Annotated in this window: 42 protein-coding genes and 1 pseudogene; 20 read left to right on the top strand and 23 right to left on the bottom strand. The window is 52.0% G+C overall.

The window, feature by feature from the left end; genetic code table 11:
• The first annotated feature begins 2 nt into the window (after nt 1-2).
• Both EBA_RS00215 and EBA_RS00210 read left to right on the top strand, forming a co-directional pair.
• Nucleotides 3-869: an NAD(P)-dependent oxidoreductase gene (locus EBA_RS00215; protein WP_192372139.1), complete on the top strand. Its 867-nt coding sequence runs from the start codon at nt 3-5 to the stop codon at nt 867-869.
• Nucleotides 870-885: 16 nt separating this feature from the next.
• Nucleotides 886-2,205, top strand: a complete 1,320-nt coding sequence (locus EBA_RS00210; RefSeq protein ID WP_192372137.1) for a UDP-glucose dehydrogenase family protein — start codon at nt 886-888, stop codon at nt 2,203-2,205.
• A 336-nt stretch (nt 2,206-2,541) separates the two neighbouring features.
• On the opposite strand, the gene EBA_RS00205 is transcribed toward EBA_RS00210, so the two are convergent.
• The gene (locus tag EBA_RS00205) at nt 2,542-3,405 is read right to left on the bottom strand and encodes a YicC/YloC family endoribonuclease (protein WP_192372135.1); all 864 of its coding nucleotides are present in this window, start codon (nt 3,403-3,405) and stop codon (nt 2,542-2,544) included.
• 42 nt (nt 3,406-3,447) lie between these two features.
• Here EBA_RS00205 and EBA_RS00200 point away from each other — a divergent pair, with 42 nt between their 5' ends.
• From EBA_RS00200 to EBA_RS00170, 7 genes are all read left to right on the top strand, one after another.
• Nucleotides 3,448-4,353 carry a serine/threonine protein kinase gene (locus EBA_RS00200; protein WP_192372133.1) on the top strand — a complete coding sequence of 302 codons (906 nt, stop codon included), beginning with the start codon at nt 3,448-3,450 and terminating at the stop codon, nt 4,351-4,353.
• A gap of 57 nt (nt 4,354-4,410) precedes the next feature.
• Entirely contained in the window at nt 4,411-5,160 is a 750-nt protein-coding gene (gene rph, locus EBA_RS00195; RefSeq protein ID WP_192372131.1) for a ribonuclease PH, read from the top strand.
• A gap of 5 nt (nt 5,161-5,165) precedes the next feature.
• Entirely contained in the window at nt 5,166-5,753 is a 588-nt protein-coding gene (gene rdgB / locus EBA_RS00190; protein ID WP_192372129.1) for an RdgB/HAM1 family non-canonical purine NTP pyrophosphatase, read from the top strand.
• A complete protein-coding gene (locus tag EBA_RS00185) occupies nt 5,750-6,811 on the top strand; it encodes a phosphotransferase enzyme family protein (protein WP_192372127.1) in 1,062 nt (353 codons plus the stop codon). Before rdgB ends, EBA_RS00185 begins: the two co-directional genes overlap by 4 nt.
• Before the next feature lie 427 nt (nt 6,812-7,238).
• A complete protein-coding gene (locus EBA_RS00180) occupies nt 7,239-8,096 on the top strand; it encodes a DEAD/DEAH box helicase family protein (protein WP_229427810.1) in 858 nt (285 codons plus the stop codon).
• Nucleotides 8,093-14,659: a phosphorylase family protein gene (locus EBA_RS00175; protein ID WP_192372125.1), complete on the top strand. Its 6,567-nt coding sequence runs from the start codon at nt 8,093-8,095 to the stop codon at nt 14,657-14,659. The genes EBA_RS00180 and EBA_RS00175 overlap by 4 nt, the downstream gene beginning before the upstream one ends.
• Before the next feature lie 73 nt (nt 14,660-14,732).
• Nucleotides 14,733-15,773 (top strand): PDDEXK nuclease domain-containing protein, encoded by a 1,041-nt coding sequence (locus EBA_RS00170; protein ID WP_192372123.1) that lies wholly within the window; start codon nt 14,733-14,735, stop codon nt 15,771-15,773.
• Between the two features lie 152 nt (nt 15,774-15,925).
• Here EBA_RS00170 and EBA_RS00165 read toward each other — a convergent pair whose 3' ends face one another.
• From EBA_RS00165 to EBA_RS00125, 9 genes are all read right to left on the bottom strand, one after another.
• Entirely contained in the window at nt 15,926-18,292 is a 2,367-nt protein-coding gene (locus EBA_RS00165; RefSeq protein WP_225615790.1) for a penicillin acylase family protein, read from the bottom strand.
• A 246-nt stretch (nt 18,293-18,538) separates the two neighbouring features.
• Complete coding sequence (locus tag EBA_RS00160) at nt 18,539-20,098, bottom strand: SulP family inorganic anion transporter (protein WP_192372121.1); 1,560 nt, start codon at nt 20,096-20,098, stop codon at nt 18,539-18,541.
• A 32-nt stretch (nt 20,099-20,130) separates the two neighbouring features.
• Entirely contained in the window at nt 20,131-20,763 is a 633-nt protein-coding gene (gene can, locus EBA_RS00155) for a carbonate dehydratase (protein ID WP_192372119.1), read from the bottom strand.
• Nucleotides 20,764-20,910: 147 nt separating this feature from the next.
• Nucleotides 20,911-22,479 (bottom strand): complex I subunit 4 family protein, encoded by a 1,569-nt coding sequence (locus tag EBA_RS00150; protein ID WP_192372117.1) that lies wholly within the window; start codon nt 22,477-22,479, stop codon nt 20,911-20,913.
• Nucleotides 22,472-24,013, bottom strand: a complete 1,542-nt coding sequence (locus EBA_RS00145) for a complex I subunit 4 family protein (RefSeq protein ID WP_192372115.1) — start codon at nt 24,011-24,013, stop codon at nt 22,472-22,474. Before EBA_RS00145 ends, EBA_RS00150 begins: the two co-directional genes overlap by 8 nt.
• Nucleotides 24,010-25,581 carry a proton-conducting transporter transmembrane domain-containing protein gene (locus tag EBA_RS00140; protein WP_192372113.1) on the bottom strand — a complete coding sequence of 524 codons (1,572 nt, stop codon included), beginning with the start codon at nt 25,579-25,581 and terminating at the stop codon, nt 24,010-24,012. The genes EBA_RS00145 and EBA_RS00140 overlap by 4 nt, the downstream gene beginning before the upstream one ends.
• Before the next feature lie 2 nt (nt 25,582-25,583).
• On the bottom strand, nt 25,584-28,778 hold the full coding sequence (locus EBA_RS00135) for a DUF2309 domain-containing protein (RefSeq protein ID WP_192372111.1): 3,195 nt from the start codon (nt 28,776-28,778) through the stop codon (nt 25,584-25,586).
• Complete coding sequence (locus tag EBA_RS00130; protein WP_192372109.1) at nt 28,775-29,092, bottom strand: hypothetical protein; 318 nt, start codon at nt 29,090-29,092, stop codon at nt 28,775-28,777. The genes EBA_RS00135 and EBA_RS00130 overlap by 4 nt, the downstream gene beginning before the upstream one ends.
• On the bottom strand, nt 29,089-30,561 hold the full coding sequence (locus tag EBA_RS00125) for a complex I subunit 4 family protein (RefSeq protein ID WP_192377108.1): 1,473 nt from the start codon (nt 30,559-30,561) through the stop codon (nt 29,089-29,091). Before EBA_RS00125 ends, EBA_RS00130 begins: the two co-directional genes overlap by 4 nt.
• Before the next feature lie 325 nt (nt 30,562-30,886).
• Here EBA_RS00125 and rlmH point away from each other — a divergent pair, with 325 nt between their 5' ends.
• The 6 genes from rlmH to EBA_RS00095 all read left to right on the top strand — a co-directional run bounded on the left by rlmH (nt 30,887) and on the right by EBA_RS00095 (nt 38,688).
• Nucleotides 30,887-31,351, top strand: coding sequence for a 23S rRNA (pseudouridine(1915)-N(3))-methyltransferase RlmH (rlmH, locus tag EBA_RS00120; RefSeq protein ID WP_192372107.1), 465 nt, complete (start codon nt 30,887-30,889; stop codon nt 31,349-31,351).
• 4 nt (nt 31,352-31,355) lie between these two features.
• Nucleotides 31,356-31,931, top strand: a complete 576-nt coding sequence (locus EBA_RS00115; RefSeq protein WP_192372105.1) for a Maf family protein — start codon at nt 31,356-31,358, stop codon at nt 31,929-31,931.
• Nucleotides 31,928-33,385: a ribonuclease G gene (gene rng, locus EBA_RS00110; protein WP_192372103.1), complete on the top strand. Its 1,458-nt coding sequence runs from the start codon at nt 31,928-31,930 to the stop codon at nt 33,383-33,385. The genes EBA_RS00115 and rng overlap by 4 nt, the downstream gene beginning before the upstream one ends.
• Nucleotides 33,386-33,394: 9 nt before the next feature.
• Complete coding sequence (locus tag EBA_RS00105; RefSeq protein ID WP_192372101.1) at nt 33,395-37,195, top strand: YhdP family protein; 3,801 nt, start codon at nt 33,395-33,397, stop codon at nt 37,193-37,195.
• A gap of 87 nt (nt 37,196-37,282) precedes the next feature.
• Nucleotides 37,283-38,101: a carbon-nitrogen hydrolase family protein gene (locus tag EBA_RS00100; RefSeq protein ID WP_192372099.1), complete on the top strand. Its 819-nt coding sequence runs from the start codon at nt 37,283-37,285 to the stop codon at nt 38,099-38,101.
• Nucleotides 38,102-38,106: 5 nt separating this feature from the next.
• A complete protein-coding gene (locus EBA_RS00095; protein WP_192372097.1) occupies nt 38,107-38,688 on the top strand; it encodes an outer membrane protein assembly factor BamC in 582 nt (193 codons plus the stop codon).
• A gap of 15 nt (nt 38,689-38,703) precedes the next feature.
• Here EBA_RS00095 and moaC read toward each other — a convergent pair whose 3' ends face one another.
• Nucleotides 38,704-39,192 carry a cyclic pyranopterin monophosphate synthase MoaC gene (moaC, locus tag EBA_RS00090; RefSeq protein ID WP_407663519.1) on the bottom strand — a complete coding sequence of 163 codons (489 nt, stop codon included), beginning with the start codon at nt 39,190-39,192 and terminating at the stop codon, nt 38,704-38,706.
• A 53-nt stretch (nt 39,193-39,245) separates the two neighbouring features.
• On the opposite strand from moaC, the gene EBA_RS00085 reads away from it, so the two are divergent.
• Together EBA_RS00085 and EBA_RS00080 are read left to right on the top strand one after the other, a co-directional pair.
• On the top strand, nt 39,246-39,479 hold the full coding sequence (locus tag EBA_RS00085; protein WP_192372095.1) for a MoaD/ThiS family protein: 234 nt from the start codon (nt 39,246-39,248) through the stop codon (nt 39,477-39,479).
• 4 nt (nt 39,480-39,483) lie between these two features.
• Nucleotides 39,484-39,939 carry a molybdenum cofactor biosynthesis protein MoaE gene (locus EBA_RS00080; RefSeq protein ID WP_192377106.1) on the top strand — a complete coding sequence of 152 codons (456 nt, stop codon included), beginning with the start codon at nt 39,484-39,486 and terminating at the stop codon, nt 39,937-39,939.
• Nucleotides 39,940-39,943: 4 nt separating this feature from the next.
• Here the strand turns inward: EBA_RS00080 and EBA_RS00075 are convergent, their stop codons facing one another.
• From EBA_RS00075 to trxA, 5 genes are all read right to left on the bottom strand, one after another.
• Complete coding sequence (locus tag EBA_RS00075; RefSeq protein WP_192372093.1) at nt 39,944-40,204, bottom strand: hypothetical protein; 261 nt, start codon at nt 40,202-40,204, stop codon at nt 39,944-39,946.
• Nucleotides 40,205-40,338: 134 nt separating this feature from the next.
• Nucleotides 40,339-41,376, bottom strand: coding sequence for a glycoside hydrolase family 5 protein (locus tag EBA_RS00070; protein WP_225615789.1), 1,038 nt, complete (start codon nt 41,374-41,376; stop codon nt 40,339-40,341).
• Between the two features lie 105 nt (nt 41,377-41,481).
• Complete coding sequence (locus EBA_RS00065) at nt 41,482-43,152, bottom strand: ABC transporter ATP-binding protein/permease (protein WP_192372091.1); 1,671 nt, start codon at nt 43,150-43,152, stop codon at nt 41,482-41,484.
• Nucleotides 43,153-43,383: 231 nt separating this feature from the next.
• Entirely contained in the window at nt 43,384-44,640 is a 1,257-nt protein-coding gene (rho, locus tag EBA_RS00060) for a transcription termination factor Rho (protein ID WP_036275080.1), read from the bottom strand.
• A 174-nt stretch (nt 44,641-44,814) separates the two neighbouring features.
• The gene (gene trxA / locus EBA_RS00055) at nt 44,815-45,141 is read right to left on the bottom strand and encodes a thioredoxin TrxA (RefSeq protein ID WP_223146625.1); all 327 of its coding nucleotides are present in this window, start codon (nt 45,139-45,141) and stop codon (nt 44,815-44,817) included.
• Between the two features lie 101 nt (nt 45,142-45,242).
• Between trxA and rhlB the strand changes: the two genes are divergently transcribed.
• Nucleotides 45,243-46,583 (top strand): ATP-dependent RNA helicase RhlB, encoded by a 1,341-nt coding sequence (gene rhlB, locus EBA_RS00050; RefSeq protein WP_192372087.1) that lies wholly within the window; start codon nt 45,243-45,245, stop codon nt 46,581-46,583.
• Here the strand turns inward: rhlB and yrfG are convergent.
• Nucleotides 46,522-47,178 carry a GMP/IMP nucleotidase gene (gene yrfG, locus EBA_RS00045; protein WP_192372085.1) on the bottom strand — a complete coding sequence of 219 codons (657 nt, stop codon included), beginning with the start codon at nt 47,176-47,178 and terminating at the stop codon, nt 46,522-46,524. The genes rhlB and yrfG overlap by 62 nt on opposite strands.
• Before the next feature lie 219 nt (nt 47,179-47,397).
• Here yrfG and EBA_RS00040 point away from each other — a divergent pair, with 219 nt between their 5' ends.
• Together EBA_RS00040 and nudE are read left to right on the top strand one after the other, a co-directional pair.
• Entirely contained in the window at nt 47,398-48,909 is a 1,512-nt protein-coding gene (locus EBA_RS00040; RefSeq protein WP_192372083.1) for a methyl-accepting chemotaxis protein, read from the top strand.
• 62 nt (nt 48,910-48,971) lie between these two features.
• Nucleotides 48,972-49,523 (top strand): ADP compounds hydrolase NudE, encoded by a 552-nt coding sequence (gene nudE, locus EBA_RS00035; protein ID WP_192372081.1) that lies wholly within the window; start codon nt 48,972-48,974, stop codon nt 49,521-49,523.
• A gap of 29 nt (nt 49,524-49,552) precedes the next feature.
• Here the strand turns inward: nudE and EBA_RS00030 are convergent, their stop codons facing one another.
• The 6 genes and pseudogenes from EBA_RS00030 to EBA_RS00005 form a co-directional block, all read right to left on the bottom strand.
• Nucleotides 49,553-51,253 (bottom strand): BatD family protein, encoded by a 1,701-nt coding sequence (locus tag EBA_RS00030; protein WP_192372079.1) that lies wholly within the window; start codon nt 51,251-51,253, stop codon nt 49,553-49,555.
• On the bottom strand, nt 51,254-54,379 hold the full coding sequence (locus EBA_RS00025; RefSeq protein WP_192372077.1) for an efflux RND transporter permease subunit: 3,126 nt from the start codon (nt 54,377-54,379) through the stop codon (nt 51,254-51,256).
• Between the two features lie 3 nt (nt 54,380-54,382).
• Nucleotides 54,383-55,519, bottom strand: coding sequence for an efflux RND transporter periplasmic adaptor subunit (locus EBA_RS00020; RefSeq protein ID WP_225615786.1), 1,137 nt, complete (start codon nt 55,517-55,519; stop codon nt 54,383-54,385).
• A gap of 136 nt (nt 55,520-55,655) precedes the next feature.
• Nucleotides 55,656-56,615, bottom strand: a complete 960-nt coding sequence (locus EBA_RS24500; protein WP_267874683.1) for a hemolysin family protein — start codon at nt 56,613-56,615, stop codon at nt 55,656-55,658.
• Nucleotides 56,616-56,751: 136 nt separating this feature from the next.
• A pseudogene (locus EBA_RS24495) lies at nt 56,752-56,883 on the bottom strand (CNNM domain-containing protein); the annotation flags it as partial.
• Nucleotides 56,884-57,260: 377 nt separating this feature from the next.
• Nucleotides 57,261-57,671: tetratricopeptide repeat protein (locus tag EBA_RS00005; protein ID WP_192372075.1), on the bottom strand; the 411-nt coding region annotated here is incomplete at its 5' end.

Here is a 57,671-nt window from a genome sequence, read left to right as displayed (position 1 = left end):
ACATGCGGGTAGGATTGATTGGATTGGGGGCAATGGGCTTGGGCATGGCGCGCAATCTTGCCAAGGCCGGCTACTTGACTGCGGTTTACAATCGTACCTTTAGCAAGGCCGAGGCCTTGGCGTCGGAGTTACAAACCCAGGCTTGCGAGACTATCGAACAACTGGCCGGCCAAGTTGATGTGGTGCTGATCTGCGTGTCGGCGGATAAAGACGTTTTGATGGTGGTGGATGCTATCGTTAAAGCCGTCCACCCCAATAGCCTGGTGGTGGATATGTCCACGGTCAGCAGCGAGACGGCGATGCTAGCAGCGCAAAAACTCGCGGAAAAACAGGTGGCATTCCTGGATGCGCCGGTTTCCGGCGGCGTGGAAGGCGCCAATAAAGGCACGTTGGCAATGATGGTGGGCGGTGACGCCGGAGTACTGGAAAAAGTACGACCGGTGTTGGCGGCAATGACCGCACGTATCGAACATATGGGCGGCGTCGGCGCAGGGCAAGCCTGCAAGGCGGTGAACCAAATCATGTGTGCCGGGATTAACCAAGCGGTTACCGAAGCATTGGCATTTGCGGAAGCTCAAGGTTTGCCCATGGAGAAAGTCATTGAAGTGGTCAGTGGCGGTGCGGCCGGTAACTGGTTCTTACAGCATCGCGGCAAAACCATGACGCAAAATCAATTCCCCCCCGGATTTAAATTGGCGCTTCATCATAAAGACTTAAAAATAGCCCAGCATATGGCTCAGCATGCCGGCGTAGGTTGTTCGCTAACCATCACTACGTTAGCGGACTATGCCAAACTGATGGCCAAAGGATATGGCGACGAGGATATTTCCGCGTTGTATCGATTAAAACAGAAACGATCTTTCAATTAGTTTACAAGGTGAAACGATGAAAATTACTGTGTTTGGCAGTGGATACGTGGGTTTAGTGACGGGTGCTTGTTTAGCCGAAGTAGGCAATCAAGTGCTGTGCATGGATGTTGACCAACACAAAATTGACCAACTCAAACAAGGCATCATTCCAATCTTCGAGCCGGGTTTGGACGAAATGGTCAAGGACAACGTCGCCGCCGGACGCTTGAGCTTTACCACCGACGTAAAAGAAGCGGTAGATTTCGGTTTATTCCAATTCATCGCTGTCGGCACGCCGCCGGATGAAGACGGCTCGGCCGATTTGAAATACGTGTTGGCCGTGGCAAAAAGCATCGCCGAACACATGAGCGACTATAAAATCGTCGTCGATAAATCCACCGTACCGGTCGGCACCGCCGACAAGGTCAAACAAGCCATCAAGGATGTGCTGGCCGAGCGCAGCCAGGAACTGGAGTTCGATGTCGTCTCCAATCCGGAATTTTTGAAAGAAGGTTCGGCGCTGGACGATTTCATGAAGCCGGACCGCATCATCATCGGCACCGACAACCCCAGAACCGCCGAATTGCTGAAAGCCTTGTACGGGCCGTTCAACCGCAGCCGCGAGCGGGTCATCACCATGGACATCCGTTCCGCAGAACTGACCAAATACGCTGCCAACGCGATGCTGGCCACCAAAATCAGCTTCATGAACGAGCTGGCAAACTTGGCTGAGCGGCTGGGTGCGGATATTGAAAACGTCCGGCACGGTATCGGCTCAGACAGCCGCATCGGCTACAGTTTTATCTACCCTGGCTGCGGTTATGGCGGCTCCTGTTTCCCTAAAGACGTGAAAGCCCTGGAACGCACCGCCCGCGACTACGGTTATCAGGCCGAACTGCTCAGCGCGGTGGAAAACGTCAATGATCGGCAAAAACACCGCTTATTCGAGAAAATCTCCACGCATTTTCCCGATGGCGTAAAAGGCAAAGTATTTGCGTTATGGGGCCTGGCGTTTAAACCCAACACCGACGACATGCGCGAAGCGCCCAGCCGCGTGTTGCTGGAAGCCCTGATAGACGCCGGCGCCACGGTCCGAGCCTACGACCCGGAAGCGATGGAAGAAGCCCATCGCATCTATGGTGACAAAGCCGGATTGGTGTATTGCACCAAGCAAGCGGACACCTTAAACGACGTCGACGCATTGATTATCGTCACCGAATGGAAACAATTCCGCAGCCCGGATTTCGACGATTTGAGCCGCTTGTTGAAAGACAAAGTGATATTCGATGGACGGAATATGTATGAGCCGAGGTTGGTTAAGCAGTTTGGGTTGCAGTATTACGCGATTGGGCGGTAATTTGCCATTACGGTTCGCCCTGAGCTGGTCGAAGGGCAATTGAAGTTAAGGCTGATGCGTCGGCTTACCCCACGGGTTGCTTGCCAACCGGTTCTCAGGCCGGTAGGCGAGATGTTTTTCTTTGCTTGCCCAAGGAAAAACATCCAAAAGAAAACATACCCGAATGCGGCTTTATTCTTGCACCCTGGCAGTTTATCGTGAGTCAGAAAACGGGAGTGCTTTACACCTCTAAAACGTGAGCTTCTTTGGGATTGCCTGGGAACGGCCAGGCATATAAAAGCCCGGATTTACCGGGCTTCGTTTAGATCATGGGATTGGCCGGGACAGCCTGAAACATCATTCAATATTCTGAATTTGCTCACGCATCTGTTCGATAAGCACTTTCAAATCGATGGAAATTTGGGTCATTTCCCGGTCAGCGGATTTGGAGCCCAGGGTATTGGCTTCGCGGTTCATTTCCTGCATTAAGAAATCCAGGCGGCGACCGGTGGGTTCCGGTTGTTTCAAAGTGCGTAACACTTCGGCGACGTGAGTTTCCAGGCGATCCAGCTCTTCTGCCACATCGAGTTTTTGCGCCAGTAACACCAGCTCTTGCTCCAATCGATCGAAATTGGGTTCGGCAACCATTTCCAGCACCCGAGCGGTGAGTTTGCTACGCAGGTTATGTAATACTTCCGGCATGCGTTTGTGGGCGGCTTCTACCAGCAAATTGACCTTTTGACAGCGGTCTTCTAATAACTGCGCCAGTTGCGCGCCTTCGCGGGCACGGGTTTCCAGCATTTTTTCCAAGGTCTGGCTCAACAATTGGACAATTCTTTCGCGTAACGCCTCTTTGTCGGTTTCGGTTTCTTGTTGCACGCCTGGGAACGCCAATACTTCTAAGGCGGAAAATGGCTGCGGATTGCTCATCAAGGCTTCGATACCGGCAGTGGCCGACAACAACTTTTCGATTATTTCCCGATTGACATTGAGGCTGTTCTCGCTGGCTTGTTTTTTGTAACTCAAGGCACATTCGATTTTGCCGCGCTTCAGTTTATCGGCAATCAGGCGTCGGGCGTCGGCTTCGGCAAAACGCAGTCGCTCCGGCAACTTGACACTAACATCGCTATAACGATGGTTGACCGAACGTAATTCGCAAAGGATGGTCAGATTGTCGGCGCTTATTTCGCCGTCCGCGAAAGCGGTCATGCTTCTTATCATTTTTCACCTATAATCGTTACGCTTAACCCGCGCAGCTTGCACATGGCCGAATACTACGATCCAGAAACTTATCCCAAGGAATGGAATTACCTTCAATCGGGAACCATTATAGATCAGTACATGATCGAGCGGGAATTGGCGCACGGCGGCTTTAGCTCGGTGTATCTGGCCAGACAGCTGGCAGATCAAATTCAGGTGGCGATTAAGGAATATTTACCCCGCAAGCTGGCGCACCGCACCTGGAATAATCTGGTGGTGCCCAACAACGAAGAAGCCAAAGTGTTATTCATGCGCGGTCGGGCTTTGTTTTTTGAGGAAGCCAAAGTGTTGGCGATGCTGAAGCACCATAACATCGTCGATGTCATCAATTTCTTCCAAGCCAACGACACCGTATACATGGTGATGACTTACGACTATGGCGTCACCCTGGACAAAATTCTGCATAAGCGCAGCCTGCCGATTAACGAAGCCTTCCTGCTAACCGTATTCAAGCTGTTGTTGACCGGCGTGGAAGCGGTGCATCAAAAAGGTCTAGTGCATCTGGACATCAAGCCTGCCAATATTCTGATCCGTAGTGAGAACGACCCTTTGTTGCTGGATTTCGGTGCCATCCGCAAAATCACTCTCGACCCGCAACGCAATCGCGCCAAAGTGCTAACCAACGGTTATTCGCCAATCGAGCAATACGACAATAACGGCAATCTCGGGCCCTGGTCGGACATTTATGCGGTGGGCGCCAGTATGCGCGCCTGCCTGGATTATAAAATCCCGCAACCCTCGCCGGACCGCATCAAACAGGACGATTTGGCGCCGGCGGTGAAGGCACATAAACGGCATATTCCAGAGTATTTACTGAAAGCCATCGATTGGGCCATGGCGGTTTTTCCAGAGAATAGACCGCAAAGCGTAGCGGAGCTGCAGCAAGCCCTAAGTCCCGGCAATAGTTAAAAATCCGCCAGGTAAAGCCAGTATAATGCCGGCAATTTATATACCAGCGAGATGAATATGAGACCAAGCGGACGTAACCCCGATCAACTGCGCGAAATACGCTTCACCTGCAATTACACCAAACATGCAGAAGGTTCGGTGTTAGTCGAGTTTGGCGACACCCGGGTTTTATGCACCGCCAGCGTCGATAACAGCGTCCCACGGTTTTTAAAAGGTAAAGGCGAGGGCTGGGTCACGGCCGAATACGGCATGCTGCCGCGTTCCACTCACAGCCGGATGGACCGCGAAGCCGGTCGCGGCAAACAAGGCGGCCGCACCCTGGAAATTCAACGCTTGATCGGCCGCTCTTTGCGTGCCGCCATCGATTTGAAAGCCTTAGGTGAAAACACTATTACCATCGATTGCGACGTGATTCAGGCTGACGGCGGCACCCGCACAGCCTCGATCACCGGCGGCTTCGTAGCCCTGTCGATTGCCATGGAACACCTGTTAAAAACCCACAAAATCAAGAAAAATCCGTTGCACGGCCAGGTGGCGTCGGTATCGGTGGGCATTTACAACGGCGTGCCGGTGTTGGACTTGGACTATGCCGAAGATCACCAAGCCGAAACCGACATGAACGTGGTGATGAACGAAGCCGGCCACTTCATTGAAGTGCAAGGCACTGCCGAAGGTCACGCATTTAGAAAAGACGAATTAAACGCGATGCTGGAACTGGCCGAATTCGGCATTAATCAGCTGCTGGAAAAACAGCAGGCCGCATTGCGAGACGCCAAAAAGCCAGCCCCGCTCAGAGTGGTGCTGTAATAGGAATGAGTTCGATAGTTTTAGCCAGCGGTAATGCCGGCAAGATTCGGGAAATTCAGGCCATCCTGCAAAACGACCACATCCTGCCGCAATCGCAATTCAAGGTGGTCGAGCCGGACGAAACCGGCGCGACCTTCATCGAAAATGCCATCATCAAGGCCCGCAACGCTGCCGCACACTGCAACTTGCCGGCCATCGCCGACGATTCCGGGCTGGCGGTGGATGTCTTGGGTGGCGCGCCGGGGGTGATTTCGGCGCGTTATGCCGGCGCCGGCGCTTCGGACCAAGCGAATCTGGACAAGTTACTAGAAGAAATGCGCGACGTACCAGACACAGAACGCGGCGCGCGTTTCATCTGCGTGATGGTTTATCTGCGCCACGCGTTGGACCCGACGCCCATCATTGCTCAAGGTGTCTGGAAAGGCCGGATTCTGCGGCAAGCGGTGGGTGAAAACGGCTTTGGCTACGATCCGGTGTTCTGGGTCGAGCAATATCAATGCTCGTCGGCGCAACTGGCCCCGGAATTAAAAAACGCTCTCAGCCATCGCGGCCAAGCTTTGCGGGCTCTCAGCCAACAACTTGTCGGGCTGTGAGTCGGCTACAGCAGATAGCCGAACAATACACCGGCGTCGGCAGCAACCCGCAGATCAGCCCGATGGGTAACGGCCTGATCAACGATACTTATCTCGTCACCCCAAACAACGGCAACCGTTTTGTGCTGCAAGGCCTGAACGGTCGGGTATTTCCAGAGCCGGAACGGGTCATCGCCAATCTGCAACGGCTGAATCGGCACATCGGCTCTCAAAGTGCCGCCGATGTGCATCTGCAAATTCCGGCCATGCTGCCTACTTTGGCTGGATCAGCGAGTTATCGGGACGACAGCGGCCAAGTCTGGCGGGCGTTGCAGTTAATTGAGCCCGCCGAAAGCCGCGAGCACATCACCAATCCGGCGGAAGCCAGCCAAGTGGGTTTTGCCCTGGCACACTTCCATAAGCTATGCGCCAACCTGCCCGCCGCCGAACTGCACGACACCCTGCCGGGCTTTCATATCACGCCAAGCTACTTTGAAACTTATCGGCAACGGCTGGCGCAGCCGTTGCAAGTCACCGTCGATGCGGCATTTAACCAATGCCGGGATTTTATCGACCGGATGCAGCAACAAATCCCCGTCCTGGAACAGGCCAAACAGCGCGGCGAACTGCGCGAACGGGTGATACACGGTGACCCGAAACTGAACAATTTTCTATTCGAACCCGGCAGCGACCGCATCGTCAGCCTTATCGATCTGGACACCGTCAAACCCGGCCTAGTGCACTACGACATCGGCGACTGCCTGCGCTCCTGCTGCCACAACCCCAGCAACAACGAATTCGACCTGGCCCGTTGCCAGACCATACTGGAAAGCTACCTGCAAGAAGCCGGCGAGTTTTTCACCGCCCAGGACTACGACTATCTCTACCCGGCCATCTGGCTGATTCCGTTCGAACTGGGCCTACGCTTTTTCAGCGATTACCTGGACGGCAACCAATACTTCAAAGTCAGCACGCCCCGGCAAAACCTGGAGAGAGCGCAGGCGTTATTTGAATTGTGCAGGAGTATCGAGCGGCAAAAAGGGGATTTACAGCAATTGTTAGCCAAGCGTATAGGTTGATGGCCTAGCCGCCTTGAGTTTTTTAAAATTTCTAAGGACGCATTTCCGTCGAAGGCTTGTTGCTAAACAATCAAAGTCACCAGGCCATTTCAATTTGCAACCCGATATAACGGTGCCAGAATTGAGTAGCTGAAGTCAGCAACTTCGGATCGTCCGTCATGTGGTTGTGACTATTTTATCTCCAGTGTAAGTCATGATTTGGCCGGCGAAGAGGCCGTGTCAACATGCTGGTTTAAATTAGGAACTGCATGCTCTGGCGCTGGAAGAAGATTACCGTGAGCTATCCATTATCTGAGAACAGAGTTATAAAGTTATCTGGCGTTTGCCGCGTATCTGATTGAGTGAAAAAATCAGGCGAGAGCCTCCGCTAAGGTCGAAATTAATCGACCATGAAATCTCCGTGCAACGGAAGAAAAAAAAGGACCTTGTGACAGCAACAGCCCCCAACGAGACGTTAACCCGAACCGAGTTGATTGATTCCCAGCTCGCCCGTGCCGGTTGGTCCAAGCAGCGCAAAATGCTGCTTGAAGAAGTGTTGTTGCAAGTCGCCACGCCGGACCAACCTTACGGAAAAGACCAATTCGCCGATTACATCTTGCTCGGCTCCGACGGTAAACCGTTGGCAGTCGTTGAAGCCAAGCGCACTTCGCGTGACGAGTTGGCAGGCAAACGCCAAGCGGCCGACTATGCCGAAGCCATCAAAGCCAAGACCGGCACCGACCCGTTTGTATTTTTAACCAACGGCAAGGAAACCCAGTTTTGGGATCGAGACCGCTACCCGCCGCGTAAGATCGCCGGTTTTTACACCCGCGACGACCTGGAACGCCTAAGGCACCAAAAGCAATACGCCCTGCCGGTGAGCGAAGTCACTATCAATGCCGAGATTGCCGGCCGCGATTATCAAAACGAAGCCATTCGCCGAGTGACCGAAGGCATTGATGCCGCCAAACGCAAATTTTTGTTGGTCATGGCGACGGGGACCGGTAAAACCCGCACCACCATTGCCTTGGTCGATACTCTGCTACGGGCTAAGCGTGTGCAAAAAGTGCTGTTTCTGGCGGACCGCCGGGAATTGGTCCGCCAGGCCATGTCCGAATTCAAAACCCATCTACCCAACGAGAGTTTGAGCCGCATAGAAGGCGGTACAACCTCCGGTGCGCGCATTCAATTCGCCACCTATCCCAGCATAATGCAGGTTTATCAACGCCTATCTGTGGGATGTTACGACCTGATCGTTGCCGACGAAAGCCACGCCAACCGAAATCACAAAGTAATAGAAGCATGACTAATCCACAAAACGAAAAAGCCGACGTTTTGATCGTTACGGTTACTAAAGTCGAAAGTATGGCGGTGCTTGAGGCTTTTAAGAACGCTACGGGTAATAGTGCAACTTCAATCACCATTGATGATCGCGTTTACCGAAGTTTAGGAGAGATTAACGGGGCGCGAGTTTTCATGGCCTTGTCTGAGATGGGATCAGGAGGATTGGGGGCATCCCAGCAATCCGTTCAAAAAGGAATAAAAGCATTAACCCCCCATGCTGTCATTATGGTAGGAATTGCTTTTGGAGTTAACAAAGAAAAGCAAGCTATAGGCGAAATTTTAGTTTCCAAACAATTGATGCTTTATGAACTCCAAAAAAAGGGTAAGAGTGGAAAAATCACACCTCGTGGCGACCGACCACATGCATCTACAAGGTTGATAAATTACTTACAAAATGCTGATTTGGATTGGGATGGTTCTAAGGTTGATTTTGGTTTGATATTAACCGGTGAAAAATTGGTTGATAATCTTAACTACCGAGACTCGCTAATAAAATTAGAATCGGAGGCTATTGGCGGAGAAATGGAAGGCGCTGGACTCTATACAGCGTGTCAAGATGAGAAGGTCGATTGGATATTAGTTAAGGCTATTTGCGATTGGGCAGATGGAAATAAGCACCAAGACAAAAAAGAACGTCAGCAACAAGCTGCGCAAAATGCAGCTGCTTTTGTTCTTCATGCACTTCAACATGCCTCTTTAAAACCACTGCCAGGCTTTAAGAATGAAAGTGCGCCACTCAATAATACAGTAACTAATTACGTTGGAATTGCCACCGAATCAAAAATAATTGAATCCTCGTTTTCCTCAGAGTTAGAACAGTTGTGCACCGAACTCGGTGATGTTTATACGGAAAAGCTCGAATCAATTAGTGCAATGCGAGGAGCAGGAAACATCGAAGCTGCTTGGAATAACCTGACGGTTGAGCTAACTTCGCTAACCGGTAGTCATATTCCTCAAGATATTCAAGCGCGATATTACTACTACGCGGCTCGTTGGGCTCAAGAAGATGATAAGCCTGACGAGCAATATACCTCTTACTATAGAACAGCCTGCCGTCTTAATCCAAAAATCGATGATCGAACTTACCGAGCTTTTGAGTTTGCCAGAGAAAGGAAATTTGACGATGCCATTGCTATCCTTGCACCGCTCGATTCTGAACCCGTTGTAATTTACTCATTCAAGTATTTACTGGATTCTGGACGATTCTCGGAAATTGACGGGTTTATGAGCAAGTTGGCAACGCCGGTTACTGAGGAAATCAGGCGGTTTCAAGCGCTTTGTTTATTAGCCATGAAAAATGCAGATGGTGCCTGGCAAATTCTTGCGCCAACACTTTCTAAAAATAAGGACAATATTCTCTTTCAATTGACTGCTAGCTATATTGCGTTTTGGCAAGCGCTACCTACTGATCTTCACAGCATTGGTGTGATTCCCTCGCAGTTCTTTGTATCCAATATGTTTGCGCTAGGTGAAGATCACGAAAAGCAAATGCGAGTAGCCCTGAATTATTCAGAGCAAGCACTAAAAAATATAAACGCAGAGCCAAGAAGCGAATTAAGGGACGCGATTATCAGCGCCGATCTTGCCGTTTGTACTTGTTTGCCCGACAAACGTACCGATGCGATTGAAAAAGCAAAGTCCGTCCTGACTAAAAATCCAATCGATCCGGCACCCATTCTTTGCTTGATGCGACTTAGCGCTGATTATGACTGGAGCCATACGCTTAATGCGCTGCACGAAGCTTGTAAACAGTCACATTCTCCGATGTGGCAAATAGAAATGTACGCAGATTTACTATTGCACACGAGCCAAGATGAATCCGCTTGGCAACACCTCTTACGTTTTGAAAAACGTTTTTTTGAAAACGACGAAGACAAAATACATTGGATTGATCGAGCCGTTCATAGTCTTGACTCATTAGGGCGACTATATGAACTATCGGGACGAATAATCGAATTGGACGATGCAGACCAATATCGTCGAGTTAAGGCTGGTTATTGGCTAAGGTGTGGCAAAATTTCCGATGGGCTCGCTATTGCTAAAGAACTGGTAAAAAATCCAGGTACACGGCTCGACTACATCAATCTTGTGAATATCTATCATCATGAGCGCATGTGGCAGGAATTAGCTGAGTCCACCAAGCTATGTTTAGAACGCTTCAAAGAAGAAACTCCTGCACATATTGTCGAAAAGCTCGCCCAATCGCTATGGGCATTAAATAAACCTAAAGAAGCTTTGGTGGTTTTAGATCAATACCGGCCTGTATTTGAGCGCGAGGGGGTTATAAACAATTACTTCGCTAGCCGTATGTCCGTACAAATTGCCTTGGGTCAATATTTGCCAGCGTGGGAGGCAAGCGAACCTTTGTGGTTAGCGAAACCAAATGAGCGGCTTTTGGTGCAACGAGCAACATTGCAAGTATCGTTGGGTGACGTTCCGCGAGCTATCGAGCTACTCAAGCAAGGAGCTGAACAAGGTTTTAAAACTCCTCAAGTTTTAGTGCAAATCGCACAATACAGCCTACCAATTGACCGCGAGGAAGCATTCCGTTATGCGCAATACGCAGTCGAACTGCATCCTGACGATCCTCAATTACTGCTCTGTGCTGCAATGGTTGGCTTTGAGTCCGGTCATAGCGATTGGGCCGTCATGCAACTGGGAGCTTTACGGCACAAGTTTCCGGATAGTGGTTTGTTACAGGAAGTTAAATTGCCAACGCTTTTAGACTGGATGCATGAAGGCCAAGAACGTAGCAGAGCAAATTGGCAACAATTTCTTGATGGACAACTACCGCAGCATTTATGGTTAGATAGCAAACGAAGTGGGTTTGGCGTTGAGTTCTACTGGCGGTGGTTAAATAACCATAATAAGCCACTATGCCAGCATGTGCCGTTCCCGATGAGTTACGGGGGAGGCTCGATAGAGCCTTTGCTTAAAGATTGGCAAGGAGGTTCCGTAATCATGGATTATTCAGCATGTTTAATGGCACACCAACTCAAGCTCTTTCCAGTTCTCGATAAGGCTTTTGATGATATCTATATCGCACCTTGTTTATTTTCTATTATTGGAAATGAAATTCAACAATTGGCTCGCGCTCAGTCCGACTTGATTGAACAGGCTGAAAAATTGTTTAATCATTTGGATAGTTTGTCGTTGAAATGGCTACCAGAGCCAAAGCTAGAAGCTGGAGAATTTTCAGGCTTACAGCTCCTTGATCGCATTAATTGGCATCTTGCTGATAAACTTAATCTCTGGATTGTAGAGGATCATTTCGCAACTGAATTATTTGAAAGTGGAGAAATTCCTGAAGCTTTGAAAGCTCTAAGGATGACATATGTGGATGTTTTCGCGTTCATGAAGGAGCAAGGTGAGTTATTTCTTGACGAAAATCTGCTCGAAAAAATATCGACTCATAGTCCAGATCCATTAAAATTTATACAGCTTAGCAGTTGCAATAACTTGTTAGTAGATCGACCATTTTTAGAGCGATTGCTTAATTTAAATCTATTAGAATCTGCTGCTAAATTATTCAATTTTTATTGTATTGATGGTTTGCAGGATCAACTACATTCAGATATTGAAAGCAACCGATATCGGCATAAAATCAAAGCTTGGTTAGAATCCTTGCAATCTGAACTCAAACGCTTGCAAGCCAAAGACAAGCTTAAACTTCTTACATTACCGCGATTACCCGACGAGTCACCTGATGATTGGAACTTGAGTTTAGCATTGCAACAATTATTGCTAGGTGTTGAGCAGATAAACTTTCCCGTTTGGATAGATGATCGTTTGCTCGGTAGCTATACAACAGCCTCAGCAAATCAAAATGTACCTATTGTTGGTGTACATGACATATTAGCCTTACTCTATTCACGAAAGGTGATTACAGAAGGCAAATTTGTTGAATGCTTTAGAACTTTGATTCGTGCTGGTATTGGCTGCCGTTTACCACCGTTAAGTTACTTGATGAGCGAAATAGCTCTAGCCAAGATCGATGTAACATCAGGTTGTTTAATAGAAAATTCTTTTTTGGCAAAACTGCGCGAAAGCCTGTTCTTAACCCTAGCACCTACATCTATTCTCAATAAAGAACCCTTACGCCCCGACTTAATGCCAGAGGAGGCGTCGTTTCGATTTCAACTGCATCGGTTAGTAGATGCCGCAATGGTAGATATTTGGGCGTCGAAAAAATTTAATCGGGCACAACGAATAGCAGTGGCAGACTGGTTGTATTACAAATTCTTGCCTCAGAGAGGAAGGTTGGTTTCATTTGGAGAAGAATTCAGCATTGATCCAATTCAGCGCATGGCAACGGAACAAAGTTTAAGAATGTGTTTGCCATGGATGTTACTTAATCAATTCGGTTCTATTAGAGAATATTATCACTGGCTGTTTTCCTATCTGGAACCCGCATGGCGGAATCAGCCTGCTTTACGTGAAGCAACTTTATTTCGTTTTACCGAATTAATTATCGATCAATTTAAATTTTGTTTAAAAGATGAAGATAAGGCATTGGCGATCGAAGTATTCGCAATTCCTTTAAGATGTCTTCCTAATAATATTTTAGTCAAATTATTGTCCCACCCTGCATTAGAACCTTATTTAAGCTGCTATTTCCAGACAGGCGAGTACATCGAAACACTTGATTTATTAATTCCTGAACATGAATGGAAAGAGTTGACTGAATCAATTATTAATTTAGGGAGTGGAAAATCGCTTTCTAAAACCATTGATGGCCGAAAAATTACTATTGAATTTAAGCCAAAAAATGGGGTCGGCGATATGATTTGTATTTCAGGTCAGGCCGCCAATGGACATCTTAGCCAACTTCACATCCTGACTCCGTATATACGTTTAGAACATTTAATATCTGAAAAACGTATCGATTGGCTGGATGAAATAGTCAAAATAGGACTTTTATCGGAGGAGGATTTAATTAACCACCGATCTATTTTGGCTAGTGATGGTTTTAATGTAGCGGTTAATGCTTTGCAAACTTGCTGTGATCATTCAGCTGACTTTTTCTTTTCCTTTGCTCAATATGCGCTCAAAATTTCTAAACTTTCCGAACATCATTGGTTGCAAATCCTCCCTGCTTATAGCGACATACTTATATCAGCCAGCCCAGCTGAAATGTCCGCTGAGTGGCTTTTTGCTGATGCTGTCAACACTGAAAAAACGAAAAAACGTTTAGCAAGTATTGCCGCGCTACCTTTTGGAAAACCATTTGATCTTGCCACGTTTGTTGAACAAGCGCTTTCTACTGACTGGATTTCTGCAGGAAAAATGAATGAACTGCTGGATGATTTAGCGGCATCAAGTTTAAATCCAATCGTTCTTCAAAACCTGCTTGCAGCCTACCTGCACCTCCCTGATGAATCCAGCAAGCAAAAGCAGATTGAAGCACTTATTCAAACCTTGCTAAGGCTGGATCAAAGCCCGGATACCAAAGAAGCGTTTGAACACTATATCGAACTGCTACACCTAATATGGAATTATTTTCAAATCACAGCAGAATTCAAAAATAATACTTACGAGGATCGTGTTACCTGGGCATATATTTACGCCGACCGCATATTAGGCGGAATGTTACAGCAAAAGGCTTCTGATTTAGATTATTGGGTTATAGCGTCCAAAAACATTAAGGAAGCAGTTGTCACATTGCAAAAACAACAGAACCCTTTTGTCAGCGAAGTAGATAATGAAGCTGATGTCATTTTGCCTAGTGCAGCTTCTTGGTGGCGAACAATCATAGGCGGAACATTAGGTGTACTCAAACGAGATATTGATTACTTTAGCACGGCTAAGCAAGCAGTACTCGAAATGCTTCAGCCGATTTTGAATGCTTGCAGTACATTTGATCATACTAAGTTTCGGCAGTTTGAGTTTCTAGAGCCAAACGATTTTGTTAACAATCACAAAAATAGCGTTATTACCAATCAAGGATGGACATACGCCGAACAAATCCGAGCACAATTATCCGGAGGGCAATCGCCCACGCAAAATCAGTCCATGGTTTTTTGGCTAGAAGCCATTAAAAACGGGGATTGCAATCTATTGAATAGTTACTTTTCCATTCTGGCACGTTATCCAGACTCTGTGCAGCTTGAACTGGTTGAATTAATCACCAGTTTTATAGAAAGATTTCTTCAGGAAACTTCGTTAAATCAAGCTACCCAAAAATATTTTTTAGCACAAGCCGAGTTGCTTGGGCGGTTAAAAAATGATCAAGCCTTAAGTTTACGTGAGCATTTAATTGATAAAGCACTTGCCGGAGTACGTACTGAACCGGCTCTGTGGTCGGTAATTCCAGATTTACTTTTTAGAGTTAATCAAGAGATAGCCACTTTATTGCGAGTCAATAATTTTATTGTTGTTATGCATCGAATATCCATTCTGCTTCCGATCGATACAAAGGAGTTTAGTGAATTTTGCATCTTCATGCGGAGGATAGAAAGGTATATACAGGTAGAAAACTGGCCTTTACTTTGGAAAGTATTAGAACAAGATGCCGTCAGTAATTGATTTTTTGTTGCTGATATTCCGTGAGTATCAATTTCGTGATAGTAAATGTTAGTTATATCGTTGAGATTTCTGAATGACATCTGATGCCTTTTTTCTAAAATCGTCACCACCCACCGGCTACACCGATTGGCTAACCGAACTCAAAACCCGCATCCACTCCGCCCAACAACGCGCGGCCTTATCCGTCAATCGCGAATTAGTCTTGCTGTATTGGCAAATCGGCCGCGACATACTGGAGCGGCAAGCGCAACAAGGCTGGGGCGCCAAGGTGATCGAGAGGCTTGCACACGATTTGCGCACCGCGTTTCCGGATATGAAAGGCTTTTCGCGAGCCAATTTGATGTATATGCGTGCTTTCGCGGAAGCTTGGCCCGATGCCGAAATTGTCCAACAGCTTGTTGGACGATTGCCCTGGGGCCATAACTTGGTGTTACTCAGCAAACTAAAAGACGCCGAAAACCGTAAGCGTTACGCCGAGCGGGCTATTGAATACGCTTGGTCGCGCAATGTGTTGAACATCCACATCGAAACCCGTTTATTGGAACGGGAAGGTAATGCGGTCACCAATTTCGAAGCCAATTTGCCAAAGCCCCATTCGGATTTGGCCCGCGAGTCCTTGAAAGATCCCTATTTATTCGATTTCCTCGGTATCGGTCAGGAAGCCGACGAGCGGGAAATTGAAAACGCGCTGATTCAGCACATCACCCGTTTTCTGATCGAACTCGGCGCTGGCTTTGCTTTCGTCGGCCGGCAGTATCATCTGGAAGTGGGCGGCGACGATTTCTTCATCGACTTGTTGTTTTACCACCTGAAGCTGCGCTGCTACGTGGTGGTGGAGCTCAAAACCGGTGCTTTCAAGCCTGAACACACGGGGCAATTGAGCTTTTACCTGACGGCGGTAGATGTGCAACTGAAATCCGAGCACGACCAGCCAACCATTGGTCTATTGCTGTGCAAGACACAAAACCGGGTTGTGGCCGAATATGCTTTGCGGGATACCAACAAGCCGATCGGCGTGGCCGAGTATCAGCTTGTTGAATCTCTGCCAGTTGAGCTAACCAAAAATTTGCCGAGCATTGAACAGATTGAGCAGGAGTTGGGTGATTTGCCGTGACGACGTTCAATGTCCAGGAAGCAACAACTCCGACGCATTTTTATAGATTTTTGAGAAAGCCGTTCATCACCGCTTGAGCATCAGAGAACACCAGTGACAGGGGCAGCCAGGTTAATAGTGTAAGTATGAGGGACAGAGCGCCCACATTGGCTCTATAACCGTGGCACAAACCGCAACACATCCCCAGCCGCCTCCGGCCGCATCGGTAAAGCCACCCCATCCCGCCAAAAATCCTGCTGGTCGCGGTAGTGTGCCGATAACGGGTGGCCGGACTGGCCGCCCGGCATGTGGAACAAGGCGTTTTCCGGGTGAGAGGGCGACAAGACCAGCCGTTCGCTGGCGCCATGGGCGTTATCCATGACCTTGACGCAAACGCTGGCGCAGCCGTCGCTGTCGAAGGCCGGCATGTCCAGCACGCCGCTCAAAGCAGACGCTACTTTGCTGAACGGGTGGCGTAAATTAACCGGGTGGGTCATGCCCCAGGTCAGTTGATCGGGCTCGACATTGGGATATTTCTCGCGCAATGCTTGTACGGTTTCCCGCAAGGTTGCCACGATCATGGCCTGCCAATCGTCTTGATAACGCGGGTTCAGCACGCCTTTGGGCCGTTGCGTCAACAATTGCCGCAGCGGCGTTTCCATTTCCCGCCAGGCGTAACGAAATTGCGGGTCCAGCGTTTGGCCTGCCGCGACCACTTTCTCAAACACTGCGCCGGCCAGGCGGGTGCGGAATTCGTTCAAGATTGGCGCGCCTATGCTGCTGGTTTGCATGTAGCCGTCCCAGGCGGCGATGGCGTTGTGGGCTTTTTGCACGCTGTCGTCCGTGTCGCTCAGACGGTCCAAAGCGTCGAGCGCCAGTTGCTGGTAAAACGCCAGAATTTCACTGCGAGTATCCAATTGAATTGCCAGCAAATCCGGCTCGGTCAGGCCGCTACGACTTTTCAGCAATTCCTCAATGCGGTACGCCCGATAGCTCAAGGACCAGTTATGGCCGATCACATAGGGGTAATCCCGGCCTAAGGTGCGATTGTTGGCGGTGACGATAAAACCGTCCGCCGGGTCGCACAGGCGCGGCAATTCATCGGGAGGGATAGCGCCAGCCCAATCAAGGTTGCCGTCGGCCCACGACTGGCTGATCAGACCGTCGAATCCACGGCGTTTGGGGAAACGGCCCATGTAAGTCCAGGCGATATGGCCGTCACGACCAGCGATCACCACATTCTGCGGCGGCCCGCCGAAGCGATTCATCACCGCCGCGGCTTGTTGGGTATTGCGGGCTTGGTCCATATCCATCAGGCCCAGGTCCACGAAGTGCGGCTCAAGCGCAGTCCATTTGATGGCCACTGGCTGATCCAATAAATCTTGATCGGATACCGGCCCCCACTCGCTGTCGCGTAGGGTCAGCGTCACATCGGGCTCGCCTTTAACCCGAATGGTTTCCTGGTGTTCGGTAAACGCTTGCCAACCCTGCGGCGTGAGATATTGGCCGGGATGGGCCGAATCAGTCTCCAGGCGAATCAAATCCAGAAAGTCGCCGGTGACATTAGTAAAACCCCATGCGACATCATCGTTGCCGCCCACGATCACGGCGGGCACGCCGGGCAAAGTCACGCCGTAGATATGGCGATTGCCGTAGCTCAGATCGGCGCGGTACCAGATGTTGGGCACATTCAGCGCCAAGTGCATGTCGTTGGCGATCATCGCCCGGCCATCGCTAGTTTTGCTGCCGGCGACCACCCAGTTGTTGGACCCGGACACCACGTTTTCGGCATCCACTGCTTGGTTAAGCGTCAGCGTTGAATCGGTGCCGGGCAGGCTGGCCAGCGCCTCAAGCGGAATTGACGCATTAAAGCGGCGCGGTAGGCTGCCCCCGATTAATGCCTTGGCGTAGGGATCGGTATCCGGCGTCAAGAAGGTCACAAGCTCCTGAGGCAGCGCGCGATCCATCACGCTGACCATGCGCTCGTCCTGTTCCTGGCCGTTCAGGGTTTGAAACATCGCCAACTCGACCAGGATGCTATCTTCAGGACGCCAAGGCTCGGGGCGGTGGCGCAGCGCCAGAAATTCCGGCGGCAGAACACGGGCATGGTCGATGAATTGATTCACGCCATCGACATAAGCCTGCAATGCCAGACGTTGGGTCGGCGGCAAATCGGCAACGATCCGTTGCGCGGCGCGGTCCATTTGATAGACGCGTTGTTTGCGGTCCGCGTCCAGCGCTTTGGCACCAAACAGTTCGGCCAAGCGCCCGGCACTTTTGCGACGCATCAATTCCATCTGAAACAAACGGTCGCGGGCATGCAAGTAGCCCAACACGCGATAGGCGTCTTCTCGCTGCGACGCTTCGATTTCCGGCACGCCGAAGGCATCGCTTTTGACGCTGGCTTGACTGGAAAGGCCGGGCAAAACTACTTCGCCATTTTCGGTGGGTAGAGACGCCAGCAACAGCCCTATTACCAAAGCAATTCCGCCGGAAACGACACCGGCAATCGACAAGGAGGCAACGCGCATTTTGGACATGGTTGATACAGCCTCTGGCAGATTGGAAAAAATTGGCACGGCGAAAGTCGCCAACCGCCCCGGCTATTATAGGGCTAAGAATTTAAAAGGTGACTGATGGGATTTTTAGAAAAGCGGAGTTTAGCAATTAGACTCCGCTACCAAAAACATTCGAAATTCATGCGTCAAAAATCGGTTTCGGCGCGGCTTTTTCCGAAACCGATGAGCAACTATCTATTTGTAGCGGCTTAAAGTGGCCGGTTTGCTTTAGTGAGGGGACGAAGACATGTCAGAAGAGACGCTAAAACCCTGGATTTCCACATTAATACCGCGACCCGGCGCGGCTAGTAGAAAATCCGCGATGGTTTCAATGATGTCCTGGTCGATGAACAGGGCTTTGGTACCGTCGATCAACAATTCACAGTTATCGGGTATCGCTGACAGATGCTTGCGCAGCAAAGCCTTATTCAAGAAGGAGACATCCTTGTGCAGGCGCAATAAATAGTGGTCGCCATGCTGGGTCAAGGTAATCGCCGCATGGAAGTTGGCTTTCAATACAAAGAAGAAGCCGCAGGCCATACCAATGGCAATACCCAGCAATAGGTCAGTGAATAAAATCGCCACAACGGTAATCGCAAACGGCGCGAACTGATTCCAGCCCTTGCGATAAAACTCCACGAACAATGCAGGCTTGGCCAGTTTGTAGCCGGTTTGCAGCAAAATCGCCGCCAAACAAGCCAACGGAATCATGTTCAAATATTTCGCAAAAAACAGTACGCTGACTAGCAGCAAAACACCGTGGAAAAAACAGGCTATTCTGGTCTGACCACCGGCATTGATATTGGCCGAGCTACGTACGATCACCGCAGTAACCGGCAGGCCGCCCATCAAGCCGCTGATCATATTGCCCAGACCTTGCGCTTTAAGCTCGCGATTGGTTGGCGCCACCCGTTTATGCGGATCTAGTTTATCGACCGCTTCCAGACTGAGCAGCGTTTCCAGGCTGGCGATAATCGCGATAGTGCCGGCGATGCTGTAGACCTTGGGATTGGTGAAGTAGCTAAAATCCGGCAAACGCAACTGGTTCATAAAATTAGCGGCGCTGCCCAATTCCGGCAGCGAGACCAGATGTTTCTCACCGATCACCAGTTCCGGGGCAATATGCATCGCCAATGTATTAAAACTGATACCCCAAATTACCGCCAATAAGGGTCCGGGAATCAGCTTTAAGGGTTTGAATTGTTTGATGAAGCCGCTATCCCAAACAATCAGAATCAATAAGGCCACGATGCTGACCAAGGTAACGCCAGGGGTAATCGCTTCCAGCGCCTGCGACAATTCGAAGAAGCTGGATTCCGCGCTCTCCTGCATATAGCTTTCGTCACCTTCAAAGCTGGTGTCGTAACCGGTGGCATGCGGGGTTTGTTTGATGATCAAAATCACGCCGATTGCCGCCAGCATACCTTTAATCACCGATGCCGGAAAAAATGCGCCTATCACTCCGGCTTTTAAGAAGCCCAGGATGATTTGCAAGCCCCCGGCCATCACCACGCTGAGCAAAAAACCACCAAAGCCGCCCAGGGTTTCGATAGCATCGAAGACGATGACAGTCAGGCCGGCAGCCGGTCCGGAAACACTGAGCTGGGAGCCGCTGGCCCAGGAAACCAAAATACCGCCTACCAAGCCGGCAATAATGCCTGAAAACAATGGAGCACCTGACGCTAGCGCCACCCCCAGACACAACGGTAAAGCCACCAAAAACACCACGATGCCGGCCGGTATATCCTGGTGCAGATGTTTCAAATAATAATTCAGTTGAGATGTCATTGGTCTACTCAGTAAGTACGGAAACCCGAAGACTAATCGGCGTATCGGTAAATCGGATTAATTTGGGTGTTGTGGTCGAGTTTGATCAATTCGCTAATCAAGCCGTCGTTCAAACCGTATACCCAGCCGTGCAGGGTAGGTTTGTGCCCATGCTTCCAGGCCGACTGAATAATCGAGGTATGCGCCAGGCGATAAACTTGTTCGATGATATTCAGTTCTATCAGCCTATCAGTCTTTTTCGCGGGATCTATGGACTCCAGTTCTTCCTGGTGCAAACGGTATATGTCTTTGATATGGAGTAACCACTTGTTGGCGATCACCAAATCAGCTTTTTGCGGCTGTAGGGCCGCTTTCACGCCGCCGCAGCCATAATGACCGCAGACGATGACGTGCTTAACTTTTAAGACCGAAATGGCATATTGCAACACGCTCAGACAATTAAAGTCGGTGACGATGACCTGATTGGCGATATTGCGATGTACAAAAATTTCGCCGGGCTTGGCGTTGACGACAGTCTCCGCCGGTACTCTACTGTCCGAGCAGCCTATCCACAAAAAATCCGGTTTTTGTTCTTTGGCCAGCTGTATAAAAAACTCCGGGTCTTTTCTACTGACCTCTTCCGACCAGGCTTTGTTTTCGAGCAGTAATTTCGTAGGTGTAAGCATAATTGGCGTCCTTATTTTTGTAACTAAGTGTTCCAGAGCGTATCCGGAGCTGATTGTTCAAAAGAGAATATCTTTATCGGCCATACTATATCGAATCGAAACCACATGGCAATCGCTTTGCGAACTAAACCCGAACTAAAATCAAAGTTATATCGAACCATCTGCCGGCACGCTCAAAATCGCGGCGCGATGCGTCTGTTGTGATTCGCTTATCAACTGCGTGACAGTATTTAAGCGCTGACACCACGACTGCAAACTGGTTTCTTGCCAACACAACAGCCATTGCGGATACAAGCCTATCATCAACACCAGCAACACCGGCACGGCAAGTAGTGCCAATTCGCGAGGACGCAGATCCTGGGTTCCGGCTACGCTGTCGTGAATAACCGGTCCAAAGAAAGCCCGTCTGACAAAACCCAGAACGTACGCCGCACCCAATACCGCGCCGAACAAAGCCACCACCGCCAGCGCCGGATAGGCTTGCAAGACGCCGAGAATCATCAACAATTCGGCTGGGAAACCGTTAGTGCCAGGCACGCCTATGCTGGACAGCGCAAACACAAAAAACAACACGGTCAAGCGCGGCATGGGTTTGGCCAAGCCACCGAGATGAACCAGATCGGTACTACCCAAGCGCTGTTGGATCATGCCGGCGACTAGCATCAAACTGCCGGCGACGATGCCGAAATTCAGCAACTGCATTACCGCGCCCTGTAAACCTTGCAGAGTAAAAGAAGCGATGCCGACAATCACCAAACCTACATGGCTAATGCTGGAATAAGCCAGTAAGCGGCGCAGATTGGTTTGTTGCAACGCGATCAAGGCGCCGTAAACCAGTGTCACCGCACCGAGGATTGCCAACAGCCAGCGATGTTCCAGCGCCGCTTGCGGAGCCAGCGGTATCGCAAAGCGGATAATGCCGTAAACACCCAGTTTCAAACCGACCAGCAAGGCACTCAGAAACGTCGGCGCCTCCATCGCCGCGGTCGGTAACCAGGTGTGAAACGGCAGCAACGGCGCTTTTACCACAAAACCCAACACCAGCAATAGCAAGATCAAGCCCTGCGCCGGCTCGGCTATCGGCGTATTCAACAACACCGGCAAACTGAAAGCTAAATCCTGCGGGATGGCTCCACCGGTATATCGCGCGTGATTAAGCGCCAGCAAAATGATGCCGAACAACAAGGGCACACCGCCGAATAACATATACAAGGTATATTTCATCGCCGCATGGCGGCGCTCGGCGCCGATTCCCCATAAACCGATCAAAAAGAAAATCGGCGGCAAGGTCAACTCCCAAAACAGGAAGAACAACACTAAATCCAAGGCCGTAAACACGCCGATAGTCACGCTTTCCAGCGCCAGCATCAGCGCCAGTTGAAAGCGGTTTAAATACTGCACGCTGTTCCAACTGGCCAGTAAGGCCATCAGAGTCAGCAAAGCGGTCATCGGTAAAAACAGTATCGAAATGCCGTCCACGCCAAGTTGATAATGAATGTTCAGGCCGGGGATCCAGGGATGATCTTCCAGCAACTGAAATCCGCCACGTTCGGCATCGAATACCCAAGCTGCTGCAACGGTAAACAGCAATTCCACCAGCGCCACCAGCAATGCGCCGCGTTTGGCCAAGCGGCTGTCTTTGGCAAACGCCAGCAACAACGCACCCAATAGCGGCCAGATCAGGCACAAGGACAGCCAAGGAAAACTATCAATCATGGTGCGGGCCGTTCATGTGATGGCTGTGATGTTCGGGATAGTGTTCGCCAATCTCCTTGGCTTCCTGATCGATATATTTCAGCCAGGGCGTGGTGTAAAAACCGGTGCCTATCAGCAAACCGCAAATGGTCACCGCGATAATCCGTTCCTTTAATACCGGGTGATGAATGCTGCCGTAAGGCTGTACAAAGCGTTTGGGGTGAGCGATAAACAGCCGTTGAAACGCCCAAAGCAGAAAAGCCGCGCCCAGCACGTTGCCCAGCAAAATCGCAATCGCAATATACCAACCGTGTTCCTCGATGGTACCTTCGATCAGCAAATGCGCCGCATCGAAACCCGGCGTACCGGGCATGACCATGGTGCTGAGCGCGGAAATCAAAAACAGCAAGGCGATAGTCGAATTGGTCTCAAACAAACCACCCAATCGCGGCAGGAAGGAGGTGCGGGTGCGTTCGTAAATCAAACCGATGCTGAACAACATGCCGGCCGTCGCCAGACCATAAGCTATGGATAGCAAAATACTGCCTTCCAGCGCAAAATCGTTGAAAGAAAACACGCCTATCGCCAACATGCCGGTATGGCTAATTACCGCAAACGCCAGCAGCCGGCGCATATTGATCTGCATCAGCGCCAACAAGGCCCCGTAAAAAATCCCGATCAAGCCCAGATCAACCACAAAATGCACCCATTGCTCGGCCGCGCCCGGCACCAGCGGCAGGATGAAGCGGATCAAGGCGTAAATACCCAGCTTCAAGCCGGTCAGAAAAATCGCCGCGCTGGCGGCGGTGCCGTGTTCGGCCAACACCGGCAGCCAAGCATGAAACGGAAACAGCGGCATACGCACGGCAAAGCCGAAAAATAGCAAAATGAAGATCAGGGTTTCATTGGGAATCGCCAGATCGTGATGCTTCAAGGTCAGCCAATCAAAGCTCAAGTCCATACCGTTCTCCGCCAAGCCAAAGCTCAACAGCATAAAGCCGGTCAAACTCATCGCCAAACCGGACAGCCAATATTGCAACACCGACTTAATCACCTGATTGCGTTGTGTTCCCGTGCCGGCAAATACGGTCAGCAATACTACCGGCACCAGTTCCAGTAGACTCCAGCACCAAAACTGGAGGGTGTTTAGCGCCGCAAACGCTCCGATTAAAATGCCTTGATAAGCCAACAGGCAGGCGATGAACAGGCGGTCATGACGATGGCGGGTGATCAAGGTATACACCAGTGCCAGCAAGCCCAAAATCGCCGTCAGCGGAATAAACAGAATATTGGTGCCGTCCACACCGACTCGGTAGCTCAACCCCAGCAATTGAAAATGTTCGGCCAGATGAATGCCGGGCATTTCCGAATCGAAGATCAACAGTAGATAAATGCTGAGCAACACGTTCAGCAGCGCGCCACCAAAGGCCAGCCGCACGCTGTAAACAGGCTTGGCGCACACCACCGCCAGCATGGTCAGTAAAGGCACTAAGGTCAACACCGTCAAAAGCGGCACCGCCGCCACTGCATGCCAAAAAACAATAGGGGTATTCATCGGTATCCCAACGCCACCATCAAGGTTATCAACACAAACAAAGCCAGATAGCGCGGCTGTAACAATAATTGCTCGAAACGGTTGGCAGCCTGGCCCAGACGCCGGCCGAGCCGAATTGAATCGCGGCCGATACCGCGCAGAATAAAGTGATATTCAAACCAGTTCAGCAAGGCTGCGGTCCATTGCGCCAGTTTGCCGGCCAGACCGCTGCCTTGTGCGAAACTATCTTCCAGGCTATCGAGGTTGGCACCCATTTTTTGTTCTTCCCACTGCGCCAAGGACGACACGGCTTTGATCGCCGGGGCCGGCGCACCCAGGGCAGGATCGACGATGTGCTCATCGATGTAACGCACATCCTTGGCCAGCCGCAAAACCGGCTTGACCAGCAACCAATCCATAGCCGGCTCCAACCAGCCGCGTTGCAAGGAAGCAATAAACGCCCAGCGACAATGCGCCAGCGCCGGGGCAACCGCTTGGATCGGTTGCCCGTGGGTGTTGTGCAGGATAGACGGCGCGGTCAGCAGCAAATAGCAACGCACTACGGCATGGGCGCAAAGATGCCAGGCCGCCAAATTCCAAAATCCCAAACCGCATTCCACGAACATCAAACCCAGTTGCGCCGAGGCTGCAAAGATTTGCGAGCTTTTAATATCGGTCTGACTCAAGCCTACCCCATAACCATAAATCGCCGTCAACGCGCCGGTCACAGTCAATACCAACATCGCCAGCGGCGCCTGCATAAACAGCGGCTGCAATTGGATAATCAAAAATACCCCGGCATGAATCATCGCCCCGCCGTAGAAAATGGCGCTGGACGGCGTCGGTCCTTCCATCGCTCGCGCCAGCCAGGGCGTGAACGGAATCTGCGCGGATTTGGCAAACGCCGCCAAGGCAAAACTCAGCGCCAGCAAGCTGGCATCGCCCGGTTCCAGATCAGCCGCACTGCTGTTGATCGTCTGCCAGTCGGCATTTTCCAGCCAGGCTAAAGCCAGGCCAATGGCCAGAATAAAGCCGCCGTCGCCGATGCGATTGGTGACAAACACCCGCGTGGCGTTATACGCGGCGATGGGCCGGTCGTAGGCGTAAGCAATCAAGCAGTAGGAACACACCCCGGCGATCTCCCAGGCGATAAAGGTAAACACCGCGCTGCCTGACAACACCAAGAGCAGCATCGCCGCCGCGAACAGATTCAGGATGAAAAAGAAGCGATGGAAGCCGGCCTCGCGATGCATGTAATTCACCGAAAAACGCATTACGATCAGCAGCAACAAAGAAAACAAACTGGCCAACAGCAGATTGAAGCCACCCGTGCTTAGCTTGTAGTCTACGGTCAGCGTGCCGCTGCGCAGCCAGGTGCCGTAAGTTACCGACTCGGCCAGCTGGCCGGATAAATCGGCCACTAATAAAGCCAAGGCCGTCAGCACCGCTAGGCCGGCAGCAGTCACGGCCAGCCGGGCCGTGGTTTTCTCGCCGGCCTCGCCATCAACCACGCGGAAAAAATGCAGGCCACCGATCAACAGCGCGGCCAGCAACGGCAATAAGGGAATCAGAGTTGCCCAGACCGCCATGATCAAATCACTCCCGTTAAATCGGCTTGTTTAATCAACATTGGCGCCACCGGCTGAGTTTCATCGCGATAACAATCCGGCGAGTTGTCCCGCAGCGGTAAAGCGATGTCGGCGGGCTGCCAACGCACAAATCCGACCCCACGTTGAAACACGCTTATCTCACCGCTATGCGGATCTTTAGCGCTGAGATGCACCCAACCGCCGCCGATCAATTCGCGTAAGCTCTCTTGTCGGCCGTAAATTTGCTCCAGCACCGTAGTGCTGGCTTCAACGATGATTTGCAAGCGCATGGCCTCGTGAATCTCGATCATCTGCCTGGGCAGACCGGTGCGCAAGTCACTGCCGGCACCTTCCATCACCGCGCAAAAACCGGTCAGATTGTGCGGCACTTTGGAGCCGCAGCCCAGCCGCTCGTTATTCACGGTGGAAAAATAATATTCCAGATTGATACCGGCACCGACCGGACCGACCGCTAACAGGATACCTTCCAGCACCGTGCCCTCCGGGTCCTGGCTGGGGTCGTAGGAAATCAAAAACAAACGGCGGTCGAAAAAAGCGCCTTGCGTCAACGAGCGCCTGCCGACCAACGCGGCCGCATTGGTGGCATGGCCTAACTCCGGCCGAACCTGGGAAAAATCGGCGGAGCGGTTTAGAAAGTGCCGTAACGCCTGTGTGGGCTGCGGCCGGCGCGGCGCGGATGCCAGACGCCGGCAACGTTCGTGTGCCGACATGCGCTGCGCGTGTTGCATCTCTCGCATAAATTGGTTGAAAGCCGGTTGACGCTCAGTCGGCACCACCGCACTGTCGTACCACGTGATGTCTTCGTCGCAGGTATTGTGTTCGGCGCCGATGAACCAGGTGTCGGCAGGGACAATGATGCCGCGCTCAACCAGCAATTGCCGCACTTCAGGCCGGTTCGCCATCGCCGCGAACAGCCGGGCGTTCGGCCCACCGTGCCGACCGCTACAGGCACCGCAATCGTAAGCGGATAAATGCGGATTGTTTTGGCTCATCGAGCCGTGGCCCATCAGCACCACCAATTCGGCGAAACCGTAAGTCAGACCGGTATTGCGCAAAAATCCGGCAATTCGTTCGGCTTGTTCCTGGTCAGTAAAGCCTAATCTGGGCTGTTGGGGGGTGGCCGGCGTCTCGGGGTTGCCAGCGGTAAAGTGCAATTGCGATGGGACATCGGGCGCCATCCCTTGCGCCGCCGCAACCAGTAATTGATGTTGGATTTTTGGAATGAAACTTTTCGCCAGCAAACCCAACAAGGTAAAAGGTGCCATAGCATTGATCACCGGATAAGCCAGCAGCACATCGCGGCGCAAACCGTGATGCAGCAGATGGGCAATTCTTTGTTTCAGATTGTGGCCTTGCCGGTGGCGCGCCAAGACTTTGTCCTGACCGGGCTGGCTGCATTCTTGAACATTATGCGCAGGCACCACGACGACCGGACACAAGGCCGTCAGCTTGGTATCGTCCAGGCCTTGATAATTCATGGGCACACCGAAAAATCCGGCCGCTCCCAGAGTTTCGATGGCCGGATTCAGCTCTTCCAAGTGGCGACGTATGCCTTCTTCGCGGTCGTCCATGCAAAACACGATTTGTGCTTCGGGCCGGCTGTCGCGTTGCGCCCAGCGCCCTCTATTATGATTGGCGTGCAGGGCTTGTAGCAGGGCTTGCCGATAATGGCGTTCGTAGGCATTCAGACAGATCACGCTGCGGTCGGCTTCGCTGAAAGCGTCGATGCAGGCCAAGCAATCCAACAACTGCGCAGATTCGAAATGCAGCACATCACGGGCAGTCAAGCCCAGCAATTGACAGAGGCGAAACAGACGCCAACCCTGGTTATAAATGCTGAGGACCGAGGGCGCCAATGGGCTGAGTTGCCACGTCCAGATTCGTTCGGCCAAGGTTTGCCAAGCCTGCTTGTCCCGCGCAGCGTCGTTCATTAAAGACTGGGCGGCCAGCGCCAGATACTCGGGCAATTGGCCGTGAAATAAGGCCTGCCTGACGGCAAATTCGGCTAGGTTTTTGGCAAAATAGCCGCGCAGCTTGTCCAGATGCGCCTCGCAATGCCATTGTTGCCGGCATAGCTGTTCGGCGTAAAGCCGATCCAAGGTCAAGCGTATCGCCAAATAATCCGCCAACAAGGGTTGGGTTCGGTCGTCTGCTTGATAATCCGGATGGGTTTGCCGCCAGTTGATCAAGCCCGACCAACCCGGCAGTTCCAGAGCCAGTCTTTGCAGATAGCCAGCCCAGCGTGATTCCGGGACTGCCAGTGCCGCCAGCTGTTGCTCAATCGCGTCGACGGCATCGGCGGGTAGCACCGCCGTAACGGCTTGCCAATCGTTTAACTCCTGAAAAACCGGCTGGGCATCGTAGATCAAGCTCTCGCGCCAAGCCTGATACAAACCCAGTTCTTGCCGCTTGGGCAAACGCCAGGCCGCCAAACCTTCATCCAGCAAAGATGCACACAAGCGAATCAATAGCGGACGTACCGTGTCGAGAATATCCTTGCCGGTCAAAGCCAGCAGCAAACCGCGCACGGTCAAATTGTCACCGACCTGCGAGAACAGCTTCGCCAGACTTTCCGTGTGGGCTTGGTGCATCTGCTGCTCTGCCCCAGCAAGCTGCGGCAACCATTGCTGGATTTGCTCTCCGGACAGATCAAACAGATCTTCCGGATGCAAATCCAGCGCCTGTAACTCAAGTTTGGCGAGCAGGGCCTCCCACAACCCGCGCGGAGTGTCGCCGTTTGAGCTCGGTTCAACCAACACGCCGAGTTCGTGCACCTGCCAATCGAATTGTGCGGGTGTCAGTGTCCGCAAATCGTGCAGCAAGGCCAGTCGGTAAAGCATGTCTCGCGTGATGATTTTGCCATTGATCGTGCAAATCCCGGTGTCCAGCGCATCCCCAAATTGTTGCGCCAACGCGGCATCGATGTCGTCATCGGCTATCCGGCCTTGCGCATAAAACGTGCGGAACTGCTCATCGGATTGATAGCAACTGATACCGGTTAACTGGGTGAATTCCGCCAACGCTTGTTCGAACGGCAAATGCTGAAAGCCATGCAAGGTATTGTGATGCACGAAATCGTGAATCGGGGCTTGTCCCGGTAATACGTGATCCAGATGATGGATCGCGTCAAGGATAATTTGTCGGGGCGACAAGGTGCTTGCAGACGATGCCATCATTGGCTTAACACCCTGATCTTCAAAAACGGTGTCGCTAGCGCGACGGATATTTTAACGTCGGTTCTCGGACCGACAGCCGAGATACTTTCTTTTGCATCGCCAAAAGAAAGTATCCAAAGAAAAAGCGACCCGAATGCCGCTTTGATCCTGCGCGCCGAAGCTTTTGCCGAGGGTTTTCGGAAGGGGCTTCCCAGCCCCTCCGAAAACGAGCGGCATCCCTGCCGCTCCCCTAGCGGGCTGATCTCGCCAAAAGCTTCGGTGCTCGGCGCGGCATACGGGAGCAGGGCCCTTCCATCGATATGCGCTGTATTCAAGGCAATCTCTCCCCCATTACTGCCAACATCTTCCCCACCGTTGCCGTAGACAGATTAATCAACGGCGCCGGAAGCAAACCAAATAAAACAATACCGCCGACCAGCACGCCAGAAGCCATCAGTTCCAAAGATCTCACGTCGGCAATGTCCCGCATCTGTGGTTTCACCGGTCCGGTAAACAGCAAGCCGATAGTGCGCATGGCATAGGCGGCGCTGATCAAGATGCTCAAGCTAAAAAACACCATCAAGCCGCCCCATTCCTGGAAGCCACCGATCAGCGTATGCAATTCCGCGATAAACCCTACGGATCCGGGCAAACCCATGGCCGCCAACAGGGTCAACGTGGTTAAAGTAGCGAAGCGCGGCATGACCTGCACTAGCGAACTGTAATCTTGAATGTTGCGGGTATGCGTGCGCTCGTAAAGCAGGCCTACCAATAAAAACAAGGCACCGGCAATCAGGCCGTGGGCTGTCATTTGCAAGATCGCGCCGGTGAAGCCAGTTTGATTTAGCGCGGCGATGCCCAGCAATACCACGCCCATATGACTCAAAGAAGAGTAAGCCACCATGGCTTTCAGATCACGCTGTCGCCAGGCCAATAGCCCACCGTAAAGCATGCCGAATAAGGCTAGAAATACCAGCAACGGTTGGATGAGTTTGGCCGCAACCGGCAACATCACCACGCAGCGCAGCAAGCCATAAGCACCCATTTTCAGCAAGATACCGGATAACAGGATGCTGATTGGGCTGGGCGCTTCGACGTGCGCCAATGGCAGCCAGCCATGCAAGGGAAAGATCGGCATTTTCACACCAAAGCCGATCAGGAAGCCCAACAGAACCAATACCTGTTCGATCTCCGGCATGTTTTGCGCGGCTTGGCCCATCGAGGCCATCAATGAGCCCTGGTTTTCCAGGTCGTATTGACTGATAGCCAGCAAACTCAGCAACATGAATACCGAGCCGCCCATCGTGTACAACACGAAATTCAAACTGGCGGCATGCCGGCGCTTACCGCCCCAGCGGTCGATCAGGAAAAACAGCGGGATCAAGGTGACTTCCCAGAAGATGTAAAACAGCGCCCAGTCTTGTGCCATAAACACGCCGAGCATGCCGAATTCCAATAATAGAATGGAAATGTGATAGCCCTTGATGCTATCGGACAAAGAAAAGGAGGCCAGTAGGGAAATGGCAGTCAGCAGCGTGGCCAGGACCAGCATCGGCATGGACAGACCGTCTACGCCCAAGGCATAAGCGCTGCCGAGCTTAGGATTAAGCGGGTAGAACTCGCTGAATTGCAGCGCGGTATCGGCGGGGTCGAACGCGGCCAATAGCAAACAAGCCAGCAGCAAAGCCGCCAAACTGAATACATTCGCTACAATTCTGATCAATCGGCTGTTCCGGCCGGAGACCAGTACCAGCAATATCGCCCCCAGCGCCGGGGTCCATAACAGCGCGCTTAGCATCACCATTGTTATCGTCACAGTCCAATACAGCAAACATTCTAACGACATTTGGTTGAAAAAAGCCAATTTGGTGAAAAATTGGTTTAAATAAACCGAATTGTGCTCTAGAGTTGCTGGCTCTGGACTGTGGAGTCCGATTTCGCAAAACTGAGTGCTTCGTGTACCCTACGCGCATCAAAAAGTAACGGGATTTGGTGGGACTTAACATGTGTAACATAGTCATGCTATTGAATAGCCAAAACAGTTCGGAACACACCTTAAAAGCTAAGCGGATGAATTCCACCCGAGTTCTTCATCGAGGTTTACCGCTGGTATATAGTCTGTAAGTACTATGCAAATACACATGATAGCCGTCGGCAACAAAATGCCGGACTGGGTGCAGCAAGGTTATAATGAATACGCCAAACGACTGCCACGCGAATGCGAGTTGCTACTAAAGGAAATCGCCCCGGACAAGCGCCGGAGCGGCGACATTGCCCGGATAACCAAGGACGAAGGAGAACGCATGATAGCGGCATTGCCAAGCCGGGCGCACGTGGTGTCGCTGGACATTCCCGGCAAGCCCTGGACCACGCCGAATCTGGCGCAAGCGCTGCAACGCTGGCTGGGTAACGGCCAGCCGGTCGCGTTGATGATAGGCGGGCCGGAAGGATTGTCCCAGCAAGTGCGCGACCTGGCGCAGGAATCCTGGAGCTTGTCGCCGCTGACCTTCCCGCATCCTTTGGTTCGAGTGATTGTCGCTGAACAAATCTATCGGGCCTGGAGTCTACTGAATAATCACCCTTACCATCGTTAAGCGCATGCACCCACAACTGATCCTGGCGTCCGCCTCGCCGCGCCGCAGCGAATTGCTCAAGCAAATCGGCATCCGTCACAGTATCATGGCGGTTGACATCGACGAAACGCCCTGGCCGGGCGAAGCGCCAGCCGCTTACGTCGAGAGGGTGGCCGCGGAAAAATCCGCGCTTTGCCTGGCGACGGTCGATACTGAGTTACCGGTACTGGCTGCGGATACCAGCGTTATTTGCGACGGCCGCATACTGGGCAAGCCCGACGATTTGCAACATGCCATCGAGATGCTGACTCACTTATCGGGGCGCAACCATCAGGTGTATAGCGCGGTATCCTTACGCGGAGAGCAGCACTGGCAGGCGCTCAGCGTGAGCGAGGTGCGTTTTAGGCCCTTAAGCCATAAGGAAATCGTCGCCTATTGGCAAACCGGGGAACCGTACGACAAGGCTGGAGCCTATGCCATTCAAGGTCTCGCCAGCGTGTTTATCGAATCGATCACCGGCAGTTTTTCCGGCGTGATGGGCTTACCGCTATTCGAAACCGCGAAATTATTAAGCCTAGCAGGCATAGACATCATCCCATGAGCGAAGAAATATTAATCAACGTTACGCCGCCGGAAACCCGGGTGGCGGTGATCGAAAACGGCGTGCTGCAAGAGCTGATTATCGAACGGCTCCGGCAAAAAGGCCTGGTCGGCAATGTCTATAAAGGTGAAGTGTGCCGGGTGTTACCGGGCATGCAGGCGGCGTTTGTCGACATCGGCCTGGAAAAAGCGGCGTTTTTACATTTATCCGATTTCAGCAGCCAGGAACTAGCGGAAAAAGCCTCGGAGAATATTGAGCACTATTTAAGAGAGGGCCAAAAACTGGTGGTGCAAGTCACTAAGGACCCGCTCGGCAACAAGGGCGCACGGCTGACTACCGACATTTCCATCCCCTCCCGCTACCAGGTTTATATGCCCTACGCCGGTAATTCCGGCGTCTCGCAACGCATCGAATGCGAATCCGAGCGCAGCCGTTTGCGGGCATGCATCGAAGCCTATCAGCAAAAACACCAAGTGCCGGGCGGTTTTATTGCCCGCACGGCGGCCGAATGTGTGGAAGGGGTGATTTTGTATTCCGACATGACTTTTTTGCACAAACTCTGGGAATCCATCCTGGAAAAAAGCGAAAAAGCCGAGGTCAAAACTTTGATCCACGAAGACCTGCCGCTCAGCATTCGTACTTTGCGGGATTTATATAAAGAGGGCATCGAAAAAATCCGTGTCGACTCCAAAGAAACGTTCCTGAAACTGGTTGAGTTCGCCGAAACTTTCGTACCGGAAATCGTCTCGGTTATCGAGCATTATTCCGGCGAACGGCCGGTATTCGACATTTACAATGTCGAGGACGAAATCAGCAAAGCCCTGGACCGTAAGGTCAAACTCAAATCAGGCGGCCATTTGGTATTCGACCAGACCGAATCGATGACCACGGTCGACGTCAATACCGGCGGTTATGTTGGTGGCCGTAATCTGGAAGAAACCATCTTTAAGACCAATCTGGAAGCGGCGCAGACCATTTCCCGCCAGTTGCGTCTGCGGAATCTGGGCGGCATCATCATTATCGATTTCATCGATATGCAAAGCGAGGAACACAAGAAGCAGGTGTTGACCGCCTTGCAACGCAATCTGGACAAAGATCACGCCAAGACCAAAATCACCGAAGTATCCGCGCTGGGCCTGGTGGAAATGACCCGCAAACGCACCCGCGAGAGTCTGGAACATATTCTCTGCGAACCTTGCTCGACTTGCGGTGGCCGCGGCGTACTGAAAACTGCGGAATCGATTTGTCTGGAAGTGTTTCGGGAGATTATTCGCGTGGTCAGGCAATACAACGTCCAGCAAATATTGGTATTGGCGTCCGAGCAAGTCGTGGAAATGCTGCTCGACGAAGAAGCCGATATGTTGGCGGAGCTGGAAATGTTCTTGAAAGTCCGCATCAAAATCCGCGCCGAAGCCGAATACAACCAGGAGCACTACGACGTGGTGTTGTTATAGGCGGCTATTTTGGTTATTCACCACGTCACCCGGGCCACGCGCCATCTGCTGTTCTGGTCGCTAATCGCGATAGCCCTCGTTTTGAGCGCGGTACGGATTTTTTTGATCGGTATTGCCGATTACCGCAGCACACTGGAACAAAAAGTCCGCCAGACCACCGGTATTCCGCTGCATATCGGCAAGCTGGGCGCGAAAATGCGCGGCTTCAGTCCGGAGTTGTTGCTACGGGAAATCGCTATCGAAGGCGTCGAAGCCGGATCGCAGCCGGCCATCCGCCTGAAAGAAGTGCGGATCGGTATCGATTTACTGGAATGGCTGCTAACCCAGGACCCCATGGCCGCCAGTTGGGTAACACTGGTGGGCGCCAAGCTGGACATTCTGCGTAACGAAGACGGCAGTCTCAGTATCAAAGGCCTGCAAAGCAGCGACGAACAACCGCTATGGTTATTACAAGGCGGTAAATACGAAATTCTACAAAGCCAGGTGACTTGGCTGGATTTGAAGCGGCATCGGCCGCCGGTCACCGTCGAGCAGTTCGATTTACTGATCAAAAACCACTATCTAGATCAAAGCCACGAGATCCATCTGCTCAGCAGCCTGCCGGAGCAATACGGCGATAGCTTGCGAATTTCCGCACAGCTCAAGGGCAATATCTTCCAGGCCAACGCGATTAACGGCCAAATCTACGTAGAAGGCAATAATCTGCAAGGACCGGCCTGGCTGATCGAGGAATTGCCGCTGGGCTTGCGCTTGGAATCCGGCTCTGGCGATATGCGTATCTGGAGCCAATGGCGCAATTCCATGCCCTATCAAGTCAGCGGCTATCTGCAAGGCCAACAGATCAAAATCGCCGGACAGCAAGGCAAAACCCTGCAATTGGACACCTTCGAAGGCAATCTGGGCTGGACCGAGCAGGATGGCCGGCAACGCTGGAGCGTTTACGATGTGAATATCTTCGCGAATCATCAGCGCTGGCGAGACGGTGAGGTGTATCTGCAGCAGGACGCGCAAGGCAATCTGAGCGGCGTGATCAAGCAGTTAAATTTGCAAGCTTTGATGCATTTAGTCCCGCCGTTTTTGCCCGCCGATCAAAGCGATTTTGGCAAATGGTTACCACTCAATCCGCGCGGCAATTTGCTGGATCTGGCGTTTTACACTGACAGCAGCCGGCAACGCTACGCGCTTAGAGGACGTTTCAGCCAGCTTGGCAACGATGCGCAAGGCGAGGTGCCGCAAATACAGGCACTGAGCGGCTCGATTACCGCCAGCGATCAGGGTGGGCAACTGATATTTGATACCACAAACGCCAAGTTCAACGCCGAGCAAATGTTCAGAAGCAGCCTGGACATCCCGCGCTTGCAAGGCCAAATCGACTGGCGGCAAACCGCTAGCGACTGGCAAATCTCCAGTGAAAACCTGCAACTGGACAGCGCCGATTTTCAAACGCAAACCCGTCTGCAACTCAGCATACCGAAGAATAATGACAGTGCGGTTATCGATATGCGCACCCGCTTCGGCAATTTCAAAGACATCAGCACCGTCCCGCAATACCTGCCGGCCAAAATCATGGGTAAGGATGCAGTAGCCTGGCTGGACGATGCTTTTATCGGCGGGCATATCAACAAGGGCGAAATGCTGTTGAGAGGCAAGTTGGCGGACTTTCCTTTCACCACCGGTCCCGGCCGGTTTGAAGTGGTGTTTGCGATAGACGACGGTGAAATCCAGTTCAACGCCTTATGGCCGCATCTGCGTGGGGTGCATGCCGATGTGCAATTCCTCGGTGCGGATATGACAGTGGCTATCAATGGTGGCCGCAGCGAGAATGTCGACATCAATCAAGCCGTGGTATCCATTCCGGATCTGGCCGATAGCAATTATGTTTACGTGTTGGGCCAAGTGCAGAGCAAGCTACCGCAAAGTTTGCAGTATCTGCAAAAAACCCCGTTACGCGCCAAAATCGATCCGTTGGCCAAAGTGTTGGCGCCGGACGGCAATACGCAGGTCGATCTTGATTTGAAAATCGCTTACTACGAGACGTTGCCCACCACCGTTAAAGTAGACGCGCATTTGGATAAGGCCCGCTTGCTGGTCAAGCCGGTCGATCTTGCGGTTAACGACATCAGCGGCGTACTCCGCTTTACCGAAGACCGAGTCAGCAGCAACCGTATGGAGGCCACGACCCTGGGCTATCCAATACGCGCCGTACTGCAAAGCGATAGCAACGCCACGCAAATACTGATAGACGGCATGACCGACATCAACCGCCTGGAAAAGCAATTCAGCTTCCTGAAAAACCAGGTTGCCGACGGCAGCCTCAACTATCAAGCCGTATTGACGCTGCCTTACGACGCCGCCCGACCATCGACCCTGAGCATAGACAGCAATTTACAGGGTGTCACCATCAATACTCAGCACGCGCTGGCCAAATCGGCTGATCAAGAGCAAGCGTTAAACCTAAATTTTAGCTTCGATAATAGCCCCTATTTGCCGTTAAAGATGGCTTACGGCAAAGAGTTGAATGCGGCGCTGTTGATCGATGGCAAACAAAATCAGCTGCATTCCGGGCATATCGTGTTCGGCCGGGAACAAGCGGACTTTTTCCAAGCGGCGGGTTTGAAACTGGAAATCAAGCAACCACAATTCAAATTGTCCGATGCAATCGCCGCGTTCACCGACAACGAAACTCAGCAGCGCTTGCCAGCCTTAAAAGAAATTATTCTGGATACCGAGCAACTGATCTGGCAAGGCCAAAACATCGGCGCGCTAAAATGCCGGCTGCAGCATGTGAATCAGGCTTGGCAAGCCACATTGGATAGCCCGATGGCGCGCGGCAAGCTGACGGTTCCCGACCAGCGCGGCGGCGCTAATGTCATCAAGCTGCAGATGGATTATCTGAATTTATCGGCGATGGACGGTCTGAATTTCGATGCCGCGGAAGAAGTGGTCACCGACTTGCCCTTGATCGACATCGACAGCAAGCAATTATTATGGCGCGGCGTGGATTTGGGCAATTTAAAACTGCATACCGAGCGGCTGATCAACGGTATTCATTTTAAACACGTGCAACTGGCCAGCGTCGCCGGGACCATAGACTTCAGCGCAGAGTGGCTTAAAGTGGTCGGCGGCAGCTCGACGCAATTGACTGGCAAGTTGAACATGAACGGTTTCGGCTTGTTCCTGTCGCAGCTGGGTTTTACCGATGACTTAAGGGGCACTCACGCCGAAATCAATTTCAACGCCGGCTGGCGCGGCGCGCCACAACAGTTTTCAACCGCCAACCTGACCGGGCAAATGCAGCTCAAGTTCAGCGACGGCCGCATTTCCAGCATAGAACCGGGCTTCGGTCGCTTGCTGGGCTTGATCGCCATGGAACAATGGGCCAAACGCTTGAGTCTGGACTTCACCGACGTCTACCGGCAGGGCCTGGCCTTCGATCAGATTACCGGCGATTTCAAAATCAGCAACGGACTGGCCTATACCGACAATTTATTGATCGACGCGGTATCGGCGAAACTTAGCATAGCCGGCACCGCCGACCTGGTCAAAAAGACCATGGATCACCGGGTAGCGGTGGTACCCAAGAGTTCCGGGGCCGTGCCTATTGCTGGTACAATCGTCGGCGGTATCGCCAGCATCATTACTCAGGTAGTGACCGACGATTATAAGGAAGGCTATTTTTTCGGCTCGCAATACAAACTGGCAGGGCCATGGGGAAATGTTGAGGTTACGCCGCTACACGATCAAGACGGTTTGGTGCAAAAAGCCTGGCGCGGTTTAACCGGCGGCTGGCTGGAATCGCTGAGTAAATGATCGGTTTCCGGCACCATTGCATAGGTCAGCCGACCGCATCCCCAACCATTAACGTTATCGAAAACAATTAAAAAACAGGGACACCTCATGACCATATGTGCCGCCATCCAGATGGCTTCCGGACCGCAAGTCAGCGCCAATTTGCTCGAAGCCGAAAAACAGATCGCCGAAGCAGTAAAAGCCGGCGCCAAACTCGTAGCCTTGCCGGAAAACTTTGCCATCATGGGCATGAACGAGTACGACAAAGTTAAAGTCTGCGAACAAGATGGCTCAGGGCCCATCCAGGACTTCCTGGCCGCTACCGCGAAAAAATATGGCGTATGGGTGATAGGCGGCACGATGCCGATGCAAGCTACCGCCACCAATAAAGTGCGCGCGGCCTGTTTGATTTACAACGAACAAGGCGACCGTGTCGCCCGCTACGACAAGGTGCATCTATTCGATGTCAGCGTGCCGGATAGCTCTGAGGAATACCGCGAATCCGACTCGGTGGAAGCCGGCGACGCCTCTTGCGTGATCGATACCCCGTTTGGCCGACTCGGTGTGGCGGTTTGCTACGACTTGCGTTTCCCGGAATTTTTCCGGCCTATGACCAAGCCGGGCCTGGACATCCTGGTCATTCCTTCTGCATTCACCGCCAAAACCGGCGCCGCGCATTGGGAAGTATTACTGCGGGCTCGCGCCATCGAAAACCTTTGCTATGTGATTGCGCCTAACCAAGGCGGCTTTCATATGAACGGCCGGCAAACCTTTGGCCACAGCATGGTGATCGATCCTTGGGGTGTGGTGCTGGATTGTTACAAAACCGGCCCTGGTTTCGTCAGTGCCGAAATCGATAAAAGTCGCCTGGAAAAAACCCGCCTGTCTTTCCCGGTACTGGAACATAGACGCTTTTTTTGCGAGTGAGCCTTATGTTGTTGAGAACGTTGACTTACGGCCTGCCTTGTCTGTTGCTGACAGCTTGCGCGGATGCCCCTGACAAATACCGCGACACCCATCATCTGGAACTGCCGCCGGTTTTACCAATAGAACATACCAATCCGCAACCGGCAGTAGCGGTTGACGATTTGAAACCCAAATCGGCTCTTGCCAATTTAATGGCGTTTACCGACGATGCCGCCAAACCGTTGCTTACCTTGAAAACCCGTCCCGATCGGGCTTGGGAAATGATCGCCACGGCACTGAAAATCAGCGACATTGAAGTGCTGGACAAAAATCAGGAAGAGCATTTTTTCCGGGTGCGTTACGATCCCGATACTAGCGGCAAGGATGTCGGTTTGTTGCGTTCCTTATTGAATAATAATTACGACGAAGCCGAATACACTATCAGGCTGAAAGACGAAACTGCAGGCATAATCGTCAATGCCAGTTTAAGTAAGACGGATAACCAGGAAGTTGGCGAAGACGGCTCGGCAGAGTTGCTGCGCTTGCTGCACAAGGTCATAGACGAAAAGATCATTAATCGCGAGCCTGACAAGAAAACCGACAATTGAGCGGGAAGAGCCGGGTTAAGCGCTATCCCGCTGCCAATGTCCTGACTTGCCACCACTTTTTTCCAACAGGCGCACTCCTTGAATCGTCATACCGCGATCCACAGCTTTGCACATATCGTAAATAGTGAGCAAGGCAATCTGGGTGGCGGTGAGCGCTTCCATTTCCACGCCGGTTTGGCCGGTGGTCTTGACGGTCGTTTGACAATACACGCGATTCAGGTCGGTTTGGGTTTGCAGGCTAAGCTCTACATGACTAATCGGTAAAGGATGACACAGCGGAATCAGGTCGGCGGTTTTTTTACTGGCCATGATCCCGGCGATACGGGCGATTCCCAGCACATCGCCCTTCTTGTGGGTGCCGGCCATGATCAACGCCAGCGTATCCGGCTGCATCTCGATGTAACCCTCGCAAACCGCCTGACGTTGGCTGACGACCTTATCCCCAACATCCACCATATGGGCTTCTCCGGCGGCATTAAAATGAGTGAGCGGCAAATTGGACATGGCATACTAAGCAAGTGAAAACAGCTGAGCATTGTATTACCGGGTGAATAAAGATGTCGATTAAAGTACTTTATTTTGCAAGTTTGAAGGATAGCGTGGGCCGTAGCGGCGATGAACTAAAAATCGAGACGCCGCTCCCGGTATCCGAGATCTGGCATAGGGCTAATCCGAGCATGGACATGCCGGAGACGCTGTTGGCGGCCATCAATATGGAGTATGTCGGTCTGGAGGCTAAAGTTAGCGACGGCGATGAAGTGGCATTTTTCCCACCGGTTACCGGAGGCTGAAATGATGACCATCAAACTCTGCGCCGAGATTTTCAACCCGTGGCAAGCACTTGCTGATTTTCAAACCCAAGCGACCGATATGGCCGGCAAATACGGCGCCACCGGCATCTTCGTCGGCACTATGCGCGACTTTAATCAAGGCGACGAGGTTCGCGGCATGTACCTGGAACATTATCCGGGCATGACCGAAAAACAATTGCAGCGCATTGTCGAACAAGCCCAAGAGCAGTGGCAGCTATTGGACGTGCTGCTTATCCATCGCGTCGGCCAGGTCTCTCCCAACGATACGCTGGTGCTGGTAGCCGTGTGGTCGGCGCATCGCGGCGATGCTTTCGACGCCTGTCGGTTTATTATGGAAAACTTGAAAAGTCAGGCGCCATTTTGGAAACGAGAAACCTTGGAATCCGGACAAATACGCTGGGTCGAAAAAAACAGTAACGGCTACCTACAGCAGCCATGATTCATTACGACTGGCGCAAATTGCCAGCAGGCTTGGTCTCGCTAGCATAATTCACCTTTGGCATTTCCTCCAATGAATGCGCTTGCAACTGCTGTTGCAGTCCGGCAATTTGCTGGTTGGCATGGCTAATCTGCTGTTTTAAATCATTTATGGTTTCATGCAGATATTCGAAGTGAACTTGAAAATAGCGGGCCGACGGGAAGCTGGCATCCAAGGCTTCCGGCGACATTTTGTCCAATTTGGATCGAGATCGTCTTGTTTTCATATTTCACCTAATCATCACTATCGGCTTAACCAAGTCTGTCCGGCATGAATGCTACGACACCTTTTATAGTAAGACGTTCCGGAACGTAAATCCCCCACTTAAAATAAGAAAAGTTTTTGCAAGCACTCCGGCTATCAGGCAAACTTGGCCGGTAGCCAACCACGCTCGACGCAGTCGCGAAAACTCCATTGCGGCATGGTCTCGGTTTTATAGCTCCAGAAAAACCACCCCAAATATTTCTCGAACACGGCCAGCTGGGCGGCTGCGTAGCCGCGACAAGCAAGATCAAATTGAAAATCGTCCAACTCCGTATGAACATGATCAAAAGGCCCCTCAGCCCAAAGCGCCGCCAGTTTTGCATCCAAGCCCAGGCTCCATTCGCCGACATAGGTTGGCAAACCAAGGCCACCGATAATTTCGTCGGCTTCGGTTTTCCAGTCACAAATCACTTTTTGCAGATGCCGATAAATATCCCTGTCGATGTCGTCCTGCACAAAACATTGATAACGGTGTATATCGAAGATCACATTGTTATGCTCAGGCGGCTGTAAAAAACCGACGTATTCACGAAACGACCGGAAACCATCATGAAATATCACCGCCACCTCGGCCGGACAATGGCGGCGAATGCGCCAATACGCGGCGCGCGTGTAACGTTTCAACAATTCCGTGCCTATATCCCATCGAGGTTCGTTTAAGACCTCAATCCCATGCAAAGCCTGGCGCTTGCCGTAACGCCTCGCCAATCGCTCCAGGGTCTCAAGGGAATAGTCGATGTAGCTTTCCTGGGTATGCCATTCGCAGACATCCTGGATACCGCCATTGTCGAAACCGTTCTGACAGCCTGGCGCGGCGTGTAGATCGACAACTATCTGCAACCCAAATTCTTCAGCCCAGTCGAAAGCCTGGTCAAGCACATCGCCACCACCGATGACAAAGGGATGAGGCGACGCGCCGTAACTGTTGTGATAAGGGTAATCGGCCGCGAACAGCCAGTATCCAACCGGAATGCGTACGGCATTAATCCCGATTTCCGCCAACCAAGCAAAGTCGGCGCGGGTGATGAAGCTATTCCAGTGCTGTTGCAAGCGCATTCCGGCTTCGCAGCCCAATTCGACGCACCAACTGGTTTCATCTCTGGCGTTCAGCCCTTCAAACAGGCTGGGAGTCATCCATTTTTCCAGCACCAACCATCCACCCAGATTCACCCCACGCAGTTTTTTACCAGACTTAATGGCAAACTCCCAAGATATGGCGGCTCTAAAGCGGGTCAGCAGTCAGCAGAGCGTAATACGCCGCTTGTACAAGGCCTGTATGGTGGGCTGCTTGGTGATGGTCAGCACCGCCGAATCCGATAGCCTTTTATGGATCAGATTGACCATGTCTACTTCGCCTTCGGGATCGAGCGAATCAAAGGCTTCCTGCATCAGTATCCATTTGGGTTTGTGCAACAACAAGCGCACCAAGCCCAAGCGTTGTTTCTGTTCGCGCTCAAGGTTCTTTTCCCAATCGGCAACCTGATCAAGTTGTTCTTTCAACTCTTTCACACCGGCCAGCTCAAGGGTATTTTCTAACACTTGCGGCTCGAAAGCGGAGGGGTCGGACGGGTAGCAAATTGAAGCACGCAAGGTGCCGGTCGGTAGATAAGGACGCGGCGGCATAAAGAACATGGCCTCATCGTCCGGCAATTCGATCGCACCTTCGCCCCATGGCCAAAGGCCAGCGACTGCTTTGAACAGCTTGTTGCCGGAAAACGCATTACCGGCAATCAACACGCGCTCGCCTGCTCTGATTTCTTCATTGAGGGTAGATACACAGACAATTCTGTCCAAGCGCGAAATACATAAAGCGCGAAACGCCAATACTGACTTGTCACTTTTCACCAAGCGGATTCGATACGGGTCGGGCTTGGCTATTTCTAGCTCTAATTGCTCCAAGGCCTTGCTCAATCCCAATACCCGCTCGACCGAAGCCCGCCATTCCGCAACCTTGCCCATGTTGTCGACCGGCCAGGATAGCGCCGCGACCATTTGCTGAAAAGCCTGTGCCGATTGCATCAGCGCGCCTAGGCTGATAGTGCCTAAAATAAAACGCGGCGCAGACACCAAAATAGGAAACGCCATAGACAATATCGAATAACCGGAGCTAAACATGGTTATACGCTGCCAGGCTTGAGTTTGCTGATTCCAGGCGTCGACAATATTTCCGAACAAACGATGAAAATGCGGATTCTCGTTGCTTTCACCGTGAATCAAAGCGATTGCCTGGGCATTTTCGCGGGCTTTGACTAGCGCAAAACGGAAATTGGCTTCCACGGTCTGTCTATTATCTGTCGCCATGGTCAAAGGCCGGCCTATCCACCAACCCAAAGTGGATGCGCTAGCCGCATAAATCAGCGCCAACCAGACCAAATGGCCTTGAATCGGCACTTCGATCAAGCCCAGATTGAGGGTTACCGTGCCGGACAAGGTCCACAAAATTTCCGTGAAACTAGTCAACAACAAAAAACAATAAAAGAAAGTATGTAACAAATCGATGGCATATTCGGTGGAAATCCGAATGTCTTCGGCGATCCTACCGTCGGGATTGTCGTGCTGTCCGGGAATGTGCGTGACCAGATAATGACGGCCGTCACGCATCCATTGACCGATCAATTTGTCGGTTAACCAACCCCGCCAGCTCAATTGCAGGCGACGTTTGATAACCAGATGGGTCGCGGTAATCGCCATATTAGCGATAAAAATTAATACGATCAGCCCAACTTGGGTAAACAGCCTCGACATCGACCGTTGCTCCAACGCATCGAACAAGTCGGCGCTCCATTCGGTAATAATGACCGACACGGCAATCTGCGCCACTGTCAACGCGACCAAAAACGCCGATAAGGTCCGAATGGTGGTCTTATTTTCAGAGCACCAGAAGGGGCCCGCCAATCGGACGAATTGCATAAAAAATTTGCTGGTTGTTCGCAAAGCCGTACTCCTCGTTTAAGGTCGTCGCGCAATATAACAAAATTAATCGCATCGATAACCATCAAATGCGAGGGTACATTGCTGACCGCGCATCAGGTTAAGGATAGGCTTTTGTGTTTTATGACAAAAAAGTGAAAAAACAGCGGCGGGGATGTTTGACGAGTTTGCGACGAGCGCTGTGCGCTCGTCGGTACAGGTGTGTTGCGCTTAGCGCTTCATCGAATCGAAAAATGCGGCGTTGGTTTTAAAATCTTTGAGTTTGCCCAGCAGAAATTCGGATGCGGCCAATTCATCCATCGGCTGCAGAATTTTGCGCAAAATCCAGGTTTTTTGCAGCTCGTCCGGATCGACCAAATATTCCTCACGACGTGTACCGGAACGGTTGATGTTGATCGCCGGATAAATCCGCTTTTCGGCGATTTTCCGCTCCAGATGCAGTTCCATGTTACCGGTGCCCTTGAACTCTTCGAAGATCACTTCATCCATCCGCGAGCCGGTTTCGACCAATGCGGTAGCGATAATCGTCAAACTGCCGCCTTCTTCGATATTCCGCGCCGCACCGAAAAAACGCTTGGGTTTTTCCAGCGCATTGGCGTCAACACCGCCGGACAATAATTTACCGGAAGACGGCACCACCATATTGTAAGCACGAGCCAAACGGGTGATCGAGTCTAACAGGATAACCACGTCGTGCTTATGCTCGACCATGCGTCGGGCTTTTTCGATGACCATGTCGGCTACCTGCACGTGACGGGTCGCCGGTTCGTCGAAGGTGCTGGAGACTACTTCGCCGCGCACGCAACGCTCCATCTCGGTTACCTCTTCCGGGCGCTCGTCGATCAGCAATACGATCAGATAACATTCAGGGTTATTCTCGGCAATCGCGTGGGCGATGCTTTGCATGATCATGGTTTTACCGGCTTTCGGCGGGGAAACGATCAGGCCGCGCTGGCCTTTGCCGATGGGGGCAATCAAGTCGATGATGCGGGCGGTTAAATCTTCGCTGGTGCCGTTACCTTGTTCCAAACGGAAACGTTTGTTGGCAAACAGCGGCGTAAGGTTGGAAAAGGAAATCTTGTTTTTGGATTGCTCGGGTGACTCGAAATTGATGCTTTCCACTTTGAGCATTGCGAAATAGCGTTCGCCTTCCTTGGGTGGGCGAATCTTGCCGCTAACGGTATCGCCCGTGCGCAAACCGAAACGTCTGATCTGGCTCGGCGAGACATAAATGTCGTCCGGCCCCGCCAAATAAGAACAACCGGGGGTTCTTAAAAAACCGAATCCGTCCGCCAGTATTTCCAAAACCCCATCGCCAAAAATATCTTCGCCGCTTTTCGCCTGTTTCTTCAAAATCGCAAAAATCAGTTCCTGCTTTCTGGCTCTGTCGATATTTTCCAGCCCCAAGGACTCGGCGATGGCAATAATTTCAGTGACTTGTTTAAGTTTTAACTCGGTAAGATTCATGTTGATAAAGGGAAATGAAAGAAATGCATAACAGCAGAAAGCCGTTTACAGCGGAAGGTAGTTGTTGGATAAATTAGGGATTTTCAGGATGCTAAGAAGCAAGCGGGGAAAATTTTAGCGCAATAACCGGACTTATCAAAAACATTTTTAATAAATCCGGCGATTCGGCTTAATTTAGATGTTGCTATCGATAAACGCAGTCAATTGGGATTTGGTTAAGGCGCCAACCTTAGTCGCTTCCACTTCGCCGCCCTTGAAAAGCATCAAAGTCGGAATACCTCGCACACCGTAGTGCTGAGGCGTTTTGGGGTTTTCGTCGATATTCAGCTTGGCAACAGTGAGTTTGCCTTGATACTCGGATGCAATTTCATCCAAAACCGGGGCAATCATTTTGCACGGACCACACCATTCAGCCCAATAATCGACCAATACCGGCGTACCGGCTTTCAACACAGTTTCATTAAAATCAGCGTCTGATACATGAAGGACTAGGTCACTCACGCCATTCTCCATTAGTTTACAAAGTCAAGACTATAGTTTCGCCGCGCTTTAATTGTCAATCGATTTCAACCGTAGGGCTTTTTAGTTTATTCTATTAAGCTATGAAGAAAACACATTTGACGGAAACGCGTTTTAGTAATTTGGAGCTGTCCGACTCCATCATTAAAGGCCTGAAAGAAGCAGGATTCATTAACTGCACACCTATTCAGGATAAATCCTTACCCTTGTCGCTAAGAGGCAAAGACATTGCCGGCCAAGCCCAAACCGGCACCGGCAAAACCGCCACGTTTCTGCTGGCGACCTTTCAGCATCTAATCAACGACGAAAGCGAAAAAATCAAAAACCCGCGGGCCCTGATTTTGGCGCCGACCCGAGAATTGGCGATCCAGATTCATAAAGACGCACTGGCCTTGAGCAAGTACCTGAATCTGAAGTTTGCGCTGATCTACGGCGGCACCGACTATCAAAAGCAGTTGGATAAAATTAAAGGCAATATCGACATCATCATCGGTACACCGGGTCGAATCATTGATTTTTATCGGCAAGACGCCTTTACCTTGGATAACATTCAAGTCACCGTGATGGACGAAGCCGACCGCATGTTCGATTTGGGTTTCATTAAAGACATCCGCTTTTTGCTACGCCGCATGCCGCCGGCGGAAAAACGTTTGAATATGCTGTTTTCGGCAACGTTGTCCTACAAAGTCACAGAGCTGGCTTACGAGCACATGAACAACCCGGTACTGATTCGCATCGAATCCGAGGAAGTCACCTCCAAAGCTATCAATCAGGTGGCTTACTGTCCGGCCAACGAGCAAAAAATCCCGCTGTTACTGGGCTTGCTGAAACATCACCAACCGCAGCGCAGTATCGTCTTCGTCAACACCAAGAGGTGCGCCGAGCAACTGGACGATTACCTGGCTGCCAACGGCCACAAAGTGGCCATGCTCAGCGGCGACGTGCCGCAGGAGAAACGTCAGCGTCTGCTCAACGATTTCCAGGAAAACCGGGTCACACTGTTGATCGCCACCGACGTAGCGGCCCGCGGCTTACATATTCCTGATGTCTCGCATGTGTTCAACTACGACTTACCGCAGGATGTGGAAGATTACGTGCATCGTATCGGCCGTACCGCCCGTTTCGGTGCCAGCGGCGAAGCGATCAGCTTTATTTGCGAGGAATACGCTTACTCGATGCCGGACATCGAAGATTACATCGGCGAAAAAGTGCCGGTGCAAGCCATTATCCCGGAGTTGATGGTTGAAGACGTGATAAAACCCGAACGCCGCGAACCCCGCGAACGGGTGATACAGCGTGACAAACGTCCGCCGCGTTCGGAGCACAAACCCAGAGAACACCGGCCACCGCGCCCGGCACCCACTACAAACCAGGCATCAACGCCCGAAAATCCTCCACCGCCGCAAACTCAGCAACCTGCTTAACCGGCCGTTGACTATCCGGCTTGCTGATCGACACCAGATGAGCAATGCCGAAAGTTCGGGCAGACGCCAGCACCACTGAGCTATCGTCTACCAGCAGCGTTCTATCCTTTGCAAACAGATGTTTGTCTTGCAGGATTTGCCAAAAATCTTGCCGCTCCTTGGCAAAACCAAAATCGTGCGACGAGACGATTTCGTCGAAAAAGCCATGTAGACAGGTTTTTTCCATTTTCAGATTCAAGCTGTCGCGATGGGCGTTTGTCACCAACAATAAACGCTTGCCACTCGCGCGCGCAGCATCCAAAAACTCGGTGACATGCGGATGCACCGCAATCAAGCCGGCCAACTCCTGCTTCAGTCCTGCAATATTCAGAGCCAATTCCTGGGTCCAATAATCCAGACAATACCATTCCAGCTTACCTTCCATCGCCCGGAAACGCGGCGCCAACTGCTGTTTGGCTGCCTCAAGCGATAAGCCGTGCAGCTCAGCAAAGCGCAAGGGCACAAACTCTTGCCAAAAATGATTATCGAAATTTAAATCCAGCAAAGTACCGTCCATATCCAGCAACACGGTATCGATTTGTTTCCAGTTGAGCATTTCAGTTTATCCTTATCAACAGCTCTTGCAGTTCCTAGGCAGCGATCAAACAATTTTCCGGTTTAACCGCAAAACTTAAGTGTCGGCATAGCCTAAATTAGTTTTTATTCTAACCGGAAAATCTCTAAGTTCAGCTAGGCTTGAAGTCTTTAGGAAAAAGGATTAAAAGCTTTGATATGTGTTTCATTGCGGCATCAGCCATCGAAAGGAGTTAAATTCATGAACACCATGAAAGTACGAACCCGTTTGGGATTGGGATTCAGCGGAGTACTACTGTTACTGGCCATGATCGCCGGCATTAGCATCTCCGGCATGAACGATTTGCTTGCCGGCATCGACAACATGATCAATGATAAATTTCCGAAAACGGTGTGGGCCAACAATGTCATCGGCAATATCAATGTTATCGCTCGCGCCATGCGTAATACCCTGATTGTCAAAGACCAGGTTACCATCGACAAGGAACTCAGCCGTATTCAAGACTCGCGCCGCGCAATCAAGGAAAACCTGGATAAACTCGACGAAAGCATAAACAGTGCGGAAGGCAAAGCGGTGCTGAAAAAAGTAATGGATGCCCGCACACCTTACATCGCGGCCCAGGATCAGTTCATCAAATTGGCCAGCGAAGGTAAGCAGGCGGAAGCCGCGGATTTCCTGCTGTCCCAAGTCAGAAAATTGCAAACCGAATATATAGATGCGGTCAACGCGCTAATCGAGTTTCAAAGCAAATTAATGAAACAATCCGGCGAGGAAGCCAAGGAAACGGTTAACCAAAGTGTGACATTGATTGCTACATTGGCACTAGTTTCCGTGATGATTGGCGGCGTTGCCGGCTATTTGATTACTAAAAGTCTAATGAAGCAGCTTGGCGGCGAGCCGAGTTATGCGGCCGAAGCGGTTAATGCCATGGCGGCTGGTGACCTTTCCGTGGAGATAGCGTTGCGAGAAGGCGATAACGGCAGTTTGCTGCTCGATTTAAAAACCATGCGTGACCAGCTCGCTCATGTGATCCAACAAGTTCTGGGTAACGCCGAAGTATTGAGCTCCGCGTCCAAGGAAGTCAGCGCCACCGCGCAGTCGATCAGCCAAGCCACCACCGAGCAGGCCGCCAGCGTCGAAGAAACCACCAGTTCTATCGAACAACTCACCGCGTCCGTCCAACAAAATACCGAAAACGCCCATGTTACCGAACAGATGGCCGGCAAATCCGCCAGCGAAGCCAAACAAGGCGGTGAAGCAGTGATCGAGACCGTCAAAGCCATGAAGCACATCGCCAAAAAAATCGGCTTGATTGAAGACATCGCGTATAAAACCAATCTATTATCCTTGAACGCGGCAATCGAAGCCGCTTCCGCCGGCGAACACGGCAAAGGCTTTGCCGTGGTGGCGGCGGAAGTCCGCAAACTAGCGGAAAGTAGCCGTACCACAGCGGCCGAAATCAACGAATTAGCATCCAACAGCGTATCGATTGCCGAAAAAGCCGGCGTACTAATCGGCCATGTGTTGCCGGATATCGTTAAAACCGCGGACTTGGTTCAAGAGATCAATGCGGCCTCCGCCGAACAAGCCAGCGGTATCAAACAAATCAGCGAAGCTATGCGCCAGTTGGACAAAGTCACCCAACAAAACGCGGCAGCCTCGGAAGAAATGGCGGCAACTGCGGAAGAGTTGAACGGTCAAGCCGAGCAGCTGCAAGATGTGGTTGGTTTTTTCAAATTGGCGGTCAGCTAGACATGCGATCATGCTCAGTGTCGAGCCGATCTTAGTGTTGAAATCAAACACATTGCAGAAACATGCCCAATAGACCGAAAATTCTAAAGCAAACCGTCATCGCCCAAACCCGCCAGTTCTGCATCGAAGCGCTGGATTTGGAGTTTAGCAACGGCGAGCGCCGCCAATACGAACGCCTGGCCCGTTGCGCCTCCCACGGTGCGGTGCTGGTTGTGCCGATGCTGGACCCCGACACGGTGCTGTTGGTCAGGGAATACGCCGCCGGCATCCATCGCTACGAACTGGGTTTACCCAAAGGCAAGCTCGATGCCGGCGAAGACATGCTGGACGCCGCCAATCGGGAATTAAAAGAGGAGATCGGTTACGGCGCCGCTAAATTGCATCACTTGCATCGCGTATCCATGGCGCCAGCCTATTTGGAGCACACGATAGATATTATTCTCGCCGAAGAGCTATATCCTGAAAAATTGATCGGCGACGAACCGGAAGAGCTGCAAGTGGTGCCTTGGCCGTTGAATAGTATCGATACATTGTTAGCCAGCGGGGAATGCAGTGAAGCCCGCTCGATTGCGGCGTTGTACATGGCTTTGGCGCATCTGAATGGACGCAGCTAAGGCCGGCCGCGTCTCCATAGTTTTAACGCTTAAATCTTGAACAAAGGCTCCAGACCATCATTAGCGACTCCGACCGTGCTCATCGCCACCGGATTTTCGCCAAACGCCTGCCACAGATGCTGGCCTTGCCAATCCTGATTCTGCCCGGAATATAGCAAGCGATTCAGCGCCAAAATCTCTTCGCGGAGCGCCGCAGAGCAATGAGCCGCAATCGCGCCCAAACTCACCGCGCCGAACTCGGCCTTACCCCACTTCAGCAAGGCCTGCTTGGCGGCCTGCGGGTTGTTTTCCCAGCAAGCGCGTTTCAGGGTCTTTTCTATGGCGGTTTCCGGCAAAACCTCAGCGAGCTTGGCGGTTGTACCTTTGGCAGACGGGCGGCGATAAAACACGACAATAGTCAGCAACCAGCCCAGCGCCAAGGTCGCCGACACCCCCTGCCAAAAGAGGGTGTCGCCGCTGCTGGTAACGGTAATCGGCGATGCGGCTATTTGGCTATTTGGCTGCTCCGGCTGCACATCGGCCGCAGCGGGCTGCGCAGAGGTTTGCGTATCTTCGGCACTGGCCAGGGCCTTCAGCTTGACACTAGGCAGGTGCCCAGTTTCCATTTTCTGGGTTTTGGTGTTGAACCAAACAATGTCCAACGCCGGCAAGGTGTATTCGCCGGGCTTGGAAGGGATGAACGCAATTTTTTCCTCGCGCCGCGCAGTCAGTCCGTCGCTTTGCTTATCTTCCTTCAGCAACGGTTGGTCGGGATAAGTTTTGATGCCGTCGATTGCGGTTTTGCCGAGCAGCTCCGGCAGTTGCCCCACCGTGGCGCCTTTCGCGCTTAGGGTGAGCGTGCGGGTCAACGGCTCGCCGACTTTGGTTTGCAAGCCGGCGTCGGACCAGGTTTCACTAAGCGTTAAAGATTCCGCGCTCAACCAATTCGGGCTTTTAAAGCTAGCCGGCACTGCTTGCACGTTTAAGGTAATTGCTTTGGAGGCCACCCGCCGGGTTTCCGTATCCGGCCGATTGAAGAAGCCGTTAAAACGCGGTTGGCGTTGATTGCTCAAGTATTCGGCATTCAGAATCAACGGTGCAATGGTAAATACGCCGCTTTGCTGCGGAAAAATCGCATATTTGCGTTCGGTCACCCAATAATCCACGCCCTTGACTTGGGTGGCATAGGTACTGTCGTCACCCAGCTTTTCGACTAGCGCATCCTTGATCTCCGGTTCGCTCAGGCTGGCTTGGGTAATCTGTACCTTGCGGAACAACTTCAGCGTGTACAACACCTGCGACTGCACATAGGGTTGTTCGGGCGTAGCGGTTACTTCCAGAAATATCTCGTCATTGCCTTGCGGCGCAGCGGTATTTTCGCTAACCACCAACTTCAAAGGCTTGCTGCTATCGGCACCGAAAGCAATCGGCGGAATCAACAGATCGCCGGCTTGTTTGGCCATTGCCCTAACGATCCACTGTTCCTTGCGGCTGCTCTGGCCGTTGACCCAGGACGAGTTACTGCTGCGTTGTTGACTGATGATTTGAAAATTGTCCTGTAAGGGCGTGAAATCCGGGTTGCCGTCTGGCTCGTCGCTGGCGGTGAAGGTAAGCTGAAACGATTCGTTCAGGCTGACCGGATTACGATCAACCGCTACTTGAATCTCCGCCGCCTGTATCGCTGTAGTCAACAGCATTAACAGACCGAACAGAATCCGCGCGCAATAATGTCTATGCATAAAATTGATCATTTACTTCATCGAAAAAGGTTTATGTACATCACGGCGATCATCGAACCAGCCGTATAACACTGGCAATACTACCAGCGTCAGCAACGTCGAGCTGATCAGACCGCCGATTACCACAATAGCCAAGGGCTTTTGCACTTCCGAGCCGGGGCCGATGGCGAATAAAAACGGCACCAAACCCAGCAAAGCCACCGTAGCGGTCATCATCACCGGCCGAAAACGCTGTTCGCAACCGCGGCGTATTGCATACTCCAGGCTCAGGCCGCTTTCGCGCTGCGAGCGGATATACGATACCAACACCACGCCATTCAGCACCGCTATGCCCCACAAGGCGATAAATCCCACCGAAGCCGGTACCGACAGGTACTCGCCGCTGAGAAACAGCGTGATGATGCCGCCAATCGACGCAAACGGCAGCACCAGAATAATCAAGGCGGCGAAGCGTAGCGATTTAAACAACATAAATAGCAAAAAGAAAATCGCCGCAATAGTGACCGGAATAATCATCTGCAAATGACCCAAGGCCCGCTCCATATTCTGAAATTGGCCGCCCCATTGCAGATAATAGCCTTCCGGCAATTGCACTTTGTCGGCCACAGCTTTTTGCAACTCGGCAACGAAACCGCCTAAATCCCGGTCGCGGACGTTGATACCCACCACGATGCGGCGCTTGCCCATCTCCCGGCTGATCAGGGCCGGACCGTCGTTTAAGGTAATCTTGGTGACATCACCCAGCGGCACCCGAGCGCCGTTCGCGGATGTCAGCATCAATGCATCGATAGCGCCTATATTATTCCGAAATTGTTCGGGTAGGCGCACCGCCGCCGAAAAACGCCGCTCGCCCTGATAAATCTCGGTAGCCACCTTGCCGGCTATCGCGGTTTCTATGACATCGTGAATGTCCGATGCATTCAAACCGTGGCGGGCGATGGCTTGTCTATCCACTGTGATATTCAAATATTGCTGACCGGTCAGGCGTTCGACCCGAATATCGCGGGCGCCGTTCACGTCGTTGGCGACGCCGGCAATCGTGTCCGCCAACCGTTTCAATTCGGCCAAGTCATCGCCAAACACTTTCACCGCCACATCGGAGCGCACGCCGGTCACCATTTCGTCTACTCGGTCGGAAATCGGCTGCGCCATCACCACCTGCATGCCTGGCAAGTTTTCAGTAAGCTTCGCGCTCATCGCGTCGGCAATGTCATCCTGATTCCAGCCTTTCGGCCATTCCGCACGCGGCTTCAATGTGACGATAGGCGTGGATTCGTTTTGCGCTTGCGGATCAGCCGGGCTTTCGCCGCGCCCCACGCCGCTGACCACGGTTTTCACGCCGGGAATTTCCATCACCATTTTCATCGCCTGCATTTCCACATTGATGCTTTCTTCAAGGGAAATATTCGGCATCCGGTTAATGCCCGGCACGATGGAACCTTCCTTCATTTCCGGAATGAACGATGTGCCAAGCAAAGGCAGTAAGGCCAGGGTCGCGACAAACACGCCGACCCCACCGCCCACCACTTTCAGCCGATTGGCCATCGCCCAATCCAGCAAGCGCAGATAATGGCGTTTGATAAAGGCAATCAGCCGGGTATCGTGTTCACCGTCATGACCCTCCAGTAAAAAAGCACACAGCACCGGCGACAAAGTCAGTGACACCACCAGCGAAATCAGCAAAGCAATAGCGATCGTATAGGCCAGCGGGGCGAACATCTTGCCTTCCATGCCTTGCAATGTCATCAGCGGCAAAAACACCAGCACGATGATACCAACACCGAACAACACCGGCGTCGCCACTTCCTGTGCGGCGGTCATCACCACTTTTACCCGACTGGTTGCGCCGCCCTTGCGTTCGCCCAGTAAACGAAAAGCGTTTTCCACCACCACCACCGAACCGTCGACCATTAAGCCGATGGCAATCGCCAAGCCGCCCAGCGACATCAAATTGGCAGAAAGACCGAGCTGATTCATCGCAATAAACGTGACCAAGGGCGTGACGATCAAGGTGCTGACCACGATTAAACTGGAGCGCACATCGCCCAAAAACAAAAATAATACAATCACCACCAATACCATGCCCTCCAGCAGCACTTTGGTGACGGTATGCAAAGCTGCATCGACCAAATCGCTACGATCATAATAGGAAACGATTTTCAGATCGTTGGGCAGCATGCCCTTGGCGTTGATTTCCGCGACGCGTTCCTTGATGCGACTGACCACTTCCTTGGCATTGCCGCCACGCAGCATCATTACTACGCCGCCGACCGCTTCGGTATAACCGTCCTTGAGGACCGCGCCAACTCGCACTTCGTGGCCGATCTTGATTTCGGCGACATCGTGCATATGCACCGGCACGCTGTTTTCTTCTTTCAAAACGATAGTGCCAATGTCGTTTACTTCGTTGATCAAACCGACGCCGCGAATCAGATATTGCTCAGCATAATGCGGTAACACGCCGCCACCGCTATTCGCATTGTTGCGGGACAGCGCCTCAAATACCTCATGCAAGGAAATCCGGTAATGGTGCAGGCGGTTAGGGTCGACTAACACTTGATATTGCTTGACGTAACCGCCCTGAGAATTGATTTCTGCCACGCCGGGAATCCCGCGCAGTAACGGCCGCACCACCCAGTCCTGCTCTTCGCGGCGCTGTTGCAATTCTTCCTGGGTCAAGGCCCGCTGGCCGTCGTCGTCGCGTTCCAAAGTATATTGATAGACCTCGCCCAAACCGGTGGAAACCGGCCCCAGCACTGGATTAATGCCCTCCGGCATCTGCTGCTTAACTTCGATAAGCCGCTCCATCACCAATTGCCGGGCAAAATATACTTCGGTGCTGTCGGTGAAAATCAAGGTAATCAACGACAGGCCGTTTTTGTTCAAAGAGCGCATTTCTTCCAGACCGGGCAGACCCGCCATGGCTATTTCCAGCGGTACGGTAACCAGACGTTCGACTTCGTCGGGCGAACGGCCGGTGGCTTCTGTGGCGATTTGTACCTGGATATTGGTGACATCCGGAAACGCATCGACCGACAACTGCTGTACGGCGCGTACGCCGAATAGAGTGACCGCCACTGCCAGCACCGCCACCAGGATACGTTGCTTTAATGCCGTTTCTATCAATCCATTAATCATCAATTACTCCAAAGTACCGCGCAGACGCTCGTTATTCAGATGGAAGGCGCCGCCGATCACGATCTTTTCTCCGGCTTTCAAGCCCTCCAGCAAAGGCCTTTTCTGAGCTTCTTCGCGGCCCAAACGTACCGGGCGCAATTCAAAGCGCGCGGCAGCGGTTTGTACAAACACGAAATCCCGATCGTTTTCCCTGACCACTGCCTGACTGGGCACGATCAATGTTTGCGAGCCGGGCTTGCTGATTTTCAAGGTGGCCAGCATTTGCGGCTTGAACAGACGCTGCGGATTGGACAGGGCCATGCGCACTGTCACCGTACGAGTGTCGGAATCCACCATATCGGCAACATAAATTAGCTTGCCGCTAACTTCCTGCCCGGGCAGCGCCGGTACCTCGGCTAGGGCTTGGTCGCCTTGCCGCGCCCAATGCGCTTGTTGTTCGGGAATTTCCGCGACCAGCCACAGCTGCGACAAATCCGCGACCGTATACAAGGCGTCCGCCGGCTGCACCACCTGGCCTATGGCGACGTTACGTTCGATCACTACGCCGTCAATGCTGGCGGTAACCGGCGAGAACGAATGAATGCTGCGTTGTTTGTCCAGGCGCTGCAAATCGGCTTCGCTCATGCCCATCACCCGCAGTTGATCGCTAGCGGCGCGCAAATCCACATCCGCCTCGGTCAACACGCCCTGCCGCTCCTGAAATTCGGCCTCTGCAATCACGCCGCTTTCCAGCAAGCGCTCGGCGCGTTTGACAGTAATCCGGCGTAAATTGACTTGCGACGCCGCTTTTAAATAATCCGACTGGGCTTTACCCAACTCAGTGCTATTCAATAGCGCCAGGCGTTCACCCTTTTTCACAGCCTGACCGAGCATCGCGTTAATTTCGGTAATCCGTCCAGTAACCGATGCTCCGATTCGGGCCACCCGTGCCTGGTCCAGCTCCACTCGGGCCGACAGATTCAAGGATTCAGCAACTTCGCCGGGCTTGATCTCGGCAATGCTCAACAACTTCAACAAGGCGGGCGAGGCTTCCAATACCGGCTTATGGTCCGCGCCGACCGCAGGCAAGGTAAAACTCAGCAAAAACAGCGCAGCCATAAACAAGCTGACGCGAAATGGAGTCTGGAGCTTGGCTTTCATGGTATTTCCTTTAAGCAAACTTATGTTTTTCAAACAATTAATTAAGGGCCGACGCTGCCCAATGCAGGCAAGCTTATCGGCCAGTTTGGGTGTTGCCTATTGCGCTTTAGGTCGACAAGCGCCCCTTGGCGAAACGCTAAACTGTAGACTCGGGCAGTTTTTGGCTAACCAACACCTTGTCGATGCGGGTGCCGTCAATATCGACGATCTCGAAACGCCATTGCCGAAATTCGAAGTTATCCGTTACTTGGGGAATTTTTTCCAGGTAGAACAGGATGAAACCGCCGACCGTGTGATAGGTGCTGTCGGCCTCGCCAGGCAAATTGCCGTCCATGCCGACTACCGTTTTCAAGCGCTGTATCGATAAACCGCCATCCACTAACCACGAACCGTCGGCGCGTTGCACCACGTCAATGTCCAGATTGGTGCGACTGGGCAGGTGACCGACGATAGCTTTCAACACATCGCTGAGCGTCACCAAGCCTTCGATATCGCCGTATTCGTTGACAACCAATGCCAGATCGGTCCGCTTTTCCTGAAAGAATCCCAGCAACTGGCTCAGTGTCATCGATTCCGGCACATACAGCGGCGCGTGCAAGATAGGCGCTATATCCAAGGCTGCGCCGGCCATCGCCAGCTTCAGCAGATCACTGCGAAGCAAGATTCCTACCACATTTTCCAGGCTGTCCCGGTAGATCACCGCTCGGGTATACGGACAGTCAGCAATTTTCTCGCGCACCGCCGCCTCGGTATCGCTCAAATCAATGGCATATATTTGCTGTCTCGGCGTCATGGCTGCGCCAAGCATTTGTTCGTCCAGTTGCAAGATGTTGCCGACCAAATGGCTTTCGCTGGCATGAAACACCCCGGATTCCGCACCGATTTCCATCAGTAATTTGATTTCTTCGTTGGTGATACTGGTCTGCGGCGGCCGATGTGCGCCGAAAATCCGCAGTATCAAGGTGCTGGAGGATGACAGCAGCCAGACCAAGGGACTGGCGATCCTCGATAGCGTATGCATAGGTTGGGCGATGATGATCGCGATACGTTCCGGATGCAGCAAGGCCAGACGCTTGGGTACCAGTTCGCCGACCACGACCGAACAATAGGTAAGCAGAAATACCGTCGCAATCAGGGCAATAGGGCACCAACAGGGGAAAATTTAATAGTTGACGATACAGCGGCTCGGTCAAAGCCTCTTCGCCCAAGGCGCCGCTGAGAATACCGACCGAGGTAATGCCGACTTGCACGGTGGATAAAAATCGCGATGGATCTTTGTGCAGCTTCAACGCGGTACGCGCACCCGGACGTTTTTCGCCGGCCAGTTTCTGCAAGCGAGCCAGGCCGGAAGACACTAGCGACATTTCCGACATCGCAAACACGCCGTTGATCAGGATCAAAATCAGTATCAGGCCAATATCCATGGTCTCATCGCCTCGAAATTTAAAAGAGTATTGAGCTTGCGGTACCTCGCCCCTGGTGATCGGCCTGCGGATTTACCACGCCGGTCCGGACTGGTTTGCTCGATTGCGCTGACCGTATTGATATTTGAATTTTCGCTTTAATAAGCCGGTCGGCTCGTCGGGTATGCGCTTCAATAATTGCTCGTTAGCGCGCTGGGTTTCGTCTTTTCCGTAGCTTGTGCGGCTTTTTCGGTCTCGGTAGGTTCTTGCTTGGCCGGCTGCGCTGGTTGTTTGGCCTCGGCTTCGACTGCTGCTTATCTTCTGCCGCTTTGTTCTGTTCAGCGTCCTGCTTTACTTCGGAGGGTTGTTTGTCTTGTGGTTTTGTTCCTGTTGCGAATCTTTATCGGTTTGACCGATTCCCCATCCTGCTTTTGCTGTTTTTGCTGTTGATCGGCCGACTGCTGCTGGTCTTTGTCTTGCTGGTTTTGTTGATTATTGTCCTGCGGTTTTTGTTCCTGTTCTTTCAGCTTGTTCTCGACAAGTTCCTTATTGAATTTTGCATCCTGATGGCCGGGATCGAGTTGCAAGGCCTGCTGATAAGCTTGCACGGCTTCTTGCAATTGGCCGGCCTGGGCCAGCGCATTGCCGCGATTGTAATGGCCTTCCGCAGTTTGGCTGTTTTTCAAGGTTTCGGCGGCTTCTTGGAAATTACCAGCCTTGTATTGAGCGGCGGCGCGCCAGTTCGGATT

The organism is Methylomonas albis (assembly GCF_014850955.1).
GTDB classification, from domain to species: Bacteria; Pseudomonadota; Gammaproteobacteria; order Methylococcales; family Methylomonadaceae; genus Methylomonas; species Methylomonas albis.
Note: the sequence above shows the minus strand (reverse complement) of the source record. Positions and strands in the feature narration are given on the sequence as shown.

Excerpts from the sequence above, each read along its gene's own strand:
- EBA_RS00215 (WP_192372139.1), top strand. The coding sequence starts at position 3 with ATGCGGGTAGGATTGATTGGATTGGGGGCAATGGGCTTGGGCATGGCG.
- EBA_RS00210 (WP_192372137.1), top strand. The coding sequence starts at position 886 with ATGAAAATTACTGTGTTTGGCAGTGGATACGTGGGTTTAGTGACGGGT.
- EBA_RS00205 (WP_192372135.1), bottom strand. The coding sequence starts at position 3,405 with ATGATAAGAAGCATGACCGCTTTCGCGGACGGCGAAATAAGCGCCGAC.
- EBA_RS00200 (WP_192372133.1), top strand. The coding sequence starts at position 3,448 with ATGGCCGAATACTACGATCCAGAAACTTATCCCAAGGAATGGAATTAC.
- rph (WP_192372131.1), top strand. The coding sequence starts at position 4,411 with ATGAGACCAAGCGGACGTAACCCCGATCAACTGCGCGAAATACGCTTC.
- rdgB (WP_192372129.1), top strand. The coding sequence starts at position 5,166 with ATGAGTTCGATAGTTTTAGCCAGCGGTAATGCCGGCAAGATTCGGGAA.
- EBA_RS00175 (WP_192372125.1), top strand. The coding sequence starts at position 8,093 with ATGACTAATCCACAAAACGAAAAAGCCGACGTTTTGATCGTTACGGTT.
- EBA_RS00170 (WP_192372123.1), top strand. The coding sequence starts at position 14,733 with ATGACATCTGATGCCTTTTTTCTAAAATCGTCACCACCCACCGGCTAC.
- EBA_RS00165 (WP_225615790.1), bottom strand. The coding sequence starts at position 18,292 with ATGTCCAAAATGCGCGTTGCCTCCTTGTCGATTGCCGGTGTCGTTTCC.
- EBA_RS00160 (WP_192372121.1), bottom strand. The coding sequence starts at position 20,098 with ATGACATCTCAACTGAATTATTATTTGAAACATCTGCACCAGGATATA.
- can (WP_192372119.1), bottom strand. The coding sequence starts at position 20,763 with ATGCTTACACCTACGAAATTACTGCTCGAAAACAAAGCCTGGTCGGAA.
- EBA_RS00150 (WP_192372117.1), bottom strand. The coding sequence starts at position 22,479 with ATGATTGATAGTTTTCCTTGGCTGTCCTTGTGCCTGATCTGGCCGCTA.
- EBA_RS00145 (WP_192372115.1), bottom strand. The coding sequence starts at position 24,013 with ATGAATACCCCTATTGTTTTTTGGCATGCAGTGGCGGCGGTGCCGCTT.
- EBA_RS00140 (WP_192372113.1), bottom strand. The coding sequence starts at position 25,581 with ATGGCGGTCTGGGCAACTCTGATTCCCTTATTGCCGTTGCTGGCCGCG.
- EBA_RS00135 (WP_192372111.1), bottom strand. The coding sequence starts at position 28,778 with ATGATGGCATCGTCTGCAAGCACCTTGTCGCCCCGACAAATTATCCTT.
- EBA_RS00125 (WP_192377108.1), bottom strand. The coding sequence starts at position 30,561 with ATGGTGATGCTAAGCGCGCTGTTATGGACCCCGGCGCTGGGGGCGATA.
- rlmH (WP_192372107.1), top strand. The coding sequence starts at position 30,887 with ATGCAAATACACATGATAGCCGTCGGCAACAAAATGCCGGACTGGGTG.
- EBA_RS00115 (WP_192372105.1), top strand. The coding sequence starts at position 31,356 with ATGCACCCACAACTGATCCTGGCGTCCGCCTCGCCGCGCCGCAGCGAA.
- rng (WP_192372103.1), top strand. The coding sequence starts at position 31,928 with ATGAGCGAAGAAATATTAATCAACGTTACGCCGCCGGAAACCCGGGTG.
- EBA_RS00100 (WP_192372099.1), top strand. The coding sequence starts at position 37,283 with ATGACCATATGTGCCGCCATCCAGATGGCTTCCGGACCGCAAGTCAGC.
- EBA_RS00095 (WP_192372097.1), top strand. The coding sequence starts at position 38,107 with ATGTTGTTGAGAACGTTGACTTACGGCCTGCCTTGTCTGTTGCTGACA.
- moaC (WP_407663519.1), bottom strand. The coding sequence starts at position 39,192 with ATGTCCAATTTGCCGCTCACTCATTTTAATGCCGCCGGAGAAGCCCAT.
- EBA_RS00085 (WP_192372095.1), top strand. The coding sequence starts at position 39,246 with ATGTCGATTAAAGTACTTTATTTTGCAAGTTTGAAGGATAGCGTGGGC.
- EBA_RS00080 (WP_192377106.1), top strand. The coding sequence starts at position 39,484 with ATGACCATCAAACTCTGCGCCGAGATTTTCAACCCGTGGCAAGCACTT.
- EBA_RS00075 (WP_192372093.1), bottom strand. The coding sequence starts at position 40,204 with ATGAAAACAAGACGATCTCGATCCAAATTGGACAAAATGTCGCCGGAA.
- EBA_RS00070 (WP_225615789.1), bottom strand. The coding sequence starts at position 41,376 with ATGACTCCCAGCCTGTTTGAAGGGCTGAACGCCAGAGATGAAACCAGT.
- EBA_RS00065 (WP_192372091.1), bottom strand. The coding sequence starts at position 43,152 with ATGCAATTCGTCCGATTGGCGGGCCCCTTCTGGTGCTCTGAAAATAAG.
- rho (WP_036275080.1), bottom strand. The coding sequence starts at position 44,640 with ATGAATCTTACCGAGTTAAAACTTAAACAAGTCACTGAAATTATTGCC.
- rhlB (WP_192372087.1), top strand. The coding sequence starts at position 45,243 with ATGAAGAAAACACATTTGACGGAAACGCGTTTTAGTAATTTGGAGCTG.
- yrfG (WP_192372085.1), bottom strand. The coding sequence starts at position 47,178 with ATGCTCAACTGGAAACAAATCGATACCGTGTTGCTGGATATGGACGGT.
- EBA_RS00040 (WP_192372083.1), top strand. The coding sequence starts at position 47,398 with ATGAACACCATGAAAGTACGAACCCGTTTGGGATTGGGATTCAGCGGA.
- nudE (WP_192372081.1), top strand. The coding sequence starts at position 48,972 with ATGCCCAATAGACCGAAAATTCTAAAGCAAACCGTCATCGCCCAAACC.
- EBA_RS00030 (WP_192372079.1), bottom strand. The coding sequence starts at position 51,253 with ATGATCAATTTTATGCATAGACATTATTGCGCGCGGATTCTGTTCGGT.
- EBA_RS00025 (WP_192372077.1), bottom strand. The coding sequence starts at position 54,379 with ATGATTAATGGATTGATAGAAACGGCATTAAAGCAACGTATCCTGGTG.
- EBA_RS00020 (WP_225615786.1), bottom strand. The coding sequence starts at position 55,519 with ATGAAAGCCAAGCTCCAGACTCCATTTCGCGTCAGCTTGTTTATGGCT.